The sequence below is a fragment of the Cellulomonas sp. URHE0023 genome, from assembly GCF_000688475.1.
GTDB lineage: Bacteria > Actinomycetota > Actinomycetes > Actinomycetales > Cellulomonadaceae > Cellulomonas.
In genome coordinates this window covers 169,237-226,135 of the sequence record NZ_JIAN01000006.1, presented here as the reverse complement: position 1 = coordinate 226,135, position 56,899 = coordinate 169,237, and the positions used below count along the sequence as shown (strand labels likewise).

Genomic DNA, 56,899 nt, shown 5'->3' with positions numbered 1-56,899 from the left:
GCCGCCCGCGAGAGCACCCTTGAGCCCGATGTCGGCCGTCTGGATGCGGGCGCACGAGTTCGGGCAGCCGTTGAGGTTGATCGTGATCGGCTGGTCGAAGGTGGGCAGCCGGTTCTCCAGCTCGCCGATCAGGTGCGTGGCACGCGCCTTGGTCTCGACGATGGCCAGCTTGCAGAACTCGATGCCGGTGCACGCCATGGTGCCTCGACGGAACATCGACGCGTGTCGGACCGGGAGCCCGAGCGCGTCGAGGGCGTCGACGAGCGGGTCCACCTTCGCCGGGGCGACGTCCAGCACGATGATCTTCTGCTCGACGGTCAGCCGGACGCGGTCCGACCCTGCGGTCTCGACGAGGTCCGCCAGGTTGCGCAGCAGCTCGCCGGAGATGCGGCCGACGGTCGGCGCGACGCCGATGTAGAAGTTGCCGTCGTTCTGCGGGTGCACGCCGACGTGGTCCCGGTTGCCGGTGGGTGGCGGCGGGGGCTCCGGACCGTCCTCGAGAGCGAACCCGAGGTACTCGCCCTCCAGCACCTGGCGGAAGACCTCGGGGCCCCAGTCGGCCACGAGGAACTTCAGGCGTGCACGGGTGCGCAGGCGCCGGTACCCGTAGTCGCGGAAGATGCTGACGACGCCGACCCACACGTCGGGGATCTGCTCGAGGGTGACGAACGCACCGAGGCGGACGCCGAGCTTCGGGTTGGTGGACAGTCCTCCGCCGACCCACAGGTCGAAGCCCGGCCCGAGCTCGGGGTGCACCACGCCGACGAACGCGACGTCGTTGATCTCGTGCGCCACGTCGTGGTGCGGCGAGCCGCTGATGGCGGTCTTGAACTTGCGCGGCAGGTTGGAGAACCGCGGGTCGCCGATGTAGTTGTCGACGATCGCGCGGACCGCGGGGGTGCCGTCGATGATCTCGTCGGCGGCGACGCCGGCGACCGGCGACCCGAGGACGACGCGCGGGCAGTCGCCGCAGGCCTCCTGGGTGCTCAGCCCGACGGCCTCGAGCCGCCGCCAGATCTCGGGGACGTCCTCGATCCGGATCCAGTGCAGCTGGATGTTCTGCCGGTCCGTGACGTCCGCGGTCCCGCGGCCGAACTCGACCGAGATGTCGGCGATCGTGCGCAGCTGCAGCAGGCTCAGGGCGCCGCCGTCGCAACGGACGCGGAGCATGAAGTACTCGTCGTCCAGCTCGTGCGGCTCGAGTGTGGCCGTCTTGCCGCCGTCGATGCCGGGCTTGCGCTGCGTGTAGAGCCCCCACCAGCGCATCCGTCCGCGCAGGTCCTCGGGCGCGATGCTCGCGAAGCCCTCACGGGAGTAGACGTCCTCGATCCGCTGTCGGACGTTCAGGGCGTCGTCCTGCTGCTTGAACAGCTCGTTGCCGTTCAGGGGTTCCTTCTGGTCGAACGCCCACTGGCCCTCGGGACGAGCCGCGGGTGGGGCGATCCTGGTCTGCGCCATAGGGCGCTACCTCCGGTTGAACATGGCCGTACGGCTGCACCCAGCGCTCGGGGGAGCGGCGATCGGACGCAGACCGCGCGCCCGAGGGGGACGTGGGCGGGGTCAGTTGCTCCGCGGACAGCAGCAGCGCATGCTCAGGGCCGCGGCGGCGCAGGTGCACCGACAGGCGAGCGTCCCGGACATGTTCACCCCCCGAGGATGACTGACGGTGGGCCCGCGCGGGAGGGCCGTTCCGACATCTGAGATGCTGCTACCGGCATATGGACATGCGCACGGGTCCGCGCTAAAAGCCGTCTGATCCAGTCGGAATTAGCCTCTCGGGCGATCCCGCGTAGGCTCCGTCCTCGTGCCCGTGCCTGACTCCCGAGAAGTCGACGCGTCGCCCGCCTCGCTGGCCGACCGGCGGCCACACGTCCCGACAGAACGGCTGCTCGCCGAGCTGGTCCCGCCGCGGCACTTCGCCGACGAGTCGTTCAACACCTACCGCCCGGACGCTGCGCACCCGTCGCAGCGTGCCGCGGTCGAGCGGCTCTCGCAGGTTGCCGGGCAGATCACCGGCCGCCGCGGCACGTGGTGGCGCAAGAAGGCGGCACCCCCCGCGGTCTACCTGGACGGTGGGTTCGGCGTCGGCAAGACCCACCTGCTCACCTCGCTCGCCCGCGCGGTGGGGGACGCCGCCTACGGGACCTTCGTCGAGTACACGAACCTCGTCGGCGCCCTCGGGTTCCTGCCCACGGTCGACGCCCTGGCAGCCCGCCGCCTCGTGTGCATCGACGAGTTCGAGCTCGACGACCCCGGTGACACGGTGCTCATGTCACGTCTCCTGCGTGAGCTCGCCGACCGCGGCGTCGCGCTCGCCGCCACGTCGAACACGTTGCCGGACGCCCTGGGCGAGGGCCGGTTCGCCGCCGACGACTTCATGCGTGAGATCCAGGCCCTGTCTGCGCGGTTCGAGGTGCTGCGCGTCGACGGGGACGACTACCGGCACCGCTCCCTGGTCACCGATGCCTCCGGCCTGCGTGACTCCGACGTCCGAGCGGCCGTCGCGGAGCGTCCGGATGCCACCCTCGACGACTTCGGCACCCTGCTCGCGCACCTCGGGACCGTCCACCCGTCCCGGTACGGCGCGCTCCTCGACGGCGTCGGCCTCGTCGGGCTGACGGCCGTGGGACCCGTGCCGACGCAGGACGTCGCCCTACGCCTGGTCGTGCTCGTCGACCGGCTGTACGACCGGGACGTGCCCGTCCTGCTCGGCGGCTCGGGGGAGCGCAACCTGTTCTCCGCGGACATGCTCGCCGGGGGCTACCGCAAGAAGTATTACCGGGCGCTGTCGCGCCTCGGGTCCCTCGCGGCGGACGGTGCTGCGCTCCTGTAGGCGCGATGTCTCTGCACGAGGCGGCACTTGCGGGCACGATGGCGGCATGAGCTCCGAGACCCTCGACCGACTGACCGCCGACCTGACCACCGCCATGAAGGCCAGGGACACCGACCGCACCAGCATCCTGCGCCAGGTCATCGGTGCCGTCCGCGCCGAGGAGAAGGCCGGTCCCGCCGTCAAGGAGCTCTCCGAGGACGACGTGCTCAAGGTGCTGGCTCGGGAGGTCAAGAAGCGCCGGGAGAGCGCGCAGATCTACACCGACGCGGGCGCCACCGAGCGTGCCGACGTCGAGACCCGCGAGGCCGTCGCCGTCGAGAGCTACCTGCCCGCGCAGCTGTCCGACGACGAGCTGGCGACCCTCGTCCAGGACGTGATCGCATCGGTGGGGGCGACGAGCATCCGCGACATGGGAGGCGTCATGAAGGAGGCCACGGCTCGCGTGGGCACCGCTGCCGATGGCAAGAAGCTCTCAGCGCTGGTGCGCTCGGCGCTCGCCGGGTGATCGAGAGCGGTCGCGTTCGGCAGGGTGTGTCGCGGTCGGTAGGTCTCAGCCCGGGAGCGCCAGCACGGCCACCGACTGCGGCGCCATGAGCACGCGCGCAGCGCCGTCGGTCGTGTGCTCGACCGACGCGGTGTCCCACGAGGCGACGAGGGCGAGCGGCCGGTCGGTTCGCACAGGGACTGCCACCTCCTCGCCGGAGAGGTTGATGACGACGCGGGCATTTCCGCGATGCACGACCATCCAGCCGTCCCACGGGGCCGACTGCGCCTCCTCGGAGGCGCCGCCGGAGACGAGATCCGTTGCTCGCAGGTCACCGGTAGCGAGGTCGGGGACGGACCGGCGCAGCGCGATCAGGGTCCTGTACCAGTCCTGCAGCCGGGCGTGCTCGGTCAGGTCGAGCTCGTCCCGGGTCACGACCGACGCCTCGAACGTCGAGAGCGCCTGAGGGTCGGGGACCTCGATCTCGCGCCCGTAGAGGGCTTCCCAGCCATGCCCCCCGAACTCGCGGCGTCGACCTTCCCGGACCGCCGCCGCCAGCTCCGGCTCCGGGTGGTCGGTGAAGAACTGCCACGGTGTGCGCGAGCCCCACTCCTCGCCCATGAACAGCATCGGCGTGAACGGTGACAGCAGGATCAGGGCCGCCTCGGCGGCCAGGGCGCCCGGGGCGAGCCGGGCTGACGGGCGGTCACCGAGGGCTCGGTTGCCCACCTGGTCGTGCGTCGAGGCCGCTACGACGAACCGGTGACCGTCGGTCGACGAAGGCACCGGTCTGCCCCAGTTCCGGCCGCGGAACGTCGAGAAGGTGCCGTCGTGCACGAACACCCCGGTCATCGCCTTGCGCAGCACCTCGGGGGTGCCGAAGTCGACGTAGTAGCCGTGCCGCTCCCCGGTGACCAGGGCGTGCACGGCGTGGTGGACGTCGTCGGCCCACTGCGCGGTCATGCCCCAACCCCCCGACGCGGTCGGGGTCACGGAGACGACGTCGTTGAGGTCCGTCTCAGCCACCAGCGACAGGGGCCGGCCCAGGGTCTGTGACAGTGCAGCGACCTCGTCGGACAGCTCGGACAGCACGTGCACGGGGGAGTCGTCGATCAGGGCGTGCACCGCGTCCAGGCGCAGGGCGTCCATGCGGAAGTCACGGAACCACTGGAGGGCGCTGTCGATCACCCACCGCCGTACCTCGGGTTCTGCGAGGTTGACCGCGGCGCCCCACGGCGTCTCGTGCTCGTCGGTGAAGTACGGCCCGAACTCCGCGAGGTAGTTGCCGGACGGGCCGAGGTGGTTGTAGACGACGTCCAGGCAGACGCCCAGACCGCGGAAGTGCGCGGCGTCGACGAACCGCTGGAGCGCCGCCGGACCGCCGTAGGGATCGTGCACGGCGTAGGCAGCGACGCCGTCGTAGCCCCAGCCGCGGACACCGTTGAACGGGGCGACCGGCATGACCTCGACCAGGTCGACGCCGAGCGACACCAGGTCGTCGAGGTGCTCGACCGCGGCATCCAGCGTGCCCTCGGACGTGAAGGTGCCGATATGCAGCTCGTAGGTCACGCGCCCGCGCACGTCCACCCCCGGCCATCCCGCGTCGGTCCAGTTGAACTCCGCCGTGTCGAAGGCCCGGCTCGGACCGTGGACACCCTGCGGCTGCCAGCGGGACCGCGGGTCGGGGCGCGGGTCACCCGCGTCGACGGCGAACGCGTAGTCGGTCCCGTCCTCCAGGTCGAGGTCGGTGCCCCACCAGCCGCCCGTGCCGGACGTCATCGGGATGCGGGCTGAACCGAGCACCAGGTCCACCCGCTGAGCCGACGGCGCCCAGGCACGAGGGCGCATCAGACCGCGGCCCGCACGAGCAGAGCGACGGGCAACCGGTCCAGGACGTCGGCGACGTCGACCACGCCACCGCTCACCGGACGCTCGGTCAGCACGTCGAACCAGTCCGCGCCCGGCAGTGCGACGGTGTGGTCGGCCCAGCCACCGAGCCTGTCGACGGCCGCCGCCAGGCGTGTCGCGACCACGGCGACCTGCGGCTCGCCGTCGACGGTCCGGGCGTAGGTCAGCGAGTGGCCCGAGGAGTGAGCCAGGGGCAGGAACCCGGCCGACGGCCCGACGAAGGCCTCCGGCAGGTCGTTCCGCAGACGCAGCGCCCGGGAGGTCACGAGCAGCTTCTCGTCGGCAAGGTCGCGCGGACCGGCGCCGTCGTCGAGCCGGACCAGCCGCGCGGCCAGCGGTGCGACATCCACGAACCGGCGGTTGTCGGGGTCCACGAGGACGGGGTCGGGGACCTCGGTGCCCTGGTAGACGTCGGCGACGCCGGGCAGCGTGAGCTGGACCAGCTTGGTGCCGAGGGTCGCGGCCCGCACGGCCGGACGAGTCCGGATCTCCCACTCGCTGAACAGCGCGATCACCTGCGGGTCGACGAGCGCCTGGCGCGCCGCCCCCAGCACCGCCTGCTCGTACGGATCGTCGGGCGCGATCCACGTGGTGCGTGACTTGGCCTCGCGCACCGCCTTGGTCAGGTACTGCACCAGACGGTCCTCGCTGATCGGGCCGCGCTCCGTCCAGGTGCCCGCGAGCGTCTGCCACAGGAGGTACTCGGTCCGGCCGTCGAGCAGCGCGCTGCGGTACGGCGCGGTGGCCGCCCTGAGCCGGTCGACGAGCAATGACCACTCCCGGGGCAGCTCGCTGAGCACCCCGAGCCTCGACCGGGTGTCCTCACCGCGCTTGGTGTCGTGCGTGGACAGCGTCGTCATGCCGAGCGGAGACGACACCTGCATCCGGGACGCCCAGGCCGACAGGTCGGTGGGTGTGAGGGCGAACTGCTCGGGCGCCCCACCCACCTCGCACAGGCTCACGAGCTGCGTCCAACGGTAGAACGCGGTGTCCTCCACGCCCTTGGCCATGACCGCGCCGCAGGTCTGCTGGAAGCGGACGATGAGCTCTTCACGCCGTGGGGTGCGTGTCTGTCCCGCGCTGCCCACCTCACGCCCGAGGAGCAGGTCGACGACGACGTCCATGGTGGCGGCTCGCTCGGGTGGCAGCCTTCGGCGGGCGTGCTCAGCGGCCGTCTGGAGGACGTCGAGCGACTCAGGGTGCACGGGCTCGCCTGGGACCACGTAGGCCCGGTAGCGGTCGAACGCCACGACGAGCTCGGTGAGGCAGTCCTCGACCGCGCGCCAGGTGTGGTCGCGCAGGCGGAGGTCGTCGTGGCAGATCCCTGCGGCCAGCGAGGTCAGGCGGTTCACCTCGGCATACAGCGGTCCGTCCACGATCTCGCGTTTGGCGTCCTCGGCGATCCCGGGGAAGGCGTCCGAGGTGTCGCCCGTGATGCGGTGCATGACGGCATCCAGCACGGCTGCACCGCCGGGGTCCACGAACGTCTGCTGGATCCTCCAGAGGGCCTCGTAGCCCGTGGTGCCTGCGGTGTCCCAGTCGGCCGGCAGGGTCTCGTCACCCTCGAGGATCTTCTCGACGACCACCCACGCCCCGCCCGACGCGTCGCGCAACCGCGCGAGGTAGCCCGCCGGGTCCGCCAGGCCGTCGGGATGGTCGATCCGGAGGCCGTCGATCACGCCGTCGGCGAGCAGCTCCAGGACGAGCCGGTGCGTCGCGTCGAACACGTCGGGGTGCTCGACCCGGACGGCCAGCAGGGTGCCGACGTCGAAGAACCGCCGGTAGTTGAGCTCCTCGTCCGCCACCCGCCAGTACGCGAGGCGGTAGTGCTGGCGCTCGACCAGCTCGGCGAGGGAGAGGTTCTCGGTGCCCGGCCGGACGGGGAACACGTGGTCGTAGTAGCGAAGGACCGTCCGCAGGCCCTCGCCGGGAACCTCGACCTCGGCGAGCTGGAGCTCGTCGCGGCCGAGGACGGCGCCGATCCGGTCACCCAGCACGGGCATGAGCACGGCCCCGTCGCCTGCCGACCAGTCGACGTCGAACCACTCGGCGTACGGGGAGTCGGAGCCCTCCGAGAGGACGGACCACAGCGCGCGGTTGTGCCAGACGGGCGTCGGTACGGCCATGTGGTTGGGCACGATGTCGAGGACCAGCCCGAGCCCCGCGGCGTGGGCGACCGTGGCCAGGTGGTCCAGGGCGGGTCGCCCACCGAGCGCGGGCTCGATCTCGTCGTGGGCGACCACGTCGTACCCGTGGGTCGATCCGGGCGCGGCCCGCAGGATGGGCGAGAGGTAGACATGGGTCACTCCGAGCGACGCCAGGTAGGGCACCCGGTCGGCCACGTCGTGCAGGGTCAGGTCTGGGCCGAGCTGCACGCGGTAGGTCGACACCGGCACCGGGCGACCTGCCGCGGGTAGCCGGCGGGTGGGCGTGGGTCGGGTCTCGGTCATGCGCTGGGGCGTGGCCTGGTCGTGCGGCGCTTGGGCTTGTCCTCATCCGGCGTGGGCGGTCGCTTCGCCACCCTGGCCGCCTCGCGCGACGCTGTGGCGGCCGCACCGATGCCGGACGACGTGGCCGCCGGGGTCATCGGGGCGCGGGTGAGCACCACGACCGACTTCTGCGCCAGTGTCAGGTCCTGCTTCGGCTCGACGGTCGTGCCGGCCTCGACCTGCGTGTCGGTGTCGAGCACCGCGGTCCAGCTCGTGCCGTACTCGGCGCCGGGAAGCGCGAACGTCACCGCGTCGGGCTGCCCGTTGAACAGCACCAGGAAGCTGTCGTCGATGATCTCCTGCCCCCGCAGGTCCGGCTCGACGATCGCGTCGCCGTTGAGGAACACCATCACGGCACGCGCGTGGTCCGCGGCCCACGCCTCGTCCTGCATGTGCTGACCGTCCGGGGACAGCCAGGCGATGTCGAGCAGCTCGGACTCGCCGCCGCGCTCCGGCAGGCCGGCGAAGAAGCGGCGACGTCGGAACACGGGATGGTCCTGACGCAGGCGCACGACGCGTCGCGTGAACTCCAGCAGGGCGTTCTGGTCGTCGTCCAGGTCCCAGTCGATCCACGAGATCGGGCCGTCCTGGCAGTAGACGTTGTTGTTGCCCTGCTGCGAGCGGCCGAGCTCGTCACCGTGGGCGAGCATCGGGATGCCCTGGGACAGCAGCAGCGTGACCAGGAAGTTCCGTCGCTGCCGCGCCCGCAGCGCGAGCACGTCCTTCTTCTTCGTCGGGCCCTCGACCCCGCAGTTCCAGGACCGGTTGTGGCTCTCGCCGTCGTTGTTGTCCTCGCCGTTCGCCTCGTTGTGCTTCTCGTTGTAGGAGACGAGGTCGTTCAGGGTGAAGCCGTCGTGGGCGGTGACGAAGTTGACGCTCGCGATCGGGCGCCGGCCCGTGTGCTCGTACAGGTCCGACGAGCCGGACAGCCGGCTGGCGAACTCCCCGAGGGTCGACGGCTCACCGCGCCAGAAGTCCCGCACCGTGTCCCGGTACTTGCCGTTCCACTCCGACCACAACGGCGGGAAGCCTCCCACCTGGTAGCCGCCCTCCCCGATGTCCCACGGCTCGGCGATGAGCTTCACCTGCGACACCACGGGATCCTGGTGCACCAGGTCGAAGAAGGCTGAGAGGCGGTCGACCTCGTGGAACTGCCGGGCCAGGGTGGCCGCCAGGTCGAACCGGAAGCCGTCGACATGCATCTCGGTGACCCAGTACCGCAGCGAGTCCATGATCAGCTGCAGCACGTGCGGCGACCGCATGAGCAGCGAGTTCCCGGTGCCGGTCGTGTCGAAGTAGTGGGCCGGGTCGTCGTCGACGAGCCGGTAGTAGTTGGCGTTGTCGAGGCCGCGGAAGCTCAGCGTCGGACCGAGGTGGTTGCCCTCCGCGGTGTGGTTGTAGACGACGTCGAGGATCACCTCGATGTCGGCCTGGTGCAGGGCCTTGACCATCGCCTTGAACTCCTGCACCTGCTGCCCGGCCTGCGGGAACGCCGAGTAGCCGTTGTGCGGCGCGAAGAAGCCGATCGTGTTGTAGCCCCAGTAGTTGGACAGACCCTTCTCGACGAGCGAGGGGTCGTTGACGAACTGGTGCACCGGCATGAGCTCGACTGCGGTCACGCCGAGGGACGTCAGGTGCTCGATCACGGCGGGGTGCGCGAGGCCCGAGTAGGTGCCGCGCAGCTCCTCCGGTACCGCTGGGTGCTGCATGGTCAGCCCGCGCACGTGCGTCTCGTAGATCACGGACTCGTGGTACTCGTGCTGGGGCGGGCGGTCGTTCCCCCAGTCGAAGTAGGGGCTGATCACGACCGAGGTCATCGTGTGCGCGGCGGAGTCGTCGTCGTTGGGCTCGTCCGGTGCGTCGAACTGGTACGAGTACAGCGACGGGTCGCCGTCGATCTGCCCGTCGATCGCCTTGGCGTACGGGTCGAGCAGGAGCTTGTTCGGGTTGCACCTGGCCCCGTTGGCGGGGTCGTTCGGTCCGTGCACACGGAAGCCGTAGCGCTGACCGGGGGAGATCGCCGGCAGGTACCCGTGCCAGACGAACGCGTCGACCTCCGTGAGGTCTCCGCGCGTCTCGGTGCCGTCTGGTGCGATCAGGCACAGCTCGACCCGTTCGGCGACCTCGGAGAACAGCGCGAAGTTCGTCCCGGTCCCGTCGTACGTGGCGCCCAGGGGGTAGGGGCGTCCCGGCCACATCTGCATGCGCTCCACAGTGCCAGCCCGTCGCGGATCTGGCTCGCGGTGCACAGCGGGTGCGCGGGTGGACTTCGCCACACCCGCCGAAGTTGCGGGCGTGCCGCCGATCTGGTTGGGGGCCTAGAGGTGGGTCCGGTCGACCGCGCGACGGACGACCTCGTCGTCGTCGGCTCCCTCGGCCCGCCAACCCAGCTGCTGGATCGCACCGTTGCCGCGCCGGAGCAGCGTGTTGACCTGCTGCTCCACGAAGTCGAGGTCGCCGTTCGCGACGAGCGCGGGCCGCACGTGCTCGACGAGGGTCCCGACCGCGTCCGCCGCCGGGACGGGGTTCCCGGACAGCGGGTCGACCAGGTCGCCCGTCAGGCCGGAGCGCGCGGCTCGCCAGCCGGCCGCGCGCAGCAGCTCGGTCCGTGGTGGGTCGACCGGCGAGGTCGTCGTGTCCGCGAGTGCGCGCACCAGCGCCGCCTGCAGCGCTGCGTCTCCCACGTCCAGGCACACGTCCGCGACCCGGACCTCGACCGTCGGGTAGCGCGACGAGAGCCGGGCGTCGAAGTAGACCATCCCCTCGTCCAGGATCGTGCCCGAGCGGAGCAGGTCCTTGATCAGGCGCCGGTAGCCTTCCGCGTCACCGAACTCGGCCGTGGGACCGGCCGTGGGCCAGCGACCCCAGACCTGTGACCGGTAGCTCGCGTACCCGGTGTGCCCTCCTTGCCAGGACGGGCTGTTCCCGGAGAGCGCGAGGAGGATCGCGGTCCAGGAGCGCAGGCGGTCGAGGATCTGGACGCCCTCGTCGTCGTCGGCCACCTCGACGTGCACGTGGCACCCGCAGGTGAGCTGGTCGCGGGCGATCTGGCCGAACTCGGCCCGGATCGCGTGCGCACGCCGGTCGGGGAGCACCGTCGACTCGACGACCTGCGGGGCGGTAGCGAGGGCAGCGACCCGTGCGCCCGCACGTCGAGCGAGCGCGTCGGTCCGCGAGCGACCGGCACGGATCTGCTCGACGAGCTCCGCGAGGTCGGTGCACGGGTGGGTCGACGTCTCGATCTGCTCCTGCTTGAACTCCTTCTCGACGTCCCCGCCGGGAAGCGCATCGGACGGCTCGTCGGCCGCGTGGCGCAGGACCGCGGTGGCGACGGCGTACGGCCGCCCGCCGGGGGTGACCAGCAGAAACTCCTCCTCGACACCCACGGTTCGCATCGGATCAGTGTGGGGGAGTCGCTGTCGACGCGCGCGCCGACGGTGCCCCCTGCGGCCGCCGAGGTGCGCGTCACCAGGTCGGACGTCCGGTCTGGTGGCACGTCCCGCGCGCGCTAGTCTGCGGGCGTGGCGGTGCTCGTGACAGGGGGAGCCGGCTACATCGGGTCGCACGTCGTGCGCACGTTGCAGTCGGCTGGGCATGAGGTCGTCATCGTCGACGACCTGAGCACGGGCGACGCCAGACGCGTCCCGGGTGTTCCGCTGGTGCCTCTCGATCTCGCGGAGGCGGCGAGCCGGGAACCGCTCGCGCAGGCCATGCATGAGCATGGCGTCACCTCAGTGATCCACCTCGCGGCGCGCAAGCAGGTTGGCGAGTCCGTCGAGCGACCGCTGTGGTACTGCGGTCAGAACGTCGGCGGCCTCGCGCACGTGCTGGGCGCCATGGAGCGCGCGTCCGTCGGATCGATCGTCTACTCGTCGTCCGCAGCCGTCTACGGCAGCGTGTCGGAGGACCTCGTGGCGGAGGACGCGGCACTCGAGCCGCTGAGCCCCTACGGACGGACCAAGCTGGCCGGCGAGTGGCTCTTGCGCGACGCGGCGCGCGCCCACGGCGTGCGCGGCGTGGCGCTGCGCTACTTCAACGTGGCGGGGGCCGGAGCTCCGGAGCTCGGTGACACCGTGGTGGCGAACCTGGTGACGATCGTGCTGGACCGGATCACCCGCGGCCTGCGGCCGCAGGTCTACGGAACGGACTACCCGACGGACGACGGCAGCTGCATCCGCGACTACGTGCACGTGGTGGATCTCGCCGAGGCCCACGTGGCGACGCTCGACCACCTCGCGGCCGGTGGGCCGGTCGGGGAGGCCCTCAACGTGGGGCGCGGCACGGGCGTGTCCGTGCTCGAGGTGCTCGCCGTGCTGGGCGAGGTCTGCGGGCTCGACACCACACCGGAGGTCGTGGCTCGACGGGTGGGCGACCCCGCGCGCGTGGTAGCGGCTGTGGATCGGATCGCGCAGGACGTTCGATGGAGTGCACGGGCCGACCTCCGCGCGATCCTCGAGAGCGCCTGGGCGGCGTGGCAGTCAGGTCCTCCGGCGATCTAGCGGTCACCCTCCGACGCCCCGAAGCGCGCGACGACCAGGGCACCCGCCAGGACCAGCGCGAAGCCGGCGGCCGCTGCACCACCCGTGCCTTCCGCGGTGCGGTCGCCTGCGAAGAGCAACCCCAGCGCGGCACCCGTGACGGTCTCCGTGCCGACCATCAGGGCGGTCACCGGGACGACCGGCGCCCTGCGCAGGGCAATCGCCGAGGCGGCGAGCCCGAGGGCACCGCACGCGCCTGCGCACCAGATGACCGGGTTGGTCACCAGGTCCACGGGTGTCCAGCTGGTCGCGGTGCGTGCGCCGAGCGCGAGGACGCCGAAGGACAGACCTGCCAGGACCGCGAGGACGAGCCCGCGCACCGGCGTCGGTGGGCCGAGGGCGACGAGTGCTGTCGTGGCGAGCACGGCGATCGTGAGTGCCAGGACCCACCAGAGCGTGCTGGTCGACACCGGCACGGCCGGGCGAGGGTCCACCGACGACGCGAGCAGGACCAGTCCGACGGCGAGGCCGCTGAGCCCCAGCCAGTCCGTCCATCGCAGACGCGCGCCCAGCACGAGCACCGACAGGATGGCGGCGACCGCGAGGCTCGACGCGCGCCCGGCCTGCACCACGAAGAGAGGCAGGGTCTGCAGCGCGAGGAAGGACAGGATGAACCCGCTCGCGACGAGCACGAGCGCCGCGAGGTAGGTCCTGTTCCGGGCGAGACCTCCGACGAGGGCGACGTCCAGCCTCGAGTCGACGGGCATGCGTCGCATTGCGAGCGCCTGGACGACGATCGCGCCCCCGGAGCACAGTGCCGCCCCGGCGACGCACAGCAGAGCCAGACCCACTACATCTCCCCGTGTCGAGTGCCGTTCGGCGTGGACGACGCATCGAGCCCGGCCCGGAAACCCTATGCTCCACGCGGACGAACTCGAGTCCAGAGTCTGCGTGCGGCCGGCGCGCACTTCCCGGCGGGGGCCCCTTTTGACCAGCATCGCAAAGCCGTTCGAGAAGCTGTCGATCTTCTTTCCCATGTGGAACGAGGAGCAGTACATCGAGCGTGCCGTCAACGCCGCCCGCACCGTGTGCGAGGGGCTGGTGGCGGACGACCGCGTTCTCGACTACGAGATCATCGTGGTCGACGACGCCTCGACCGACTCGACCGGCGCGCTGGCCGACGCGATCGCGCAAGGGGACCCGCACGTCAAGGTCGTGCACCACGCTCGCAACCGCAAGCTCGGCGGTTCGATCAAGAGCGGGTTCGCGGCGGCCACCGGTGACGTCGTCCTCTACACGGACGCGGACCTGCCCTTCGAGATGGAGGAGCTCGTTCGCGCGCTGCGCGTGCTGTGCATGTACGAGGTCGACGTGGTCAGCGCGTACCGGCTCGACAGGACCGGGGAGGGGCCACGCCGGGCTGTCTACTCGTTCCTCTACAACTGGTTGGTCCAGATCATGTTCCGCACCCGGCTCAGGGATATCAACTTCGCGTTCAAGCTCTGCCGACGACGCGTCCTGGACCACGTGACGCTCAAGAGCGAGAGCTCGTTCATCGACGCCGAGCTCGTCATCCGCGCACAGCGCTCGGGCTTCCAGATCCTGCAGATCGGCGTCGACTACTTCCCGCGGACGCGAGGCGTGTCGACGCTCTCCTCGCCGGGGGTCATCAAGGCGATGCTGGTCGAGCTCGTCCACCTGCGCCGTGAGCTGCGGGACGTGGTGCCGGTCGCGGGCGCCGGGCACCAGCCGTGAGCCGACTTCTGGTGGTGACCGCCGACGACCTCGGTCTGACCCGTGGGGTCAACGACGCGGTGCGGCAGGCCCACGAGTCCGGGATCGTGACGGCGACGTCGCTCCTCGCCGTCGGTGCGGCGTTCGAGGACGCGGCACGTGTCGTCCGCGAGCTTCCGCACCTGGAGCTCGGCGCGCACCTGGCACTCGTCGGCGAGGACCCGCCGCTGCTGACGGCCCGGGAGGTGCCGAGCCTCGTCGACTCGCGCGGTGCGTTCCCGCTCAGCTACCGGACGGTCGTTCGGCGCGGCCTCGCCGGCCGCATCGACCCCGACGACGTCCGCCGCGAGCTCGGCGCGCAGCTCGAGCGCGTACTGGACGTGGGGGTCCCGGTGACCCACGTGGACACCCACCAGCACACGCACCTGTGGCCGACCGTCGGTGCGGTGGTCACCGAGCTCGCCACCGCGCACGACATCGCGTCGGTCCGGCTGCCTGCGAGCCATGCGCACAGCGTCACGGGGCTCGGGGTGCGCACCCTCGCACGCCGGACCCGGACGCAGATCCGGCGTGCCGGCCGGTCGGCGACGGCCGACTACGCAGGCCTCGACGAGGCGGGAGGCCTGGACGCCGCTCGGTTCGCTCGCACGATCCAGCAGCGTGCGCAGGCCGGCGCCCCGTCGTTGGAGATCAACTGCCACCCGGGTTCGGCGAACGACCCCGACCTCCGGCGGTTCGCGTGGGGGTACCGGTGGGCCGAGGAGCTGGCGATGCTCGTCGACCCGGCAGCGCGCCGTGCCGTGGACCTCGCCGGCTACCGGCTCGGTGGCTTCCGAGAGCTGGTAGGTGAGGCAGCGTGACCGACGCCCGCCGACCTGACGGGCCCGGCCGACGAGCGCTCGCGCTCTACCGGGACGCACCGGCCGCGGTGCGCGCGCACGTGACGATCCGCTGGTGGAGCGCGCCGTTCCGGCGGGTGGTCGACGTCCTGCCGCAGACCGGCCGAATCCTCGAGATCGGCTGTGGCCACGGGTTGTTCAGCGCGTACGCCGCGCTGGACGCGCCGGGCCGGGACGTGCTCGGCGTCGACATCGATGCCGACAAGATCGGCGCCGCGACGGCCGCCGCCCGGGAGCTCGACCGCCTGCAGTTCCGGGTCGCACCGGACGGCGCGGTGCCTGAGGGCCCCTGGGACGCCATCGTGTTCGTCGACGTCCTGTACCTGCTGCCCGCCGACGAGCAGCGTCGGCTGCTGACCGAGGCCGTCACGCACCTCGCCCCCGGAGGATGTGTGGTGGTCAAGGAGATGGGTACGCACCCTCGGTGGAAGGTCCGGTGGAACACGGTCCAGGAGACGCTCTCGGTCAAGGTGCTGCGCATCACCGAGGGGTCGGACTTCGACTTCGTGGACCCGCGCACCATGGGGGGCTGGCTCGTCGGGCTCGGTCTGCGCGTCCGCGTCAGGCGACTGGACAAGGGTCGGGTCCACCCGCACCACCTGCTCGTCGCACGGTCGTCGTGAGCGCGCTCTGGGCGAGGGTGGTCGCCGGCTACCTGGCCGTGGCGGCGCTTCTCACCGCGGTCGTCGCGTTCGCGGGGCGCTGGCGGCACGCACCCGACGTGAACCCGGTCCTGCAGGGGCCGTCGTGGCTGGACGGCTGGTTCCACTACGACGCCGGCTGGTACCTGCGGATCGCGGGTCAGGGGTACTTCTACACGCCCGGGGAGCAGTCGTCCGTCGCGTTCTTCCCGGTATACCCGCTGGGGATCCGCGGGCTGGGCAACCTGCTGGGGGACGACCAGCTCGCGGGGTGGCTCATCACGGTCGCGGCCGGTCTGGGCGTCGCCGTCCTCTTCGCCTGGTGGGTCTCGCAGCGGCTCCCGCAGCGGTCGGCGTCGTTCGCGGTGCTGGCGCTCCTGGTGTACCCGTACGCGTTCTTCCTGTACGGCGCCGTGTACGCCGACGCGCTGTTCGTCCTCTGCAGCATCGGCGCGTTCCTGCTGCTCGAGCGTCGCTGGTACCTCGCGGCGGGGCTCGTTGGCGCTCTGGCTACGGCTGGGCGTCCCGTCGGGATCGCTGTCGCGGTCGGTCTGGTGGTCCGCGCCCTCGAGCTGTTGGCGACGGACCGCGCCGGCACCCCGGGCCGCCCGGCGCCCCTGCGCGAGGTGGTCCGTTCGGTGCGCGACGTCCGACTGCGGCACACCGGCGTCCTCGTCTGCGTCGTCGGGCTCGGCCTGTGGTGCTGGTACCTCTGGAGCCGGTTCGGGGACCCGCTGGCCTTCGTGCACGTCGAGAGTGCGCCCGGCTGGGACCAGGGAGTCGGCCCGCACACGTGGTTCAAGCTCGCGTACGTCGAGACGTTCACCTCCGGCCACTGGCAGACCGGCCTGCTCCTGACCGTGCAGGCGGTCGCGTGCGTCGTCGCGGTCCTGCTCCTGCCGCGGGTGTGGAGGCTGTTCGGCTGGGGGTACCTCGCGTTCGCGGCGGTCGTGCTCGCCATCCCGATCGTGGGCACGGACGACTTCATGGGCACGGGACGCTACGTCCTGGCCGCGTTTCCCGTGGTGGCCGCCGCTGGTGACTTGCTCGCCCAGCTGCGTCGACCGTGGCTGCGATGGGTCCTGGTCGTGGGCTCCGCCGGTCTCCTGGTCGCGCTGACTCTGCTGTTCGGGGCGTCGTACGAGGTCTCCTGACGCCTCGGGCGAGGCGTTGACCGCACAGCCGCCAGACCGTACCGTGCGGTAACGCTGCCGTCCGGATAGTGAGATACGCGCCATGAGCCTCTTTCCCACCCTGCACGCAACCGGCGACCTCCCGCCGGCACACCGGTCCCATCTGGAGAGCCACGGGATCGCGCTGGTCGGCGCGGACGACCACCCCGACGTCGTGCTCGTCGTTCCCGGCAGCGACCCCGTGCCGACGGCGGCAGGAACGGTCGTCATCGCGACCGGCGACGACGGACCCACGACCGTCGCGCTCCTCGCGGCGCATGGCATGGCGGGTCGGACGACGCACGCCGTGGGCGCCCTCGCCCTCGCGGACGTCGGCGGCCCTGATCTCCTCGCCTGGACGGACCAGCTGACGGTCCCTGTGCGCGCGTCCCTCGATGTCGATGCCCCGGCCGCGGCGCTGCTGCGGGTCGGCGAACGCGGTCCGGTCGTCGCGGCGGGCGCACGCCCAGACGGCGGCTCGGCGGTGCTGGTGCTCGGAGTCGACCCTCTCGTCGGCTCACCTGAGCTGCTCCTGAACTCCGTGTGCTGGGCCGCGCCTCGGACGGCTGCGGGAGCGGCCACCCGGCACCCGCTCGTCGACGACCCGGCCTGGCAACGACTGAAGGCTGACGTCTCCGAGCTGCAGCGCCTGCAGGCGAAGGACGGGTCGATCGCCGACGTGGCGCTGCACGACCGGGCCCGCGAGCTCGTCGCCGCGATCGATGTGTCCGTGATGGCGCTGGCCCTTGCTCTCCCGCACGACGAGGAGTACCTCACGGCTGTCGGCAAGGACATCCAGCGGTGGGCCGACGGCGGGTTCGAGGTACCGGACTTCCTCGACTCGCTGGTCGCGTTCCGTCCCGAGACGCAGCGCGTCGACGGGCTGGTCCACCTGGTCGTGTTCCCGATGTACACGCAGAACGGCAGCACGGACCGGCGGGTCGAGGCGGTCCTGCTGCGCGTGCGCTGGCCCGACCTCGTGGCGGAGCTCGAGTCGACGCAGTTCAGCAACGCCCTCTTCGTGCCGGTCACGTTCCTGGACTTCACACCGGGGTACGACACCAACTCCGCGGTGCTCTTCCCGGAGACGGTGGCGGTGCGCGAGGTGCCAGCGTTCACGTGGGGAGCGATCTTCGCCGACCGCGAGGCTGCGCGGTTCCGTCGCGTGGTGCGCACGGCGTCCGACACCACGCGGCTGGCGCTCCCGCCCGACGCCGAACGGCTGCTCGACGACCAGCACCTCGCCGAGGAGACGTTCGTCCTGTGGGACCTGATCCACGACCGCACGCACATGCGCGGCGACCTGCCGTTCGACCCGTTCATGATCAAGCAGCGGATGCCGTTCTTCCTCTACTCGCTCGAGGAGCTGCGCTGCGACCTGACCGCCTTCCGTGCCGCGGTGAGGCTCGAAGCGGACGGTGTGCCGCACGCACGCCTCGTGCAGTACGCGATCGTGTTCGACCGCATCTTCCGCTTCCCGGTCACGGGCACCCGCGTGCGCAACTACGACGGGCTGGGTGGTCAGCTGCTCTTCGCCTGGCTGCACCAGCACCACGTCCTGCACTGGACGGACTCGCGGCTGACCATCGACTGGCCCGAGGTCCCCGAGGCCGTGATCGCGCTCGCCGAGCAGATCGAGCAGCTCTACTGGCGCTCGATCGACCGGCCGAAGACCGCGCACTGGCTCGCCGCGTACGAGCTCGTCTCAGGGACGCTCGCGCCGCACCCCGCATCCGCCTGGGCGGTGCGCGACCTGCCGTTGGACGGACCGCCCAAGGGTCTGACGGACGCTGTGCTCGACGACGAGTTCCCGCTGTCGATGTTCTACGAGGCGATGTCCCGCAAGATCGGGGACGTCGTCGCGTCGACCTCGGGGATCACGGCTTAGTCGGTCGACGCGTCCGGAGCCCGCCCGACGGCGGGGTCGTGCGTGGCGCCGAGCCTCGATCGGCGGGGCGTGACCGTGTACGAGGCCACCAGGCGCGCCACCAGCGTCGCCAGGAAGATCTGTCCGACGAGCGCCTCGAACGTGGCCATGTTCCGGCCGGGGAACTGCGCCGCCGTGAAGTCGCCGTAGCCCAGGGTGGTCAGGGTCGTGTACGAGAAGTACTGCAACGCGCGTTGGCTGACTTCCTGGCCACCCGCGAAGAACGGGTCCGGGCCGAGCCAGGCGAGCACGCCGAACACGGCGGTGAAGATCATGCCGATGAGCAGGTACGCGCTCAGCGCACCGAAGATCGACTGCAACGTGATGGCCGAGCGGCGCAGGATCCGGTCGAGGATCACGATCAGTGCGACGAGGAGGATGGACGCGACCGCTGCGTTGAGAACGCCGTAGGCGTCCTTGCGGGGCAGCACGGCGAACGCCACGACGCTGACCACGGCCGCCGCGGCGGGGATGGCACGGACGATGATCCGTGCACGGCCCTCGACGCGTGACGAACGGATGGCCACGAACAGCGCGGCGACGTAGAGGACCGCCACGATGACGAGGACCCACTGCTCGCGACCCAGCGCGGAGAGCACGTACGCCGTGACCAGGAGGGTCAGGACGAGCGCGAACCGGTCCGGCTCGTTGCGCCGAGCGGCCCACCTCGGCCCGGTGTGCACGGCATCGCCGGCGGGATCTTCGGGGGAGGAGTCCTCGGCGCTCACGCTTCGGAGGCTAGCAGCGAGCGGGGTGCCGCTCCGTGAGGTTCAGCCGATGACGACGAGGTCGCGGACGTCGTCGTCCGGCAGCTCGGCCGCGACGGCAGTGACCTCGACCTCGAGCAGGTTGGCGACACCGTGGTGGACGTTCAGGAACGCCGTGTCCGAGGCGTCGCGGCCGGTCGCGATCCGCACGAGCGTGGACCGCGGTGCGAGCGTCGTCGCGTCCACCACGTACCACTGCCCGTCCAGGTAGGCCTCGGCGACGGCGTGGAAGTCCATCGGCTGGAGCCCGGGCGCGTAGACGGAGACGAGCCGCGCGGGGACGTCCAGCGCGCGCAGCAGGGCGACGACGAGATGTGCGTAGTCGCGGCAGACCCCCTGGCGGGCGAGCAGGGTGCGGACGGCGCCGTCGGTGGGCAGGCTTGACCCCGGCACGTAGTCGAGCCGCGATCCGACCCAGGAGCTGACCCCTGCGAGCAGGTCGTAGCCCTCCAGGCCGGCGAACTCGGCGCGCGCGGTCGGACCCAGGGAGTCGGACTCGCAGTAGCGGCTCGGCCGCAGGTAGCGCAGCAGGTCGGAGTCCTCGGTCGGTGCCGGCTCAGCGCGCCCGTCGACGGTCGCGGTGTAGTCGAGGAGCAGCCTGCCGACGTCGGCCTCGAGCACGTGCAGGCGCGTCCCGTGGTGGTCGAGGACCTCGCGCGGCTGGACGAACGACCCGTCGATGGAGACGGTCAGCGCCTCGGTCGCTGCGAGCTGCGTGGAGGTGGCCACCTCGAACGCGAGCGTCGCGGGCGACGTGACGTCGAGGACCAGGTGAGCGCTCATCTCACGGTGCATGCGCCGATCGTGGCAACTCAGCGAGCGGGGCGCCTCCCGGCAGACCTCACGAGCGGCTCGATGTGACCGGTCTCACCATGCCGAGCGGACGTAGTCCTTCAGGAAGCAGCCGTACAGGTCCTCGCCGGACTCGCCCCGGACGATCGGGTCGTACACGCGGGCGGCGCCGTCGACGAGGTCGAGGGGGGCATGGAAGCCCTCCTCCGCCAAGCGGATCTTGGTCGGGTGCGGGCGCTCGTCGGTGATCCACCCGGTGTCCACGCTCGTCATGAGGATGCCGTCCAGCGCGAGCTCGTTGGCGCTCGTACGCGTCAGCATGTTGAGCGCGGCCTTCGCCATGTTGGTGTGCGGGTGCCCGGGGCCCTTGTACCCGCGCGAGAAGACACCTTCCATCGCGGACACGTTCACCACGTACGAGCGACCGGCCGGCCGGCGCATGACGTGCCGCAACCGGCTGACCAGGATGAAGGGCGCCGTCTGGTTGCACAGCTGGACCTCGAGCAGCTCCATGGGGTCCACCTGGTCGACGGTGTGCACCCAGCTGTTCGACTCGGCCGTGTCCGGCACGAGGCCGCCCGCGTCGATGGCCGTGCCGGCCACGAGGCGGGTCAGGGACGCGGCCTCCGCGGTCAGTGCGAGCTCTGCGACACCGGCACCGGCACCGGGTGCGATGCTGGTCAGCTCCGTGACCGAGCCGGCCAGGGCGTGCGGATGGGCGCTGCTGGTGCGTCCGAAGGTCGTGATCGGCGGGAGCGGACGGTCCGGCAGCGGCTCCAGCTCGGCATCGGCCAGGTGCGAGTACGCACCGGGCGACCGGCGCACGGTCTGCGCGGCGTTGTTGATGAGGATGTCGAGCGGACCCTGCGACGCGACCTCGTCGGCGAGCGCGACGACCTGTGCCGGGTCGCGCAGGTCGATCCCGACGATGCTCAGCCGGTCGAGCCAGTCGGCGCTGTCCGGCATCGCGGCGAAGCGGCGTGCGGCGTCGCGCGGGAAGCGCGTGGTGATCGTGGTGGTCGCACCGTCACGCAGCAGGCGCAGGGCGATGTACATGCCGATCTTGGCGCGGCCACCGGTGAGCAGTGCGCGCTTGCCGGTCAGATCGGTGCGGGCGTCCCGCTTCGCGTGGTTGAGCAGCGCGCACGCGGGGCACAGCTGGTGGTAGAACGCGTCGACGTCGACGTACGGCTCCTTGCAGATGTAGCACGGCCGCGCCTTCAGGAGCGTGCCGGCGGTCGCGCCCTGTGCGGCCGAGACGAGCGGGATGCCGTTCGTCTCGTCGTCGATCCGGCCGGGGCTGCCGGTGGCGGTCGCCGCGATGACGGCGCGGTCTGCCGAGCTGATGGCCTCGCGCTTCTCGGCCCGCCGTTGCTTCTTCGCGGCCTTGAACAGCGCAGACGTGGCGCGTCGAGCCAGCGCCAGGTGCGGGTGGTCGGACGGAAGCGCGCTGATCAGCTCGGCGACTCGCAGGAAGGTCTGGAGGTCTGCTGCGTCGACCGAGTCTGGGCTGGTGTCGGCCGTGGGCGCGTTGGTCAAGGTCGTCATCGTGCGTGTCCTAGCGGGTCGTCGAGTCGTGGCCGACGAGCAGAGGTGAGCACGAGAGCCGGGCGCGGGGAGTGCCCAGTCTACCGGCAGGCCCGTGCGGCTCTCCGGCGCCGACGACGAGCACCGACGGGGTGGTCACGGCGCCGCGGAACGGGCGTCGTCCGACCGCCGCCAATCGGTACAGACCGGGACAGATGTACATGTCCGGCTGCTACGTTCGGGAGCGCAGCTACTGCACATCTCTCCGCGGACTGCCGGCCCGAGCACCCGCGATGGACCCGAGGAGCACCCGTGACGGACAAGCCCGACGTGTACGGCCCGATCCACGGCCGGCCCAGCTTTCGGGACCACATCGACCGGGGCACGTTCCCGGAGCACGGCGTCGACCCGGACGAGGCGTACGAGCTGCTGCACACGGGGCTCATGCTCGACGGGCGGGAGACGCTGAACCTCGCGTCGTTCGTGACCACGTGGATGGAACCGCAGGCCGAGAAGCTGATCCACGACTCGCTCCGCAAGAACCACATCGACCACGAGGAGTACCCGGCCGCGTCGCTCGTGGAGGAGGCCGCGGTGCACATGCTCGGCGACCTGTTCCACGCGCCGGACAACGCCAAGGTCGTGGGCGTCGCCACGATCGGCTCGTCCGAGGCGATCATGCTCGGCCTCCTGGCCCACAAGCGCACGTGGCGCAACCGGCGAGCCGCAGCGGGTCTGCCGACCGACCGGCCGAACGTCGTGTTCGGCGCCGAGACGCACGTGGTCTGGGACAAGTTCGCGAACTACTTCGACGTCGAGATGCGCAAGATCCCGATGAAGAAGGACCGGTTCGTGATCAGCGCCGACGACGTCGAACCGCTGGTCGACGAGAACACGATCGCGGTGGGCGCCGTCCTCGGCACGACCCATATCGGGGAGTCGGACCCGATCGAGGAGATCAACGACCTCCTCGTCCGGATCAAGAGGGAGAAGGGCTGGGACGTCCCGCTGCACGTCGACGGGGCCAGTGGCGCGTTCATCGCGCCGTTCGCCGAACCTGAGTTCAAGTTCGACTTCCGGCTCGAGCAGGTGGCCTCCATCAACGCCTCAGGGCACAAGTACGGGCTCGTGTACCCGGGGGTGGGCTGGCTGATCTTCCGGGACGGCTCCAAGCTCCCCGAGGACCTTGTCTTCAGCGTGAACTATCTGGGCGGCGCGCAGCCGACGTTCACGTTCAACTTCTCGCGTGGCTCAGCCATGATCCAGGCGCAGCTGTACAACTTCGTGCGGCTCGGTCGCTCGGGCTACACGTCGATCGTCGAGACCATGCTGGCCAACGCGCGGTTCCTCAACGAGAGCCTCGTCGCCAGCGGCAAGTTCGAGATCCTCAACCCGGGCCTCGCCGAGCCTGTGGTCACGTTCACGCTCAAGGGCGACCCGGGCTTCGACGTCTACCACCTGTCCTCCCGGTTGCGTGAGGACGGCTGGATCGTCCCTGCCTACAGCCTGCCGCCCGACGCTGAGGAGACGCACCTGATGCGGGTCGTCGTCCGGCTCGACCTCAGCCGGCTGATGGTCGAGCAGCTGCTGAAGGACCTGTTCCTGGCCTACGACGCACTCGAGGCGGAGCAGCCGACGCACAAGCAGGGCCGCAAGCCCGACGTGTGGACGTCGCCCGCGCACGCCGCCGCCAAGAGCAAGGCCCGCACCGGCCTGGCGAGATGACCGTCAGCACGACCATTCCCGACCTGCCCGAGGGATGGGCGGTCGTCGAGACCTCCGGCCCGGCGTCGTTCGTGACGGGCGCCGTGCTCGAACGCCCCGACGGGTCCCGCGTGCACTGGAGCTCTCGCCGGCACCGCAAAGGGCTCGGGCTCGTCGAGGACCGCATCCTGGACCCGGCCCGGACGTGGGTCGGTCGTCCGACCGCGCTGAGCTGGTGGATCGGCAGCCTGTTCGCGGTCGGGTCGATCTGCTTCGCGCTGGGCTCGCTGCCCGTCTACGTCGACAACGTCGCCGCACCGGCCGTCGCGTGGACGTTCTTCATCGGTTCGGTGTTCTTCACGAGCGCCGGATACCTCCAGTACCGCGAGGCCGTCGCGGCGCCCGAGGGCATCTTCGTGGACAGGCAGACAAGGGGCCCGCTGCGTCGGATGATCGGCTGGAAGCCGCGGCGGCTCGACTTCTGGGCGGCGTTCGTCCAGCTCGTCGGGACGGTGTTCTTCAACGTCACCACGTTCGCTGCCACCCGCAGCGACCTGACGTTGGCGCAGGAGCGGCACCTGATCTGGGCGCCCGACGTGCTCGGGTCGGTCGCATTCCTCGTCGCGAGCTGGTTCGCCTACTCGGAGGTGAACCGCGGGATCCTGCCGCGCTCGGACCGTTCGACCGGGTGGCGGATCAGCGCGCTCAACCTGATCGGCTCGATCGCGTTCGGGGCGTCCGCGGTCGGCGCGCGGTACGTGCGCTCGACCGGTGAGCTGGCCAACCTCGCGCTCGTGAACCTGGGCACGTTCGTGGGTGCTGTCTGCTTCCTGGTGGGCGCGGCGCTGCTGCCGGTGGAGTCCGCGCGCGACAGGGTCCCGGAGGCCGCGAGCACGCCGTGACCGGACCCGCACGAGCGCGTCGGTGGCTCTGGCGACGGAGCGCCTCGGGCAGGGCCGCATCGGCGGCGGTTCGTCCCGTTCGCGACCATTGCGGGACCGCGAGCGGCGCGCGCGCGACCTTGAGGAGAACTGCTCCTGACATATGTCACACGGCTGGGTTGAGCACGACCGACAAATTCATGTCGTAGGCGTCCGCTAGCCTCATTCCCGATGGTGGGACGAGACGCCGAAGGTAATTTCGCGAGACGCGCAGCTCTGCGCGAGATCGCGCTCGTCATCGTGCTCTACGCGGCGTACAGCGCCACCCGCTTCGTCGTCGGTGGAGACTGGGGCGCGGCGAGGCACCACGCGCTGGACATCCTCGAGGTCGAGCGGTTCCTGCACATCGACGTCGAGCACCAGATCAACCACGCGATCACGCCGATCACACCGCTGGCCGTCTTCTCGGCGTACTGGTACGCGACGATGCACTTCATCGTCACCTGGACCGTCCTGGTCGTGCTCTACATCCGCCGGCCGACGCTGTACCGACCGGCGCGCACGGCACTGTTCGCGGCGACCTTCATCGCGCTCCTCGGGTACATGTTCTACCCGACGGCGCCGCCCCGGCTGACCGGTGGCTACATCGACACGGTGGCCGCCACCTCGCAGTACGGCTGGTGGCCGTCGGCCGCGGAGCAGACGCAGAACGCCAGCGCGGTGACCAACCAGGTCGCGGCGATGCCGTCCATGCACGTCGGCTGGGCATTCTGGGTGAGCCTGGTGCTCGCATGTCTGACCCGCCGACGGTGGCTCAAGGTCGTCGCGTTCGGATACGTCGCGACGACCACGGCCGTCGTCGTCCTCACGGCGAACCACTGGCTCCTCGACGCAGTCGCCGGTGGCGGGCTCGTGCTCGTCTGCTGGTGGGCCGCGAGCGCCCAGTACCGGTCCGCTACGTCGGCGGCTCGTCAGCGCACGGCGATCGCGGTACCAGAGGACTACGCGCTCACGGCGGCGGAGAACCGTGCCCAGTCCGACCTTCCGGAGCCTCCCGAGGCGAGGGACGTGCCCGTGCACGAGCGTGATCCGGGTCGACCCTCGTCAGGTTGAGGGTGTCCGCACGGGACCGTGCACCACGGCAGACTCCATCCGTGGACGTCGAACCGCTTGCGAGACTGCTGGCCGACCCGCCTGACCTTCCGGTCCGGTCGGCGGTCGCCGAGGTGGTCGCAGCCGTGACGATGCACGGCGTCCTCGTCGTGCAGGCACCCCCCGGAACCGGGAAGACCACCCTCGTCCCGCCCGCAGTGGCCTCGGCCGTCGCCGGCCGCGTCGTCGTGACGCAGCCTCGCCGGATCGCTGCGCGGGCGGCAGCGCGCCGGCTCGCCCACCTGCTCGGTGAGCCTCTCGGGCGGACGATCGGCTACACCGTCCGTGGAGAGAGCCGCACGAGCGACGCGACCCGGATCGAGGTCGTCACGACGGGCGTCCTGCTGCGGCGGCTCCAGCGCGACGCCGAGCTGGTCGGTGTGGGCGGGATCGTCCTCGACGAGGTGCATGAGCGGCACCTCGACGGCGACCTCGCACTCGCACTGCTGGTCGACGTCCGTGCGCACCTTCGGGACGACCTCGTCGTGGTCGCCATGTCGGCGACCGTCGAGGCGAACCGGACGGCGGACGTCCTGGGCGGCGCGCCCGTCGTCGCGGTCGAGGGCGCGTTGCACCCGGTCGAGACGCTCTGGTGCCCGCCGCCGGCACGCGTGGCGCGCACCGACGAGCGAGGTGTGACGCCTGGGTTCCTGGACCACGTCGCCTCGACCGTTCGACGGGCCCTCGACGAACGCTCCGGGGACCTGCTCGTCTTCCTGCCGGGCGCCCCCGAGATCGGGGGCGTCGTCCGTAGGCTCGCGGGCCTCGACGTCGACGTGCGGCCCCTGCACGGCAGGCTCCGCGCAGCGGACCAGGACCTTGCGCTCGCACCCGGGCCACGGCGTCGGGTGGTGGTGTCGACCGCCGTCGCGGAGTCCTCCCTCACCGTCCCCGGGGTCCGCGTGGTGGTCGACGCCGGGTTCTCGCGGCAGCCGCGGACGGACCACCGCCGTGGCCTGGCCGGGTTGGTGACCGTGAGCGTGAGCAAGGCTGCTGCCGAGCAGCGCGCAGGACGCGCGGGTCGGGAAGGGCCAGGTGCGGTCTACAGGTGCTGGTCCCAGGCCGACGACGCGCGGCTCCAGGCGCATCCGGAGCCGGAGATCCGGACCGCGGACCTGACGGCTTTCGCTCTCGAGCTCGCATGCTGGGGGAGCCCCCGAGGGACCGACCTCGCGCTCCTGGACCGACCGCCCGCCGCGGCCCTGGAGGTCGCCGTCGAGACCCTGCGAGAGCTGGGTGCGGTCGGGCAGGACGGAACCGTCACCCCACGGGGTCGGGCCGTCGCGGCGCTGCCGACAGATCCCCGCCTCGCGCGGGCCCTGCTCGACGGGGCGCAGGTGCTGGGCGCGCGTCGCGCCGCCGAGGTGGTCGCGCTGCTCACCGAGGACGTGCGGTCGCCGGGTGGTGACCTGGTTGCTGCCCTGCGCGGTGTGCGGCGTGGTGGACCCGACGGCGAACGCTGGAGGTCGCAGACCGAACGGCTGCTGGCCTCGTTGCCTGACCGCGCAGCCGCGGTGCGGGCCGGGACGCAACCGTTGACCGACGACCTGGCTGCGGCGTTCGTCGTCGCGCTCGCGTACCCGGACCGCATTGCACGGCTGCGGGCGGACGGCGGTTCCTACCTGATGGCGTCGGGCACGGGCGCGACGCTTCCTGCGGGGTCTGCGCTGACCGGGTTCGCCTGGCTGGCCGTCGCCGAGGCGGATCGCGGCCTCGCGCGGCGCGACGCGACGATCAGGTCAGCGGCACCGTTCGACCTGGACCTGGCGATCGAGGCCGCACCGGCCCTGGTGAGGGAGGACGAGCACGTCACCTGGCAGTCCGGCCGGGTGGTCGCGCGCAGGGTCCGAGCGCTCGGTGCGATCGAGCTCACGTCCAAGCGTGTCGCCGATCCGGACGCCACGCTCGTGATGAGCGCGGTGAGGGGGGGTCTCCGGAGCGAGGGCATCGAGGTGCTGCGCTGGACGGAGGGTGCCCGCGCTCTGCGTCGGCGGCTCGCCTTCCTGCACCGGGCGCTCGGTGCACCGTGGCCCGACGTGGGCGACGACGCCTTGCTCGCGTCGCTCGACACCTGGCTCGGGCCCGATCTGGCCCGAGCCGCACAAGACCCACGGACGATCGACGTCACCTCGGCACTGCGTCGGCTCCTGCCCTGGCCCGATGCGGCAGCCCTGGACGTGCTCGCTCCGGAGCGTCTGACGGTGCCGAGCGGGTCGAGCGTGCGGGTCGACTACGAGGGTGACCAGCCCGTGCTTGCTGTGCGGCTGCAGGAGACCTTCGGGTGGCGTGACGCACCTCGCCTCGCGGGCGGTCGCGTCCCGGTGCTGCTGCACCTGCTGTCGCCCGCGGGGCGGCCGGCGGCGGTCACCGCCGATCTCGGGTCGTTCTGGCGGACGGGGTACCCACAGGTCCGAGCGGAGCTGCGGGGCCGTTACCCCAAGCATGCGTGGCCGGAGGATCCATCGACTGCCGAGCCGACGCGCGGCGTCCGACGCACCACGCGGTGACACGACGGGCGGCATGTGTCCGGGGGCGGGAGGTTCGGCTGCCGGCGAGGCGAGCCGACCGAGATCACGTCAGACGGGGCGCGCGTGCGTCCGTCGGCGGGTCCTCAGCCGGCTCGCCGGGCGGTTCAGGCCAGGGCCGCGGCCTTGAGCTGCTCGAACTCGGCCTGGTCGATCGCTCCGCTGTCGAGCAGTGCCTTCGCCTTGGTGATCTGGTCGGCGGGCGACTCCCCGGTCGCAGCCGCGGTGCGGATCTGCGCGTTGAACTGCTCCTGGAGAGCCGCGGCCTGTGCCACCGAACGCTCAGCCATGCCGCGGCCGCGGAAGATCAGGTACAGCAGGATGCCGAGGAACGGCAGCACGATCACGAAGAACGTCCACAGGGCCTTGACGCCGCCGCCCGTCTCCTTGTCCCGGAACAGGTCCGAGAAGATCGAGATCAGGAGCCAGAACCAGATCACGAAGAGGAAGAACTCGAGCATCCACAGGAGGACGTCGCCGTTGCCGAACGAAGCTGATGCGTTCATGTCGAGGGTCTCCAGATCCGGGGAGTTTCATGACGGCGTCCGGCCGGCACGGGCAGGAACCGGACAGATCCGGCACCCGCGCCTTGATACTAGGTCCATCGATTCCGGTCGGTGACACCGCGACCATCGAGCCGTCAGGAAGGCCGGCCCGCCTCGTCGCAAGGGAGCGACAGGTCGAGGCCGATCGAGGCGAGCTCCTCGTTCATGATCCGCAGGTTCCGGCTCATCGCCGTGGGTTCCAGCTTGCCGAGCCCGCCACCGTGAGGGTGGTCGAAGAACGTGAGGAGCAGGAGGAGCAGCGTGATGACGACGGTCACGCTGCCCATGAGCATCATCTGCGTGCGGGCCATCTCTCCGCGGTCGGCGAAGAAGAGCATGTACGCGAAGATGACGCCCGAGATGACGTAGAGCACGAGCCACAGCGGGAAGGGGATCAGCCCCTCGGCCCCGTGCACGCGGTCGACACGGGCCTGCTCGCGGGAGGCGGTCTGGTCCATCCAGCGGTCGTACGCGGACTGCACGGTGTCGCTCTCGGGCGTGAAGTCGTTGAGCGTGTGGAACATCTCGACGCCCCACGGGTTGACCGTGTCCCCGAGGGTGCCGTCCGCCATCGCGGGCCACTCCGTGCGGACCACCGACCGTCCGTAGCAGACGAGCTCGCCGCTGAGCTCGTGGGCCGTGTCGGCCGGGAAGAACTGGGCGGTCTCGAGCTGCTGCGCGACCACGGTCGCCTCGGTCTCCGCACCTGAGCGTGCCTGGTCGTAGGAGTCGAACGCCAGGAAGATGATGAAGCCGAGGAGCACCGAGAACCCGGTTGCCAGCACGCCGAACACGCCGGACGCCCGGTCGCCGTCGGTGAAGAAGCTGCCGTGGGGTGCGCGGCGGCGCACGAAGAGCATCGCGCTGCAGGTGAGAGCGGTGACGACGATGACGATGATCGCGCCCGCGACGATGTTCATGGCCCGAAATATACGGGTCCGCGGTGACGATCCGGCTCGCGATGCCTGGTCATGCCGTCCGCACGCGACCTCGGCTCGCGACGGGCCGCGCGTGAGGGTCTCGCAGGCGCGGGTGCCGTCGCCGTGTCAGCGCAGGCGGTGGACGGCCCACTCGAGCGTTGCCAGGACCACGACCACGAGCCCGGCCAGCACCGCGCCGATCGGCAGGGTGCACACCAGCACCAGGCAGCCCACCAGCCCGACGACCGGCAGAACCCGGGGTGGGCGCCCTTCGTCGCGTCGCAGGGTCAGCGCCGACGCGTTCGCTATCGCGTAGTAGACGAGCACTCCGAACGAGGAGAAGCCGATCGCCCCTCGCAGGTCGAGCGTCGCGACGAGGACGAGGACCAGGGCCGCGACCGTCACCTCGGCCGTTCGAGGGGTGCTGGACCGTGCGTCGAGCCGGGCAAGGCGCGCGATCGGCGGTCGGTCGCGCGCGACGGCGACGACCGTCCGCGACACGCCGAGCAGGAGCGCCAGCAACGCACCGAGACTCGCTGCCGCGGCGCCGATCCGGACCGCCGGGGCCCAGGCGGCCCACGACCCGGCCTCCACGACCGCCTGCAGGGGTGCGGAGGTGGCGGCGAGGCCGTGTGCTCCGATCGCGAGCAGTGAGCTCACGGCCACGACCGCGTACACGACGAGGACCACGAGCAGCGCGGTCGCGATGGCGCGCGGGATCGTCCTGGTGGGTTCGCGGACCTCCTCGCCGAGGGTGGCGATGCGCGCGTAGCCCGCGAAGGCGAAGAAGAGCAGACCCGCCGACTGGAGGACGCCCCGGGCGTCGGAGCCCGGGAACGGCTGCAGGTTGGCGGCGGCCGCCGTGCCGCCGCGGAAGGACGCCAGGACGACCACCAGGAGCGCGGCGAGCGACACCAGCACGATCACGGCACTCAGCTGGGTCGTCCGCTGCACGCCCGCCCAGCCCAGGACGGTCAGCATGACGACCGCGAGGACTGCGACGAGCCGCACGTGGTCCGGCGCGACGTACGACCCGACGGTGAGCGCCATGGCCGCACAGCTCGCCGTCTTGCCGACGATGAAGGCCCAGCCGGCCTGGCCGGCCCACAGCTCGCCGAGCCGGTGGCGCGCGTAGACGTACGTGCCGCCTGAGGTCGGGTACACCGCGGCCAGGCGTGCCGACGACGTCGCGTTGCAGTACGCGACGACGGCGGCGACCGCGAGCCCGATCAGCATCCCCGAGCCGGCTGCGGCGGCCGCCGGCGCGAACGCCGAGAAGATCCCGGCGCCGATCATGGCGGACATGCCGACGACGACGGCGTCACGCACGCCGAGCCGCCGGACCATCACCTGAGGAACGGGGGTCACGCCTGGCCCGGGTCTCTGCACGACCCCATCATCGCGTCCGTCGGTAGCGGGCGTCCGCTAGTCCGTCGGAAGGCGTGCGCCTCAGGCGGCGAGGCCGCCGACCTGGGAGGGGACGAGGGCGATTGCCTGGGCCCGAGCGGCCATGGCGCTCCAGGCCTGGAGGCGGCTCTCGGGAAGTGCACGAGCGGTCGTGGCCTCGGAGGGCTCGACGGGGTATCCGCGCTGGTCCATCTGACGTCCTGTCTGTTCGGTAGCCCGGCTGACCGTTGAGGTCCCGTGGCTTTGCGTCCCCGCCTTGCGGCGGGTTTGCCGTGTCGCTGACTTTCCCCACTGTAAGTGAAGATCGACGCCACGTCAGTAGTCTGCGTGAAATTCTTTGGACATATGTCCAGGTTTCACCCGCACCGTCGGCCTGGCGGGCACCGGCGCACGACGTCTGCTCGCCGACGTCGGCGATAGTGTCGCGGCATGGGACTCAGGCAGGTCGCGTGGCGAACCTGCTACGAGCTGCTCGCGGCGCGAGTCCGACAGCCCGAGTGGGCATTCATGAACTACGGCTTCGCCCGTGACGAACCGACCGCCGCACGGCTGCACCTCGAGTCCGTCGACGAGGCCGACCGGTACTGCATCCAGCTGTACGCGCACGTGCTCGACGGCGTCGACATCGGGGGAGCGGACGTCCTCGAGGTGGGTTCAGGCCGGGGCGGGGGTGCGTCGTGGATGAGCCGGTACCTGGGCCCGCGAACGACGACGGGCCTCGACTTCGCCGCGTCCGCCGTCGCACTGAGCCGCCGCGAGCGGCGAGGTCCAGGGCTGACCTTCGTGCGTGGTGACGCCCAGGCGCTCCCGTTCGATGCCGAGTCGTTCGACGTCGTCGTCAACGTCGAGTCGTCGCACTGCTACGCCAGCATGGAGACGTTCGTCTCCGAGGTGTCCCGAGTGCTGCGACCGGGCGGACACCTGGTGTGGGCGGACCTTCGTGACGCGGTCGACGTCGCGACGACGCGCGAACAGCTCGCGTCGAGCGGTCTCGTCTCGGTGCGCGCCAGCGACATCACCGAGGAGGTCCTGCACGCGATGCGACTCGACGACGCCCGCAAGGCAGGACTGGTGCGCGACTGGATCCCGCGACCGTTCCAGGCGGCGTTCCGTCCGCTCGGGGGCCTGGACGGCACCCGCAACCCCCAGGAGATGGCCGCGGGAACCGTGCGCTACCTCAGCGAGACCCTCGTACGGGTGCGCTGAGGATCGGATCGTCGCGCGAGCGGCGTGTCTGCACCGTGACGCTGGTCCAGATCGCCGGGGAACCACCGGACGGAAGTCGTTGACCGGGGCGACCGGCCAGGGGACGCTTCTGCCATGCCCATCGAGAACGAGGGTCACGCGATCGACGAGGTGGTCGAGCGCTTGTCCGCGCGCTACCCGGACGTGCCGGACGTCGACGTGCGAGCACAGGTCGAGGCGCACCTGGCCAAGTTCGCCGACGCGGTCGTCCGCGACTTCGTCCCGGTGCTCGTCGAGCACGAGGTGAGCGGCGCGCTCGCACTGCAGCAGGTCCGCGACGACGCCTAGACGCCCGGTCCGACCGGCGGATCAGTGCTGCCCACGCACCTTCAACCGCAGCGGCCGACCGTCGGGGTCGACGACCGCGTGGTACGGCGGAGCCGCCAGCACGCGCTGCCAGAGCGGCAGGTGCGCCACGGGGTGGACGCGCAGCCTGCCCGGCGGTCGAGGGCCTGCACACCCACCGTCGTGCCACGCGTCGAGGGCCGCCGCGCTGGACCGGACCGCCTCGAACGCGTCGCCGAGGTCCAGCAGCCCCTCGTCCGAGTCGCGGTCGAGATGCTCGCGCCACAGCTCGAGCCGCAGCTCGCGCGCGAAGCCCCGGGCGCCGTCACCGAGACCTGCCGGATCGATCGGCTCGCGTCCGTCCAGGCGTTGGTCAAGGATCGCCGCGGTGAGCTCGGAGTCGTGCGTCCATGACCGGCGGTTGAGGTTGTCACTGCCCACCGTGGCCCACACGTCGTCGACCACGCAGACCTTCGCGTGCACGTAGACCGGGTCGCCCACGTGGTTCTCGACGTCCAGGACCTGCACGCGGTCGCCGCCTGCGGCACGCACGATCTGCAGCGCCCGCACGTGGCCGAGCCGGACCGCCGGCAGGCTGAGGCGCGCGTCCTGGTCGGGGTAGCGCGGGACGACGGCGACGAGGTGGAGACCCGGCTCGCGACGCAGTGCGGCTGCGAACACGTGAGCGACGTCCGCGGACCACAGGTACTGGTCCTCGATGTAGACGAGGCGTCGGGCTCGTCGCAGAGCCTTGGCATATCCCCGCGCGGCGCTCCGCTCTCCCTCAGGTGCGAACGGGTACCCGGGATGGCGCTGGGGGTAGGTGCGCAGGAGCTGGACCGAGCAGGTGCCCGCGTCAGGCGGGGCCGGCGAGGCCGGTGGCAGCCGGTCCGCTCGCCGGTCCTCCCCGTGCAGGTCGTCCGGGACGGCCTGCCACGGCAGCCTGGACAGCGCGGCCGGATCCTCCCAACGCTCACGGAACACGTCCTCGACGTCCCGGACGGCCGGGCCGTGCAGCTCGACCTGGACGTCGTGCCAGGCCGGATGCGGCCCGTACTGGTGCGCGAACGGCTGGGCCTGCGGGTCGCCGCGGTGGTCGGCGTCGTCCCGGCGCCCGTGGGCCAGGTCGATCCCACCGAGGAACGCGGTGTCATCCGCAGGCCGGCCCGAGTGCCGGATGACGACGAACTTCTGGTGGTGGCTCCCGACGGTGCGGACCCGTTGGTCGAGCAGCACCTCACCGCCGACGAGGTTGACGCGTTCGGAGAGGTTGCGGTTCTCCCTGTTCGAGAACCGCAGCCGGTCCAGGTGCGAGCGCCACATCAGTCCCTTCACCAGAGCGCCCCGGAGCACTGCGTCCGACAACGCCTGCGCGACGGTCGCCCCGTCGTCGGTCAGCCGCTCGTCCGGGTCGCCGCGCCAGTCGCTGAACAGGACAAGGTCACCCGGCTCCACCTTCGCCAGCGTCTCGGCGAGAACGCCGAAGTACGTGCCGCCGTGCACGAGCGCGCGCACGGCGTTGCCGTCGGTCCACGGACGGATCCGGGTCGCGTCGTTGCCGCGCTGCGTTCCCGTCAGGAACCAGCCGAGCTCGGTCCGTCCGCTGGCGACCGCAGGCAGCCGAACCCCCGAACGGGAGCCCCGAGGCACGTGCGACCTGCGTCGGAGCACGGGCAGCGCGAAGCGAAGCACGGGACCAAACTCGCACAGGTCGACCGGCGCGGCCACGCGCGTGCCGGCGAACGGTGCCTGCCACGGTGCTAGCCGTCGAAACGCTGCCTGCCGGAGCCGTCGGGCGGACCGAACGGCCGTTCGTTGCCGAACGCGGGGCCGCCGTCCCACCGACCGTCCTCGCGGTCGTGCACGACGGCGGCGACGAGGACCGCCCAGGCGATCGCGGACAGGAGCGACACGACGATCAGGACGCCACCGACGATCACGCTGATGATGCTCCAGCGTCGCGCGATCGCCGACTCGTGAAGGGCGGCGTCGGTGGCGCCGGCTCCGAACGCCCTCGCGGCCCGGTGCGACGCCAGCAGCGCGGGGATCCCGGTCGGCCAGAACAGCAGCATCGCGGCGATCACCCAGCCGACCGGAGCCGACGTCCGTCCTGGGACTGGTGACGTCAGCGCTGCTGGGCCAGGCGGACCCGCAGGTGGCGGCGCGGCGTAGACCGGGGAACCGGCCGGTGGCGACGACGCGTAGGCCGGGGGGTCGGCGGGCGGCGGGGCGTAGACCGGGGGACCGTCCGGTGGCGACGCGACGTAGACCGGGGGGTCGGCGGGCGGCGGTGCCCCAGGGGTCGCGGGATCGGCCTCTGCAGGCGGCGGGACGACCGCTGTCGGGTCGGTGGGGTTCGACTCTTGAGCCATGGTTCCTCCTCGGTCGTGCCTGGTTCGGCGAGGCTAGGCCTGAAAACTGGGAGGACGCTTTGTGTCGGACGGCGCCTCCTGGGCCCGAGCACCGGGGCACCGTCGAACGACCGGTCGTCGTTCGGCACGAGCTGATCGCGTGTTCTGGTCCGTGGAGGGGCTCGGATGCTGTAGGACGGGAGCACGCAGGTGGCGTCCGACAGCTTCCCGTCGAGCGGGTCCTGTCGCGTGTCGCACGAAGAGACCAGGAGAGCGAACGTGAGCACCGGACCCCACGAGGGTGCAGCGCCGAACGGCAGCCGTCGGCTGATGATCCTCCTCGCGATGGCGATGTTCGTCCTGGTAGTCGACACGTCACTGATGAACGTGTCGATCTCCGCGGTCGTCACGGATTTGGACACGACAGCGAGCGGCGTGCAGTCCGCGATCGCCCTCGAGGCGCTCGTGTCCGCCGCCTTCATCCTGATCAACAGCAAGGTCGGCGACCTCGTCGGCCGCAAGCGCGCCTACGTGCTCGGGTTGCTCGCGTACGCCGTCGGTGCGCTCGCCATGACCCTGGCGCAGAGCCTGACCGCGATCGTTCTCTTCTGGGCGATCGTGGGGGGTCTGGGCGCGTCCCTGCTGCTGCCGGCCATGCAGTCGTTGATCCACGGCAACTTCGCGGGCGCGGCGCAGAAGCAGGCGTACGCGCTCGTCGGAGCGGCGGCGGCGATCGCCGCGGCGGTCGGACCGCTGCTGGGCGGATTCGTCACCACCTACCTGTCGTGGCGCGTCGGCTTCGGGCTCGAGGTCGTCGTCATCCTCGTGGTGCTCAGCCAGATCCGCCTGGTTCGTGACGTCCCGTACACCGGTTCCCGGCGGGTCGACGTGGTCGGGGCGGGCCTCTCCGTCGTCGGCATGGGCGGCGTCGTGCTCGGGATCCTGGTCTGGCAGGAGGGCGGCGAGTACGTCGGCGCCCTGATGCTGATCGGTGTCGTGGCGCTCGTGTCGCTCGCCCGGTGGCTCGTGCGACGCAAGCGCGACGCACGCGTGACGCTGCTCGACCCGGACCTGTTCCTGCACCCGAACTTCACGGCCGGGATCTCGGGCCAGCTGCTGCAGCAGGTCACGCTCGGCGGGGCCATGATCGCCCTGCCGCTGTTCTTCCAGATGACGCTCGAGTACAACGCGCTCGAGGCGGGGCTGTCTCTGGCACCGCTCTCCCTGACGATGTTCGCCGCGGCGGTCGTCGCGGGGAAGCGGGCGGGCAACCGACGACCGGCGGCCATCATCCGCACCGGGTTCCTGCTGGCGACCCTGGGGATGGCGGTCATCATCCCGTTCGTCCCACGTGTGGACAGCGGCTGGTACCTCGTGGCGCCGCTCGCCCTGACGGGTGCCGGCCTGGGCCTGCTGGTCTCTCAGCTCAACAACTACACGCTCGCGCCGGTCGAGGAGGAACGCGTCAGCGAGGCGGCGGGGGTGAACTCGGCCGCGGGGTCGTTCGGTCTGTCCTTCGGTCTGGCCATGGCCGGTGGGCTGATGCTTGCCGCGCTGTCCTTCAGCTTCACGAACCTGACCGAGAACAGCGAGATCATCCCCGCAGCCGAGCAGCAGCAGATCGCCGCAGCCCTCGAGGACGACGCCGAGATCATGAGCAGCACCCAGCTGTCGGCGCAGCTGACCGGGTTGCCACCGGACGTCGAGGCAGAGGTCGTCGCGATCAACGACGAAGCTCGCAACATCTCCTTGCAGATCGCCCTGCTCGTGCCTCTGATCGCCGGCCTGCTCGGCCTGGTGAACTCGTTCCGCATGCTGCGGCTGCCCGACCTGGCTCCGTCGTCCGCCCTCGAAGGCATGGACTTCGGGTGAGCGGGAACCGCTCTGCGGCTCCGCAGTCCCACGTCCAGCGGCTGCTGCCGATCGTCGGGTGGATCGGGTCCTACGACCGGCGTTGGCTCCGTAGCGACCTGATCGCCGGGGTGACCGTCGCTGCGCTGATCGTCCCCAAGAACCTCGGCTACGCGGACATCGCGGGGATCCCGGTGCAGAACGGGCTCTACGCCGCAGCCGTCGGCGCGATCCTGTACGCGGTCTTCGGGACCTGCCGGCAGATCTCTATGGGACCGAGCTCGGGTCTGGCCGCAGTCGCTGCGAGCTCGGTCGTCGCGGCCGGCATCACCGACGAGGCCGACATCGCCTCGTTCGTCGCCGGCCTCACACTCGCGTCCGGGCTGCTCTTCCTCGTCCTCGCCGTCGCCAAGATGGGATGGATCGCGCAGTTCCTCTCGCGTGCCGTGGTGACGGGCTTCCTGTTCGGCGCCGCGATCGACGTCGTCATCGGCGAGCTGCCCAAGATCAACGGCACCTCGGTCGAGGGGTCGAACTCGTTCCAGGAGCTGCGCGGCTGGTTCGGCGCGCTGGGTGAGGGAAATCGAACCACTGTGGTCGTCGGTGTGGTGTCGCTCGTGGTGGTGTTCGGGCTCCGCGCCGTCGCCCCGCACGTCCCGGGCGCCCTCGTCCTCGTCGTCGGAGGACTTCTCGCCTCGTACTTCTTCGACCTAGGGGCCCACGGGGTCGCCCTCGTCGGGGACGTGCCGCGCGGGCTGCCGTCGTTCGTGCTGCCGGACGTCGGCCTGATGTGGGACCACGTCCTTCCGGTGACGCTCGGGGCCTTCGCGCTGATGCTGATCGGCTTCTCGCAGACGGCCGGCGACGCACGGGCGTTCGCTGCCAAGCACCGGTACCAGATCGACGTCGACCAGGAGTCGCTCGCGCAGTCCGCCGCCAACATCGGCTCCGGCGTGCTCCAGGGGATGCCCGTCTCGACGAGCCTGTCGGCGAGCTCGCTCAACGACCACTCGGGAGCCCGAACAGGGCTCGCGTCCATCACGTCGGGCGTCACGGTCCTGGCGACGCTGCTCTTCCTGGCGCCGCTGTTCTCCGAGCTGCCCAAGCCGGTGCTCGGTGCGCTCATCATCGAGGCCGTCGTGATGGGCATGATGAACCTGCCCGAGATGCGCCGGATCTACCGGGTCCAGCGGTTCGACTTCTGGGTCGCGATCGCCGCGATCCTGGGCACTCTGGTCTTCGGTGTCCTGGCGGGCGTCATGATCGGCATCGGGCTCTCGCTCATCTGGCTCGTCGGAGTCACCACGCGCCCTGAGATGCCGGTCCTCGGTCGCCAGCCGGGCACGCAGGTGTACCGCGACATCTCCGACAACCCGGGTGACGAGCTGCCCGACGGCGTCGCGGTGGTCCGGATCGACGGTGGTCTCTTCTTCGCCACGGCCGATGCCCTCGAGGACCGCGTGCGCACGCTGATCCAGGAGACGCCAGGCGTGCACGGGGTCGTGGTCACCCTCGAAGGGGTGAACTTCGTCGACTCCCAGGGGTCGGCGAAGCTCGACGAGGTGCTCGTCCTGTGCACCCAGGCAGGGGTGACGCTGCGGTTGGCCCGGTGCAAGCCCGCAGTCCGGGCCGTGCTCGTGCGCGAGGGTTTCGTCGAGCGTCTCGGGTCGGACCACATCCACGGGAACACGCACCGGGCGGTCGAGGCCCAGAAGGCCGCAGCGGCCGAACCTGGCCAGGAGCGCTGACGGCGGTCTGCCAGGCGGTGGTCAGGTGACTCGCCCGAGGGCGATCGCTGCGTACATGAGCGCTGCGACCGTCTCGCCGTCGGTGATGGTGCCGTCTGCGACGAGCCGCAGAACCTCGGCCCACGGCACGGACCGGACCGCGGAGATCCCTTCCTCGGCCTGCTCAGCCGGGACGTCCGACGGTCGGAGGTCGCGAGCGAGGAACACGTGCTCGGGCGCGTGGCTGACCCCGTTGAGCGCGAACATGAACCCGATCGGCTCCCAGGCGTCCGCGACGAGGCCGGTCTCCTCACGCAGCTCACGCTGCGCGGCGAGCAAGGGGGCCTCGCCGTCCGACCCCCCTGCGGGCACCTCCAGCGACACCGTCCCGGTGGTGTAGCGCGCGACCTCGACCATGACGACCTCACCCTCGGCGGTCACAGGGACGACGAACACCGCAGGGTTGCGCACCTCCATCACGCCGTAGATGCCCGCGCCGCCGTCGGGACGGTCGACGGCGTCCTCCCGGACGCGGATCCAGGGGTTCTCGTAGACGGTCTTCGACGAGCGCGTGTGCCACATGGTGCCCAGCCTGCCCGAGGTTCCGTGCGGGGCTCCCCGGCGTCCGGCACAGGCGCCGCGTTGCCGCGGTCGCTCGGGCGGCGCACAGTGAGCGTCATGCCCCGGCCCGAGCTCTACCGCAGCCAGATCATCGACCTCACGACGACCGGTCGGCGCACGGGGGAGTCGCGTCGGATCGAGATCTACCTCCACCACCTTGACGGCCGGCTGTTCATCTCCGGCCAGCCGTCACCTCGCACCCGCGCCTGGGTCCACAACGTCACGGCCGACCCGAACGTCGTGATCCACCTCAAGGTCGGGGCGGTCGACGACGTGCCGGCTCGCGCGCGCGTGCTCGAGGACCCGGACGAGCGGCGTCCGCTGATCGAGGCCGCGGCGCGCCGGTGGGGGCGAGAGGACGTCGACGTGATGATGGCGCAGAGCCCGCTCATCGAGCTCACACCGTCGGACGCAGGTCAGGCGGCCTAGCGCTCGGCGCAGTCACCGCACCGGCGACCTGGGTGTTTGTCCAGGTCACGTCCATCTCGATCCTCGGCCGCACCGCGATCCGGTGGCCCTGCGGTCGAGGCGCGGCCCGTGGTGGCGCGGCCTATGCTGGCGAGGCCGACGGCCCGTCGATGTGCCGCCGATGAAGCGACGCGGGGTGGTGCGTGTGTGGTCCTCATGGCGAGCATCCGGGTGGGACGTCGAGAGTGCGCCCGATGCCGGTTAGGTCGTTGGAGCGGTACTCGACGATGGTCGTCCTGGTCGTCGACGACAGCCGCAGCAACCTCGACCGCGTTCGTGAGTTCCTGATCGAGCAGGGCATGGAGCGGATCGTGACGGAGACCGATGCGCGCCGGGTCCGCACGCTGCTGCCCGAGGTGCGCCCGGACCTGGTCCTGCTCGACCTCCACATGCCCGAGGTCGACGGGTACGAGGTCCTCGCGCAGGTCCAGGCCTACGCCGCCGGCAGCTACCTGCCCGTCCTCGTGCTCACGGCCGACACCAGCACCGCCGCGCGCGACCGTGTGCTCGGACTGGGGGCACAGGACTTCCTGACCAAACCGCTCGACGTCACCGAGACCCGCCTGCGCATCGCGAACCTGCTGCAGACCCGTGAGCTCTACTCGACCTTGCGAAGCTCCGTCCAGGAACGCCAGCAGCCGGAGCCGGCCGACGACGAGGGCGACGGCGGGACGCGCCGACGCATCGAGCGGGCCCTGCACAACGGCACGCGCGACATCGTCTACCAGCCCGTCGTCGACATCCAGAGCCTGAGCGTCGTCGGCCACGAGGCGCTCGCACGGTTCTCTGACCCGGGGCACGGTGGACCGGAGCGCTGGTTCGCTGACGCCTTCTCCGTGGGACTGGGCATCGAGATGGAGTGGGCTGCGGCGGTGGCCGCCCTCGGCTACCTCGAGCGCAGCCCCGCACCGCTCTTCCTGGCGGTGAACATGTCGCCCGCCACCGCGCTGCACATGCTCGACCGCGACCTGTTCACGCCCGAGATGGCGTCGCGCATGGTGATCGAGCTGACCGAGCACGTGCCGGTCGAGGACTACAGCGCCGTCCGCGGCGCATTCGCGGGCCTTCGGATGCAGGGTGCGCGCCTCTCGGCCGACGACCTGGGTGCGGGCTACGCGGGCTTCCGGCACCTCGTGCGGCTCCGGCCGGACATCATCAAGCTCGACATCTCGTTGATCTCGGGCATCCACGGCAGCATGGAGAAACGTGCCCTGACCCGGTCGATGGTCTCGTTCGCTCAGGAGGTCGGGGCGCAGCTCATCGCCGAAGGGGTCGAGGAGCCCGAGGAGCTGGCCGCCCTGCAAGAGCTCGGCGTCCCGTGGGCGCAGGGCTACCTGCTCGGCCGGCCTGCGCCGCTCACGGCCGTGGCTGCGGTTCGCTGACAGTGGCCGGACGGTAGGTGGCGTGCCCCTCGACGACCCTCGCGTCGTCGCCGAGCACGAGGACCTCGTCGACGAGGTCGCCGGTCTGGTTGCGGTACTGGATCACGAGCGTGGCGACTCCGGCGTGCACGTCCACCACGGTGAAGTGCAGGTCGGGGATCAGCCGCAGGCCCTCGGCCCAGTAGGCCCGCAGCTGCTCCTTGCCTCGGACGATCCCGCGGGTGTCAGGCAGGATGCTGGCTGCCTTGGGGGAGGTGAACACGACGTCGTCGTGGAAGTGGGCCAGGAGCGCGTCGAGGTCGTGGGCGTTCCACGCGGCCTCCCACGCGGCGCTGAACTGGAAGGGGTCCGGGATGCTCATCGCTCGAGTCTGGCACCGGCGGTCCGCGCTCCGGCGGTGCCGCATGGCGAACGCACAGGGTGCTCCGAGTGTTCTCGGAGTTCCGGCGGGCAGAGTGAGCACATGACAACGACGGCACGCGCGGCTGCACCGCACGGCTCGGTCACCGACCGACGCCCTGCACCACGCCGCCGCCCGTCTGGTGTCTTCGCCTGTCTCTGGGCGGGCTCGGTGGGGGTCCTGGTGTTCTGGTGGTTCGGAACCAGCAGCATCACGGGGTCGACGCCCGGCGGCGCGCTCATGGGCATCGGCGAGCTGTGCGGGCTGGTGGCGTCGTTCCTCGTGTGCGCCCAGCTGCTGCTGGTGGCGAGGGTCCCGTGGTTCGAGCGGTCGGTCGGCTTCGACCGGCTCGTGTCATGGCACCGCACGCTCGGCACGACCGTGGTCCTGCTGGTGCTCACCCACGTAGTCCTGATGGTCGTCGGCGGTGCGCTGCTCGACGGCACGTCACTCTGGTCGGAGGTGCCGAGCGCGCTCGCCCGGCAGCCGTACCTGTGGCCCGCGCTGGTCGGCACGCTGCTGTTCCTCGTCGTCGGGCTGTCCAGCGCGCGGCTGGCCCGTCGCACGCTCTCGTACGAGCTGTGGTTCGCGATCCACCTGACGATCTACGTCGGGATCTTCCTCGCGTTCTTCCACCAGGTCGCCGGCGGTACGCACTTCGTGAGCAACAGCGTCGCGCGCGCCGCCTGGATCGCGCTCTACGCGGGCACGGCGGCTGCGATCCTCACGTGGCGCGTCGTCCTGCCCCTGCTCGACGACCGTCGGCACGCGCTCCGCGTCTCCCAGGTGGTCCCTGAGGGTCGAGGCCTTGCGAGCGTGTGGCTGACCGGGTCGAACCTCGACGATCTCGAGGCGCGGGGCGGTCAGTACTTCCTCGTCCGCTTCCTGACCCGCGGGCATCTGGGGACGGCCCACCCGTACTCGTTGTCGATGGTTCCCACGAGCGAGTCGATGCGGTTCACCATCGGTGCGCTCGGCGACCACTCGAGCGCGGTCGCTGCCGTCCGACCGGGCACCCGTGTGCAGGTCGAGGGGCCGTTCGGACGGTTCACCGCCGACCGCGCATCGACCCACAAGGTCCTGCTCGTCGCCGGTGGTGCCGGTGTCGGACCGATCCGCGCCGTTGCGGAGGAGCTCCTTCGGCGCGGGCACGACCTCGTGGTCGTGCACCGTGCGCGCACCGCGGACGGACTGGCCCTTGCCGGCGAGTTCACCCCGTCGCCGTGGCTGCGGTACGTCCCTGTCGCGGGTCGACGGAGCGAGCTGCGGTACGACCCGCTCGACCCGGTGCACCTGCGGCACCTGGTGCCTGACATCGCCTCGCGTGACGTGTTCGTCTGCGGCCCGGAGTCGATGGCGCGAGCTGTCGTGCGGTCTGCGCGTGCGCTCGGCGTCCCGTCGACCGCGATCCACCGAGAGGAGCTGAGCTGATGACCGCACGACCTTGGCGCGGGACCCTGCTGTACGTGGGTGCCGCGGCCGCGATGACGGCAGCGGGCGTCGCGAAGTTCGCGCCCGCGGTGCAGGACCAGAGCGCCGCGTCGTCTGCCGGCACGACGTCGGGCAGCGGAACGGGCGCGACGAGCCAGGACGGCTCCTCGACCGGCGACTCGACCAGTTCCGGGTCGAGCGCCACGAGCACCGACAACGGTGCGGCCGACACGTCCGACACGGTGACGATCGTGGGCTCCGTCGAGCAGAACCGGTACGGCTCGGTGCAGGTGTCGGTGACGTTCTCGGGCAGCCAGATCACGGACGTCCAGACGCTGCAGGTGCCTGACCGTGAGCGCGAGAGCGAACGGATCAACCAGCGCGCGGCGCCGGTGCTCGCGCAGGAGGTCCTCGACGCTCAGTCGTCGCAGATCGACACCGTCTCCGGGGCGACGTACACCTCCGAGGGCTACGCCGCGTCTGTCCAGTCCGCCATCGACCAGCGCGGCTGACCCCGTGCGGCACCTCGAGACGGTCATGGGGATCCCGATGTCGGTGGACGTCCGCGACTCCGGTGCGGGGGTGTCCGAGCTCGTGGAGCGCGCGTTCGAGGTGCTGCGAGCCGCCGACCGGCGCTTCAGCCGGTTCGACCCGGACAGCGAGGTGAGCCGGTACGCCAGGCGCCAGGTGCCACCTGCCGAGGTCTCCGCGGACCTGCGCGAGGTCCTCGCACTCGCCGGCCGTGCGTGGGACGAGTCCGGCGGCGCCTTCTCGGTCCGTCGACCCGACGGCACCCTCGACACGGACGGCGTGGTCAAGGGGTGGGCGGCACAGCGAGCGGCCGACGTCCTGGAGGGCGGCGGGCTGCTGAGGTTCTGCCTGAACGCCGGCGGGGACGTCGTCGTGCGCGGGGAGCCCGAGCCAGGCCGCGGTTGGCACGTCGGCATCCGCGACCCGGCCGACGCCGGGAGGACCCTGGCCGTCCTCGAGCTGCGCAATGGTGCCGTCGCGACGTCCGGGACCTACGAGCGTGGTGCGCACATCTGGGACGGCCGCACGGGCGAGGCCGTGAGCGAGCTGGTCTCGGCGTCGGTGGTTGCGGCCGACCTGTGCCGGGCCGACACGCTGGCCACGTCGGTGCTCGCGATGGGCCGGGACGGCGTGTCCTGGGCGGCGGCGCACGGCGCGGTGGCGGTGATCGCGGTGACTGCCGACGGCAGGACGCTCACGGACCGTGGCGGGGCGACGTTGCTCGGGGCGACCGCCTGATCCACGCGTGGCCGAGGTCGACTAGGCGCGCGCGTCGTGGTGCGCCAGGAGGCGAGCCAGCAGGGCCGCCAGCTGGTCACGCTCGTCGGGGGACAGCGGTGCGAGCAGGTCGTCCTGGACGAGCGCCGCCTCGGTGCCCAGGCGTTCCATCCGTGCGCGGCCCGCAGGCGTGATCGTGACGACGTTGCGACGCCGGTCCGCGGGGTCGGGGCTGCGCTCGACGTAGCCGGCCGCCTCGAGGTCGTTCAGGCAGCCCACCATGTCGCTCAGGTGGATGCCGGTGCCTCGGCCGAGCTCCGCCTGGCTGGTCGGGCCGTGCTCGTCGAGCGACGCGAGCACCCGGTAGTCGTACCCGCGGGCGCCGATCGCGGACAGGCGCTCGACGATGAGGCGGTGCGCGTGGGCGGCTGTCTGGGTGAGCAGCCAGCTGGGCAGTGCAGCGACTCGTGCCGGTCCCGTCATGGTCGGGACGCTAGCAGAGTCGTTCGGGGGACAAACGTCTTGCCACGGATCGTTTGCACGGCTAACGTTAGCGACGCAAACGACTACGAGAGGACCGACCATGACGCTCAACGGACAGATCATCGGGCAGGCCGAGCGCGCGACGCGAACCCTTCTGGAGAGGCACCTGCGCGACTCCGGCCTGGAGTTCGAGCAGTGGGTCGCCGTGAACCAGGTGCACACCGGCACAGGCGGGCGCCGTGCCCTCGCCGCGCGCCTCGCCCGTGGACTGAAGGTCGACGACGCGACGGCGCGGGCCACGGTCGAGAGCGTGATCGACCTCGGACTGGTCGCGGTGGACGAGGAAGAGCTCACCCTGACACCCGACGGGCTGCAGAAGTTTGCCCTCGTGAGCGCCGCGATCACGGCCATCACCGCGCGGCTCTACGGCGACGTGCCCCCCGAGGACCTCGCCGTAGCGGGCAGGGTGCTCGCGCTGGTGACCGAGCGCGCCAACGCCGAGCTCGCCGGGGCGCTCTCGTGACCGCCTAGACCTCGCCCGGAAGGGCCTTGCGGATCACGATCCGGGTCCACCCGCCGAGGAAGAGCCGGTCGCCGTCCTCGAGCTCGCGGCGCTGACCGACGGGGATCGGCGTGGTCGGCACGGGCTCGCCAGGCTTGCTGACGTAGGTGCCGTTGGCCGACTGGAGGTCCTCGACCCACCAGCGCTGCCCGTCGGTGTTCAGCTGGCAGTGCCGGCGAGAGACGCCTGAGTCGGTTCCGCAGTCGACCTGCGGGTGGATGTTGCGTGAGACGGAAGGTCGTCCGACCAGGACGCTGCGCTCACGCAACGGCACCAGACCAGGAAGGCCGGCGGACGGCATCGGGTCCTCGGGACTCTGTGCGCCGTACCAGTCGGGGTCGATCCAGAGCTCGGCGACCCACGAGTCCGGACCGGCCGGTGGGGGAGTCGGGGACGCGGCCGGGGGAACCACCGGGGTCGGCGTCGAGCTCGCCACCGGAAGCGATCCCGTCGTGAAGTCGTAGCCGCAGGTCTCGCAGAACAGCGCACCGGCCGCAGCGGGAGCGCCGCAGTTCGCGCAGGTCGTCGGCGCGGCCGCTACCGGCGGGGGAGCGACCGCGACGGCGACCGCCGTGATCGGGGACCCGCAGACGTCGCAGTAGTCCGTCGACTCCGAGGCGTGGCCGTTCGGGCAGGTGACCGTGCTCACCGGCGGACCCGGGTGGTCTTCGTGGAGGCCGTGTCGAGGGCCATCTCGTCGAGCTTGGCTGCATCGCGCTTGAGACGGACCGTGCCCTTCTCCTCGTCGTCGATGTCCACGACGCGCCGCAGGCGGCTCGTCGCCTCCTCGTTGCCGGTCTCCTGGGCGAGCTGGACGGCGCGGCCGAGCTTGACCGTGGCCGTCGCCTCGTCGCCGGCGGCCTTGGCAGCGAGGCCCTCCTGGATCGCCGACGCGAGCTCGGCCTGGCCGGTGTAGTGCGCGACCTCGGGGTTGATCCGGGCCGTCAGGGCGCTGTCGTCGGACCAACGTGCCTTGACCAGGGCCGACGTCAGCACCTCGCCGCCGACGGCGATCTGGACCCGTGCGGCCAGCTGCTCGGAGCCCACGGGCTTGGAGGGGACACGGATGGCGACGTGGTAGTCACGCGCCTCGTCACCCCAGGCCCCCGTCGGGTAGGCGCCGGTCAGCGGGTTCACCTCGGTCCGACGGGTCGACAGGTCCTCGACCGTCGGCGCCACGCGGCGCACGAAGAGCACCTGGGCGCCCTGGGGCGCCCACACCCGCAGCTCGGCGTCGGCGACCCCCTTGGACATCGACGCGGCGACGAGCTGACGGAAGTCCTCGGCGATGTCCGAGGGGTTGGCGATCAGGTCCACGGTGCCGAGCAGGGCCGACGCGATCTCTCGCAGCTCGGCCACCTCCCACCTCGCTCCGACGCCGCGAGCGTCGCACTGGAACCGCCCGGTGACGTCGCGGATCGCCTTCGAGAGCTCCTCGCGAGGCTCCGACTCGTTCTTCCCGTCGGTCAGGAGGATCGCGTGCCGTTGCTTCGCCTGAGGGACCTGCGAGAACACCTGGTCGGCCAGGCGGAGCCACGTGCTCATCGCCGTCCCGCCCGTGGGCGACATCAGGGAGATCGCACGCTTGGCCTCGCGGCGCGCACCGGGCTCCATCTGCACGATGGCCACCGGCGCGTTCGGGTACGGGAACGCGCGCTGGGCGACGTGGCTGCCTCCGATGATCGCGAACCACGTCCCGTCGGCGATCTGGTCGACGGCCACCTGGGCCGCGTACTTCGCCGCGTCGATGTTCGGACCCTGCATCGAGCCGGAGGTGTCCACCATGACGATCTCCGCGACCGTCCCCGTGGCCGAGGCAGCCCCCGCTGTCCCTGCTCCGGTGCTGGTCACCGTGACGATCGCGTGCACGTCCGTGGCGCCCTCGGAGAGGAACTCGTTCTGGAACACCTCGGTGTGGAACTCGGCCACTGTGGCTCCTTGTCGATGCACGGTGGTGCGCGTGGGTGGGGCAGCAGGTCAGCTGTGGACAGTATCGACCGTGGCCGTGCCGTGCACGACCTCGATCCGGTGCAGTGCGGCGGTGATGTTGTCTGCGCCGCCCTGCTCGTTCGCCCAGCGCACGAGCTCGGCCGCGATCTTCTCCGGCGCCGGCCCGGCGACCTCCTGCGACGTGCGCACCAGCTCGGCGACCGCGCTCGCCTCGGAGCAGTAGTTCCACAGCCCGTCGGAGCAGACGAGCACCCAACCGGGCCCCTGGGCGACCGTAGGAGCGGTACGGGGAACGATGTCCGGTGCGTCGGCACCGAGCCAGCGGGTGATGGCGTGCGCCTGGGCGGAGGCCTCCGCCTTCGCGCGTGACAGTCCGAGTGCCATGAGCTCGTTGGCGCCCGAGTCGTCGCTGCTGAGCTGGATGGGGTCACCGGCATCGGGAAGCCAGTAGACCCGCGAGTCACCGAGCCAGCCCGCGACCACGTTCGGCCCGTCGACCACGGCGGCCACGAAGGTGCACGAGGGCGGGTCGTGGCGCTCGGCCAGGTCACCGACGGCGGTGGCGATGGCGTTGTTGGCGGCATCGGCCGCACGCACGAGCAGCGCGGACCACGCGGCGACGCGCGTCGTGTCGCCGCTCGGCACCGAGATGCCCTGGACCAGGACGTCGCGTGCGGCGCGTGCCGCTGCGAGGCTCGCGATGTCGGAGTCCGGCACGCTCGACACTCCGTCGCAGACGACCAGCACGGGTGCGTCACCGGCGAGGCCGAGCGCCATCGCGTCCTCGTTCTTCTCGTGCCGGATGCCGCGGTCGCACACACCGCCCAGCGATGCCGACGGCGCCTCCGACCAGTGGTCGCGCTCGGTCGCCGCCGGCGTGCCGCAGTCCTGGCAGTACCCGTCGGCGGCGATGGTCCCGCCGCACGCACGGCACGACCGGGTCGACGGCGCCGGCGGCGGCACGGCGACCGCGACCGGTGCGGTCAGGGGTGCGCCGCACTGCTCGCAGAACTTGGACCCGTCCTGCGCGACCGTCCCGCACGAGCCACAGGCGACGCTCACCACGTGGTCCACCGCCGGACCTCGTGGGCGCGGTCCACGAGCGCGATCCGCGAGTCGTGGTCCTCGGTGAGGGATGCCAGCTGCCGCAGCGCTCCTTCGAGCGCGTCGCGAAGCTCGGGCTCGTGCGCGGGGACGCCGTCGAGCTGCACCCCCTGCACGGGGCCGTGCGTCACGACGGCCTCCAGCGCGGAGCCGAGCACGTCGACCCGGAGCGCGGCGTGCTGCAGGGGCGGCAGGACCACCGTCTGCACGCTGCCGAGCGCCTGCGACAGCCGTGCGACGTCGCCCGTGGACAGTGCGAGCAGCCGCGCCCGCATCATCCGTGCATCCACGTAGGAGCTTCGGGTCGAGGCGACGAGGTCGAGCGCGTGCAACGCTCCCTCGAGATCGCCGCGCGCGCTGCGGATGCGCGCCAGGCCGAACGCAGCTGGTGCCGTGTAGTTGGCGTCGGAGCGAGCGCAGATCACGTACAGCGACTCCGCGATCTCCGCCTCGTCACTGCGTTCGCAGGCCGTTGCGAGCGCCAGCTTCGGAGCGAGCTCGCCGGGGACCTGACCGTAGACGGCGTTGAACGACGCACGTGCCGCGACGGGGTCCCCGTTGGCCAGCTGTGCCAGGCCACCCAGCCACGCCGCACGCCACTCCCACGGGTCGTCGGCAAGCATCTGGGCGAGCGTGTCCGACAGGATGTCCTGCCTGCCCGCCTCGATCGCGGTGCTCGCACGGCGGAGCCGCACCTCGACCGAGTCATCGGGTGCCTCGTCGAGAGCGCTGAGCCGCTGCACCGGATCGCTGACGTTGACCCCGGAGAGCCAGCTCGCCGCCGGGTCACCAGGATCGACCTTGAGGGCGGGCAGCTGGTCCCACGCCAACGGGTGTCCGGCCTCGTCCGACGCCGGCGCCTCGAAGAGCATCGAGGCCGCCGAGTGCAAGGCAGGGCTTCCCGGCCCGCGGTCGGTGGCGACCACCTCGCGGAGCACCCCGAGCACCTGCGCGCGCAGCTCGTCGACGGTGGCGAACCGGTCCGCCGGGTCGGGCGCGCACGCCTTGGCCAGCAGCCGGTAGAACGAGTCGTAGCTCTGGAACACGGGCGTGTCGGAGACTGACGGAAGCGACGTCACGAAGGTCGTCGTGTTCCCACGGAAGTCGAGCACGAGCGTCGCCAGGGTGCGCCCGATCGTGTAGATGTCCGAGGCGACCGACGGACCGACCTCGGGGACCTCCGGCGCCTGGTATCCGACGGTCCCGAAGATCGCTGAGGCCAGGTCGTCGATCCGACGTACCCCACCCAGGTCGATGAGCTTGACGGAGTCTCCCTGCTGGATGACGTTGTCGGGCTTGAAGTCGCAGAACAGCAGCCCGACGTCGTGCAGGTAGGCGAAGGCAGGCAGGATCTCCAGGACGAAGGCCAGTGCCTGGTCCACGGGCAGCGGGCTGTTCACCCCGGCGTTGGCGTCCCGGCGGTCCTGCAGGATCTGCTTGAGCGACCGGCCGCCGACGAACTCCATGACCGTGTAGCCGGCACCCTCGTGCATGACGAAGTTGTAGATCTCGACGATCAGCGGGTGCTCGACCTCGGCCAGGAACTGCCGCTCGGAGATCGCCGCCGCGAACGCGTCGGGGTCGCCGGAGTTCAGCAGACCCTTGAGCACGACCCACCGGCCGGAGACGTTCCGGTCCCGGGCGAGGTAGATCCAGCCGAGGCCGCCGTGCGCGAGGCAGCCGACGACCTCGTACTGCCCACCGACCACGTCCCCGGGGTTGAGCGCCGGCGTGAAGTCGAAGTGGTTGCCGCACTGGGGGCAGAACCCGGCGGACCGGCCTGGCACGCCGTCTCGGGTCCGGCCGACCTCCGCGCCGCACGACGGGCAGAATCGCTTGCGTTCGGGCACCTCGGCGACGGCCATGACCGCCTGCAGCGGGTCCTGCACCGGGGCCGGGGGGACCGTCGTCAGCCCCGCGCCGAGGCGCGCACCCCGCAGCCGCGTCGAGGACGTGCCGACCCGACGCGTCGGGCGTGACCCGCCGGTCGCCGCGGTCCGCGCAGACCCGAGGGCCGCCGTGGCGAGCTGCGTGGAGCTCGTGCGTCCGGTGCGCGTGGAGCGCTCGGAGTCGTCGTCGCCCGCCGGGGCCCACTGCGTCTCAGCGACACCGGTACCCAGGAGCGTCGTCGCGGAGGCCGGTGACGCACCTGCTGGCTGCGGCGACCCGCAGACGTTGCACCAGCCGTCCTCGTAGTAGCCGTCGCACCCGATCTCGGTGCAGTGGATGGCGGTCATCGCGATCCCTCCTGAGCTGCCGTGGGCAGGTCGCGGGTGAGGTACAGGTACTGCTCGACGAGGTACCGGGCCACGGTGACGTCGCACGGCGTCGCGCTGACCGCGGCATGCGCCTCCTCGTAGCCCGACCGGACGGTCGGTGACGCACTCCGGCCGTTCGCGTCCGCGGTGGCGTGCGCACCGGTCAGCTTGTAGCGGAGCTCCGCGCGTTCGCGCAGAGGCTCGCTGTACGCGTCCGCCACCGCGTCGAACGCTCGGCCCACCGCCGCGAGCCGGTCGACGAACGCGTCGAGCTCCTGGCGGGTCCCGGGGACCGCGCCCAGGCGTGAGACGTCGGGCACCGCGAGCTTGGGGGGATTCGCGATCTCTCGGCGGCACCGGTCGGCCAGCTCGTGCAGCGTGGGTTCACGGGTCTCGAGAGCGGCGAGCGTGGACGCTGCGTCGGCGCGGCCCTTGTCGAGCGTGCGGCGCTGGGACACGTGGACGATGAGATCCCGCTCGGCACGGGCCGCCTCGGCCTCGAGCTCGCCCAGCGGGCCGGTGACGTCAGCGCCACGGGCCGCCTGCGTGACGAGCTTCTGCTCGCGTCGACGCAGCGCCGCGACGCGCTCGGCGGCCGTCGCGTCCGTGCCGGCGAGGTCCTCGCAGCGCACCAGACCGGCGCGCAGACCCCGGAACCGCTCGGCCTGGTCGGCGCTGTCCGGGTCGAACGACAGGCGGGCACGGACCTTGGAGATCATCGCGTCGCAGAGGGTCACGGCCTCGACGAGCGACACCAGCGCCGAGCCGAGACCGGAGTCCAGCCGGCCCCAGATGAGGCGCGACATCTTCTCGCGGTCGACCGCGTCGGCCCGGCCCGAGTCCCACACCGTGACCAGCTCGTCGGCGCGCGTCCGGATCGCCTGCCACATGGTCAGCGCGAGGAGAACGTCTGCCGTGTAGGACTCGACGGAGACCGAGGCCTGTGCGGCCGCGTCCAGCCGGTCCAGCTCGGTGCGGCGGTGGCTCAGCCACGCGTCCAGCCCGCCCAGGTAGGTGAGCAGCTCGGGCGCCGGGATCGGCTCGCCGAGCCGCCCCGGGGCCTCGGGTGCGTCGGGCGCCGTCACCTGGGCGGGACCCGGCCGTAGACCGACGCCGGCGGCACCGGTGCGGGCCCGAGCGCGTGCAGCCAGCGGTCGTACATCGCCGCCCAGGTGCCGTCCGCCTTCGCCCGGTCCAGGACCGCGTTGACGAACCGCACCAGGTCCACCTGGTCGGCCGCGACGCCGACACCGTACGGCTCGGAGCTCAGCGCGTCGCCGACGACCTTGGCGTACGGGTCCTGCGCCGCGAATCCGGCCAGCACCGTGTCGTCGCCCGTGATGCCGTCCACGCGACCCTCCTGGAACAGCACCAGGCACTGCGTGTGCGTCGGCGCGCTGACCGCGGTGACCTCGGGGTAGTCGTCCTTCAGCCGCTCGAGGGTCGTCGTGCTCTCGGGCGCGCAGACCCGTTGGCCGGCCAGGTCGTCGATGCTCGTCGCGGTCGAGTCCCGGGTGACCAGGACCTTCTGTCCGGCCTGGAGGTACTCGGCCGAGAACGCGATGTCCTGCCATCGCGCGCAGTTCATGGTGAACGTGCGGGCGACCAGGTCCACCTCGTGGTTCTTCAGCACGTCCAAGCGCTGGCCGGAGGTGATGACCCGGAACTGGAGCCTGTTCGGGTCGCCGCCGAACAGCGCCGCAGACACGAGGTGCAGCACGTCGATGTCGAAGCCCTCGATCTGTCCGGTCAGCGGGTCGCGCGAGCCCATGAGCAGCGTGTCCGCCGAGACCCCGACGGTCAGCGAGCCGCGCGCCTGGATCGCCTGCACGGTGCTTCCGGTGAGGCCGGGGTCGGGAGCGTACGACGTGGTCGCGTCGTCGCACTCCACGACCGGGGCAGCGGCTGCCGGGGTCGGCTCAGGCGTCGCGGTGACCTGAGGGTCGGGCGTCGTCGACGGGTCGCACCCGGTCAGGACGACGAGCGCCCCGACGGCCAGCGCGACGATGGCGGGCAGGCCCCTACGGCCCAGCGGTGTGCGCCTCACCGGTACTCCTCCACCCGCTTCGAGATCCCGCGCCAGCTGAGGACGGCCGCCAGCAGACCGGCCGCGAGGATGAGCCAGCCCACGAGCACCGCAGAGCTTCCCGCCCCGGACAGCGCCTCCTGGGTCGCCGCCGCGCTGGCCTGCAGGCTCTCGGACGCCGCAGTCGTGAACGCGTCGAACGCCGCATTGGGTGAGTCCGGCTCGGTGCTGATCGCGAGCGCGACCGCCTCGTCCCACTGGCCCGCGTCGTCCTTCTCGCGGATCTCGGCGTGCTTGGCGGTCCACGCGTCGAGCGACTGCACGAGCGCGTCGTCGACGCCTGCCAGCAGCTCGCGCGCCTGCGCGGTCTCGGACTGGAACGTCTCTTCGTACGCCTGGCCAGAGCCGCGCTTGATCAACGTGAACGACTCCATGGACTTGGCGTCGTTCGCGAGCGAGTACGCCTTCGACACCGCGACCGTGTCCGCATACGAGCCGTCCCGGACGTCCGAGGCCGACGCCGCGGTGGTACCCAGGACGAAGGCGCCCGCGACGCTGGCGGCCAGGGCGAGGATCGTCGCCCAGAACAGGCCGGAGTTGAGCCGCCGGTGCGTACGCCTCGCGAGCCACGTCTGCACGACGACGAACGCGACGAGCGAGACCAGGCCGAGTGCGAGCAGCCATGGCGTCGCGCTCACGGCGTCGAAGGAGGAGTCGACCCGGTCGGCGTTGGTCTGCACCAGGGTGTCGAGCTCAGGCAGCACGTCCGAGCGCAGCACCGTGGAGGCCTGATCGAGGTAGGCGGCACCGACGGGGAAGCCCTGACGGTTGTTCGCACGCGCCTGCTCGACGAGCCCCGTGTAGGTGGTCAGGCCCGCGGTCGCCTTGCCGAGCAGCTCCGCGTCCGCCTCGTTCGAACCGGCGAGCCGGGCAAGACCGTTGGCAGCCGAGGCGATCGCCTCGTCATACGTCGCGCGCTGCGCTGGCGGTTCGAGCCCGCCGACGAGGAACGCGTTGGTGGCCGTCGCGTCCGCGACCACGAGGTCGTTGCGCACATCCTGGATGCCGACGAGCTGCCGCGTGTCGGCCTCCGCACTCGCGAGCGCCTTCGACTGCGCCTGGCCCGTCTGGACGCCGAGCACGCCGACCGCCAGCGACGCCAGCACGGCGACGACGCCCGCGAGGCGCATACGTCCGGGCGTGCGGCTGAGCGCCCCGCGGCGCTTCGTCGCCGCGACGGACGGGACGGGCAGGGGCGCAGGTTGCGGCGGTGCGATCGTCTGCGTCACGCGGGCTCCTCCAGGTGTGTCGGTTCGGCGACCGCCATGTGCTCCGGCTCGTGGTCCCCGTCGTCGGGCGCCGCCACGAGGTCCTCCGGGAGCAGCAGCCTGAGCTGCTCGACGCTCGGTTGCTCAACGTCCCGCAGGCGCCACGCGTGCCGGGTGATGGCCTGGTCCAGCATGTTGCGCACGTAGCGGCCGTTCCCGAACCCCTCGTCGCGGACCTGGAGCGAGGCGATCTCCTCGAACCGCGCGAGCGTCTCGGGCGAGGGCTCGAAGTCGGCCTTGCGAGCGGTCCGCTCGAAGATCTCGCGCAGCTCCGCGTCGGTGTAGTCGGTGAACTCGACCGTCGTCGAGAACCGGCTCTCGAGCCCGGGGTTGGTCGCGAGGAACGTCGCCATCGGTCCTGGGTATCCGGCGACGATCACGACGAGATCCTCACGGTGGTCCTCCATGTCCTTGACCAGCGTGTTCACCGCCTCGGCGCCGTACTGGTCCTCGGCCAGGCCGTACGCCTCGTCGATGAACAGCACGCCGCCGATCGCCGTGGCCACGACCTCGGACGTCTTCACGGCCGTCTGCCCGAGGTAGCCGGCGACGAGCTCGGACCGGTCGACCTCGACCAGGTGCCCCTTGGTCAGCAGCCCGAGCGCACGGTAGATGCCGGACACGAGCCGGGCGACGGTCGTCTTGCCCGTCCCGGGGTTCCCGAGGAAGACAAGGTGCCGGGTGAGCGTGGGCGTCGTGAGACCGGCCTCCGTGCGCAGGCGCTCGACGCGCAGGAGCTGTGTCTGCTGGCGGATCTGCTCCTTGACGGCGGCCAGCCCGACGAGCGCATCCAGCTCGGCGAGCAGCTCCTCGAGCGTGCGCTCCCTGGGCTCAGGGTCGCTCGGCGTCCACGCCGACGCGGCTCCTGCGGCGGCCGCCGCAGGAGCTGGCAGGCCCGGGAACGGCACGGCAGACGGCGGGTCTGCGCTTGGCGCAGCAGGCCCTGCGCCCCGGGTGGTCGCCAGCTGGACGGCGGCCGTCGCCGAGGCGCGGGCGATGACGCCGATGTCCGCAGGCCCGAGCTCGCAGGCGGCCGAGATCACGTCGGCGAGGGCCGCCGCGTACGCGTCCCCCGCGGGTGTCCCGGCGATCCCGGCGAGCAGGTCGGTCGGCGAGGTCCGCCACCGACGAGCACTGGCAGCGGCCTCGAAGAACGCACCGAACGAGGCGTCCGGCGAGCCGACCGCCGTGAGCCATGCGCCCGGTGCCCCGGTGATCGACTCGGCTACAGCGGCCGACAGCCGCGCACCCTCGTCACGGGCCGCCGCGGCGTCCAGGCCGGCGGCGGCGCCGGCACGCTCCAGCGCGTCGAGGGCGTCGGACAGTCTCATCGCTGCTCCAGTCATGGGTGGTCGACCGGGCTCCCCGCCTGTGGCGTGTCGCGGCCCGCGTCGGGGGCGAGCTCGAGCGACGAGCCGCCGCCGAACTTCTCCGCCAGGAACAGGCCGTGCGCGACGAGCGCGTCCGCGTCCTGCCGCGAGACAGCGTCGGAGATCTTGTCGAGCGTGAGGTCGAGCAGGTCGAGCTGGTCGCACAGCAGCATCAGGGAGGTCTTCCCCTTCGACACCACGCGCCGGTCGGCGAAGTCGCGGGGGAGCCGCAGGTAGCTGCCGACCGCCTCGGGCAGGTAGCTCGTCGCGGTCGCGACGACCGTGAACGCCTGGTGGCTACCGGCTCCGAGCCGGTCGAGGCGCGGTGCCATGACCTCGACCGTGCGTGCGATGCCGTGGACGCGCGCGGTCACCGCAGCGGGCACGCGTCCCACGATCTGCTGCTCGACGGCGTGGGCGGACGCGACGATCTCCGCCGACGTCGGAGGGGGTGGCTCGGCGGGCACCTCGGGCTGTCGACGCTGCCCCCGCAGGCGTCCGAACCAGCTCATCCAGCGCTCGATCCTCGGCAGACCGGCAAGTTCAGCTCAGCCCGAGGTCGAGCGATCCGCCCGCCACCTCGGTGGTGTCTGCGCGACGCACCCGGTCGAGGTAGCTCTGCGCCTTGGTGGTCTCGGTCTGCAGGACCCCGACGGTCTGGGCCATCGAGTCGAGCGCCTTGACCTTGAAGTCGTCGATCGAGTCCATGGTCGCGTAGATGTCGCTGAATGCCTGCTGCAGCTGGGCCAGGCCGACGGTCGCGCTGGCGGCCTGCTGCTGGATGTCCGCGGACTGCTCCTTGAGCATCTTCGCGGTGGAGGCGATCAGACCCGAGGTCGTCGTGTTCAACGCGGTGATCTGATCGAGCACGAGCTTCTGGTTGTTGAGCGCCTGCGCCACGATCACGGCGGTCCGCAGCGCCGACACGGTGGTCGTCGTGGCGCGGTCGACGCCCTTGATGAGCTCCAGGTTGTTCTTGATGATGATGTCGATCGCCAGGTAGCCCTGGATGCTCACCGCGAGCTGCGTGAGCAGGTCCTGGTGCTTCTGGCGCACGTAGAACACGACGTCCTGGCGCAGCGCCTTGGCGCGCTCGGGGTCGGTCGCGTCCAGCTGCGCGATGGTCGCCGACAGGCGCGTGTCGAGCGACTCGGCGACGTAGATGTACTGGTGGAGGCGCGCCATCGTGTCCCAGAGGTGCTGCTTCTCCAGGTTGAGCGCGGCGTTGTCCTTGCGCAGCTCGTCCTGACCGTTGTACAGGGCGCGGACGATCGCGTCGATCTGCTTCTGCGAGCTCTCGTACCGGCGGAAGTAGTCGGTCAGCGAGTCGCCGAACGGGATGAGTCCGAGGAGCTTCTTGCCGACCGTGGCCTCGCTCGGGTCCAGGTCCTCGACGGTCTTGCGCAGGTCGAGCAGCGACTTGCTGATCTGGGAGGTGCCCGAGACGCCGCCGTCACGCATCGCCTTGACCGGCGTCTGCAGGAGGCGGTTGGAGCTGTCCGCCGCGGCGCGGATGTCGGAGTCACCCATGAGACGGATGTCGTCGGCCTTGGCGGCCAGCTCGGGCGACCCGGCCTGTGCGGCCATGAGGCTGGTGACGTACGCGTCGACCTTCGCGTCGAGGCCTGGCAGCGCGGCAGCGTCGATCTTGGGTGCCATCGCGGGCGCCTGCGTCGTCGACACCGGGACGGGCGGAGCGGGCGCCTCGAGCGCGAACACCGACTGCGGAGCCGGGGGCTGGAGGGGGGCTGCGTCGGTCATCGTCGTCCTTCACGTCCAGCACGGAACAAGCGATGGAGACTGCGTCATCGCCATATCGCTCAATGGTCACGGGATGGTCAAGCATGTGTCGCGCCGAAACTAGCACGGCCACCCCGAGAGCCTAGGCGTCCCAGGCCAGGGGGACGAGCGACTCCGCTCAGGGTGGAACTCCGGGGAACCCCCGATGTGTGCACACAGTCCGGCGACCACGATGGGAGGTACACGAGCACGACAGACGAAGGGGCAGGAAGACACGATGGGAA

51 protein-coding genes and 1 riboswitch (2 of these 52 running past the window's edge) are annotated in these 56,899 nt (G+C 71.3%); of the genes, 23 read left to right on the top strand and 28 right to left on the bottom strand.

What is annotated here, in order from left to right; translation table 11 throughout:
- A protein-coding gene (locus N553_RS0110325; protein ID WP_028046445.1) for a nitrite/sulfite reductase crosses the window boundary here: on the bottom strand, positions 1–1,458 show its 5' portion. 201 nt of this gene lie to the left of the window's left edge; the window shows 1,458 of its 1,659 coding nt (coding positions 1–1,458); it begins with the start codon at positions 1,456–1,458; its stop codon lies beyond the left edge, outside the window.
- A gap of 346 nt (positions 1,459–1,804) precedes the next feature.
- Here N553_RS0110325 and zapE point away from each other — a divergent pair, with 346 nt between their 5' ends.
- A complete protein-coding gene (zapE, locus tag N553_RS0110320; RefSeq protein WP_028046444.1) occupies positions 1,805–2,833 on the top strand; it encodes a cell division protein ZapE in 1,029 nt (342 codons plus the stop codon).
- 46 nt (positions 2,834–2,879) lie between these two features.
- Positions 2,880–3,338, top strand: a complete 459-nt coding sequence (locus tag N553_RS0110315) for a GatB/YqeY domain-containing protein (RefSeq protein ID WP_028046443.1) — start codon at positions 2,880–2,882, stop codon at positions 3,336–3,338.
- 45 nt (positions 3,339–3,383) lie between these two features.
- Here N553_RS0110315 and treZ read toward each other — a convergent pair whose 3' ends face one another.
- The 4 genes from treZ to N553_RS0110295 form a co-directional block, all read right to left on the bottom strand.
- Positions 3,384–5,165 (bottom strand): malto-oligosyltrehalose trehalohydrolase, encoded by a 1,782-nt coding sequence (treZ, locus tag N553_RS0110310; protein WP_028046442.1) that lies wholly within the window; start codon positions 5,163–5,165, stop codon positions 3,384–3,386.
- Positions 5,165–7,675: a malto-oligosyltrehalose synthase gene (gene treY, locus N553_RS0110305; protein ID WP_028046441.1), complete on the bottom strand. Its 2,511-nt coding sequence runs from the start codon at positions 7,673–7,675 to the stop codon at positions 5,165–5,167. The genes treZ and treY overlap by 1 nt, the downstream gene beginning before the upstream one ends.
- On the bottom strand, positions 7,672–9,918 hold the full coding sequence (gene glgX, locus N553_RS22205) for a glycogen debranching protein GlgX (RefSeq protein WP_034621745.1): 2,247 nt from the start codon (positions 9,916–9,918) through the stop codon (positions 7,672–7,674). The genes treY and glgX overlap by 4 nt, the downstream gene beginning before the upstream one ends.
- Positions 9,919–10,032: 114 nt before the next feature.
- The gene (locus N553_RS0110295) at positions 10,033–11,109 is read right to left on the bottom strand and encodes a glutamate--cysteine ligase (protein WP_028046440.1); all 1,077 of its coding nucleotides are present in this window, start codon (positions 11,107–11,109) and stop codon (positions 10,033–10,035) included.
- Between the two features lie 126 nt (positions 11,110–11,235).
- Between N553_RS0110295 and galE the strand changes: the two genes are divergently transcribed.
- Complete coding sequence (galE, locus tag N553_RS0110290; RefSeq protein WP_028046439.1) at positions 11,236–12,213, top strand: UDP-glucose 4-epimerase GalE; 978 nt, start codon at positions 11,236–11,238, stop codon at positions 12,211–12,213.
- Here galE and N553_RS0110285 read toward each other — a convergent pair.
- On the bottom strand, positions 12,210–13,043 hold the full coding sequence (locus tag N553_RS0110285) for a hypothetical protein (protein WP_028046438.1): 834 nt from the start codon (positions 13,041–13,043) through the stop codon (positions 12,210–12,212). The genes galE and N553_RS0110285 overlap by 4 nt on opposite strands.
- 136 nt (positions 13,044–13,179) lie before the next feature.
- On the opposite strand from N553_RS0110285, the gene N553_RS22200 reads away from it, so the two are divergent.
- From N553_RS22200 to N553_RS0110260, 5 genes are all read left to right on the top strand, one after another.
- Positions 13,180–13,947, top strand: coding sequence for a glycosyltransferase family 2 protein (locus N553_RS22200; RefSeq protein ID WP_231505238.1), 768 nt, complete (start codon positions 13,180–13,182; stop codon positions 13,945–13,947).
- Positions 13,944–14,786, top strand: coding sequence for a carbohydrate deacetylase (locus N553_RS22195; protein ID WP_051640065.1), 843 nt, complete (start codon positions 13,944–13,946; stop codon positions 14,784–14,786). The genes N553_RS22200 and N553_RS22195 overlap by 4 nt, the downstream gene beginning before the upstream one ends.
- Positions 14,783–15,448, top strand: coding sequence for a bifunctional 2-polyprenyl-6-hydroxyphenol methylase/3-demethylubiquinol 3-O-methyltransferase UbiG (locus tag N553_RS0110270; protein ID WP_028046437.1), 666 nt, complete (start codon positions 14,783–14,785; stop codon positions 15,446–15,448). Before N553_RS22195 ends, N553_RS0110270 begins: the two co-directional genes overlap by 4 nt.
- Positions 15,445–16,620 carry a hypothetical protein gene (locus N553_RS22190; protein WP_034621743.1) on the top strand — a complete coding sequence of 392 codons (1,176 nt, stop codon included), beginning with the start codon at positions 15,445–15,447 and terminating at the stop codon, positions 16,618–16,620. The genes N553_RS0110270 and N553_RS22190 overlap by 4 nt, the downstream gene beginning before the upstream one ends.
- 559 nt (positions 16,621–17,179) lie before the next feature.
- Positions 17,180–18,526: a DUF6421 family protein gene (locus N553_RS0110260; protein ID WP_051640148.1), complete on the top strand. Its 1,347-nt coding sequence runs from the start codon at positions 17,180–17,182 to the stop codon at positions 18,524–18,526.
- On the opposite strand, the gene N553_RS22185 is transcribed toward N553_RS0110260, so the two are convergent.
- The 3 genes from N553_RS22185 to N553_RS0110245 all read right to left on the bottom strand — a co-directional run bounded on the left by N553_RS22185 (position 18,523) and on the right by N553_RS0110245 (position 21,672).
- Positions 18,523–19,293, bottom strand: a complete 771-nt coding sequence (locus tag N553_RS22185; RefSeq protein ID WP_156043802.1) for a potassium channel family protein — start codon at positions 19,291–19,293, stop codon at positions 18,523–18,525. The two genes, N553_RS0110260 and N553_RS22185, sit on opposite strands and share 4 nt — an antisense overlap.
- A gap of 42 nt (positions 19,294–19,335) precedes the next feature.
- Positions 19,336–20,127: a transglutaminase family protein gene (locus N553_RS0110250; RefSeq protein ID WP_028046435.1), complete on the bottom strand. Its 792-nt coding sequence runs from the start codon at positions 20,125–20,127 to the stop codon at positions 19,336–19,338.
- Between the two features lie 72 nt (positions 20,128–20,199).
- On the bottom strand, positions 20,200–21,672 hold the full coding sequence (locus N553_RS0110245; protein ID WP_028046434.1) for an SDR family oxidoreductase: 1,473 nt from the start codon (positions 21,670–21,672) through the stop codon (positions 20,200–20,202).
- A gap of 291 nt (positions 21,673–21,963) precedes the next feature.
- On the opposite strand from N553_RS0110245, the gene N553_RS22180 reads away from it, so the two are divergent.
- The 4 genes from N553_RS22180 to hrpB all read left to right on the top strand — a co-directional run bounded on the left by N553_RS22180 (position 21,964) and on the right by hrpB (position 27,895).
- The gene (locus N553_RS22180; RefSeq protein ID WP_081844503.1) at positions 21,964–23,376 is read left to right on the top strand and encodes a glutamate decarboxylase; all 1,413 of its coding nucleotides are present in this window, start codon (positions 21,964–21,966) and stop codon (positions 23,374–23,376) included.
- The gene (locus tag N553_RS22175; RefSeq protein ID WP_156043800.1) at positions 23,373–24,257 is read left to right on the top strand and encodes a YrhK family protein; all 885 of its coding nucleotides are present in this window, start codon (positions 23,373–23,375) and stop codon (positions 24,255–24,257) included. Before N553_RS22180 ends, N553_RS22175 begins: the two co-directional genes overlap by 4 nt.
- 210 nt (positions 24,258–24,467) lie before the next feature.
- Positions 24,468–25,349: a phosphatase PAP2 family protein gene (locus tag N553_RS22170; RefSeq protein ID WP_051640063.1), complete on the top strand. Its 882-nt coding sequence runs from the start codon at positions 24,468–24,470 to the stop codon at positions 25,347–25,349.
- 41 nt (positions 25,350–25,390) lie between these two features.
- The gene (gene hrpB, locus N553_RS0110225) at positions 25,391–27,895 is read left to right on the top strand and encodes an ATP-dependent helicase HrpB (protein WP_197030009.1); all 2,505 of its coding nucleotides are present in this window, start codon (positions 25,391–25,393) and stop codon (positions 27,893–27,895) included.
- A gap of 125 nt (positions 27,896–28,020) precedes the next feature.
- Here the strand turns inward: hrpB and N553_RS0110220 are convergent, their stop codons facing one another.
- From N553_RS0110220 to N553_RS25065, 4 genes are all read right to left on the bottom strand, one after another.
- Positions 28,021–28,419: an SHOCT domain-containing protein gene (locus N553_RS0110220; protein ID WP_028046432.1), complete on the bottom strand. Its 399-nt coding sequence runs from the start codon at positions 28,417–28,419 to the stop codon at positions 28,021–28,023.
- 134 nt (positions 28,420–28,553) lie between these two features.
- Positions 28,554–29,378: a DUF4239 domain-containing protein gene (locus N553_RS0110215; protein ID WP_028046431.1), complete on the bottom strand. Its 825-nt coding sequence runs from the start codon at positions 29,376–29,378 to the stop codon at positions 28,554–28,556.
- Positions 29,379–29,504: 126 nt separating this feature from the next.
- Positions 29,505–30,746 carry an amino acid permease gene (locus N553_RS0110210; protein WP_034621739.1) on the bottom strand — a complete coding sequence of 414 codons (1,242 nt, stop codon included), beginning with the start codon at positions 30,744–30,746 and terminating at the stop codon, positions 29,505–29,507.
- 81 nt (positions 30,747–30,827) lie between these two features.
- Complete coding sequence (locus N553_RS25065) at positions 30,828–30,977, bottom strand: hypothetical protein (RefSeq protein WP_156043799.1); 150 nt, start codon at positions 30,975–30,977, stop codon at positions 30,828–30,830.
- 15 nt (positions 30,978–30,992) lie between these two features.
- A riboswitch (cyclic di-GMP riboswitch) is annotated at positions 30,993–31,067 on the bottom strand.
- Positions 31,068–31,214: 147 nt separating this feature from the next.
- On the opposite strand from N553_RS25065, the gene N553_RS0110200 reads away from it, so the two are divergent.
- On the top strand, positions 31,215–31,991 hold the full coding sequence (locus N553_RS0110200; RefSeq protein WP_028046429.1) for a class I SAM-dependent methyltransferase: 777 nt from the start codon (positions 31,215–31,217) through the stop codon (positions 31,989–31,991).
- A gap of 114 nt (positions 31,992–32,105) precedes the next feature.
- Positions 32,106–32,318: a three-helix bundle dimerization domain-containing protein gene (locus tag N553_RS22165; RefSeq protein ID WP_034621736.1), complete on the top strand. Its 213-nt coding sequence runs from the start codon at positions 32,106–32,108 to the stop codon at positions 32,316–32,318.
- A gap of 21 nt (positions 32,319–32,339) precedes the next feature.
- Here the strand turns inward: N553_RS22165 and N553_RS22160 are convergent, their stop codons facing one another.
- Positions 32,340–34,043 (bottom strand): phospholipase D family protein, encoded by a 1,704-nt coding sequence (locus N553_RS22160; protein ID WP_051640061.1) that lies wholly within the window; start codon positions 34,041–34,043, stop codon positions 32,340–32,342.
- 32 nt (positions 34,044–34,075) lie between these two features.
- Positions 34,076–34,687, bottom strand: coding sequence for a CD225/dispanin family protein (locus N553_RS25845; protein WP_081844502.1), 612 nt, complete (start codon positions 34,685–34,687; stop codon positions 34,076–34,078).
- A 309-nt stretch (positions 34,688–34,996) separates the two neighbouring features.
- On the opposite strand from N553_RS25845, the gene N553_RS0110180 reads away from it, so the two are divergent.
- Both N553_RS0110180 and N553_RS0110175 read left to right on the top strand, forming a co-directional pair.
- Entirely contained in the window at positions 34,997–36,538 is a 1,542-nt protein-coding gene (locus tag N553_RS0110180; protein ID WP_051640147.1) for an MFS transporter, read from the top strand.
- Positions 36,535–38,265 (top strand): SulP family inorganic anion transporter, encoded by a 1,731-nt coding sequence (locus N553_RS0110175; protein WP_197030007.1) that lies wholly within the window; start codon positions 36,535–36,537, stop codon positions 38,263–38,265. The genes N553_RS0110180 and N553_RS0110175 overlap by 4 nt, the downstream gene beginning before the upstream one ends.
- A gap of 21 nt (positions 38,266–38,286) precedes the next feature.
- Here the strand turns inward: N553_RS0110175 and N553_RS0110170 are convergent, their stop codons facing one another.
- Positions 38,287–38,826: an NUDIX hydrolase gene (locus tag N553_RS0110170; RefSeq protein ID WP_034621734.1), complete on the bottom strand. Its 540-nt coding sequence runs from the start codon at positions 38,824–38,826 to the stop codon at positions 38,287–38,289.
- A 96-nt stretch (positions 38,827–38,922) separates the two neighbouring features.
- Here N553_RS0110170 and N553_RS0110165 point away from each other — a divergent pair, with 96 nt between their 5' ends.
- A complete protein-coding gene (locus N553_RS0110165; RefSeq protein ID WP_034622034.1) occupies positions 38,923–39,294 on the top strand; it encodes a nitroreductase family deazaflavin-dependent oxidoreductase in 372 nt (123 codons plus the stop codon).
- Between the two features lie 233 nt (positions 39,295–39,527).
- Positions 39,528–40,715 (top strand): EAL domain-containing protein, encoded by a 1,188-nt coding sequence (locus N553_RS22150; RefSeq protein ID WP_034621732.1) that lies wholly within the window; start codon positions 39,528–39,530, stop codon positions 40,713–40,715.
- Here N553_RS22150 and N553_RS22145 read toward each other — a convergent pair.
- Positions 40,690–41,076, bottom strand: a complete 387-nt coding sequence (locus tag N553_RS22145; RefSeq protein WP_034621730.1) for a nuclear transport factor 2 family protein — start codon at positions 41,074–41,076, stop codon at positions 40,690–40,692. The genes N553_RS22150 and N553_RS22145 overlap by 26 nt on opposite strands.
- 102 nt (positions 41,077–41,178) lie before the next feature.
- On the opposite strand from N553_RS22145, the gene N553_RS0110150 reads away from it, so the two are divergent.
- From N553_RS0110150 to N553_RS22140, 3 genes are read left to right on the top strand one after another with little or no spacing between them, the layout of a single operon-like run.
- A complete protein-coding gene (locus N553_RS0110150; RefSeq protein ID WP_028046425.1) occupies positions 41,179–42,546 on the top strand; it encodes a ferredoxin reductase family protein in 1,368 nt (455 codons plus the stop codon).
- Complete coding sequence (locus N553_RS0110145) at positions 42,546–43,058, top strand: FMN-binding protein (protein WP_028046424.1); 513 nt, start codon at positions 42,546–42,548, stop codon at positions 43,056–43,058. Before N553_RS0110150 ends, N553_RS0110145 begins: the two co-directional genes overlap by 1 nt.
- Before the next feature lie 4 nt (positions 43,059–43,062).
- Positions 43,063–43,815 carry an FAD:protein FMN transferase gene (locus tag N553_RS22140; protein WP_231505237.1) on the top strand — a complete coding sequence of 251 codons (753 nt, stop codon included), beginning with the start codon at positions 43,063–43,065 and terminating at the stop codon, positions 43,813–43,815.
- A gap of 21 nt (positions 43,816–43,836) precedes the next feature.
- On the opposite strand, the gene N553_RS0110135 is transcribed toward N553_RS22140, so the two are convergent.
- Positions 43,837–44,277 (bottom strand): MarR family winged helix-turn-helix transcriptional regulator, encoded by a 441-nt coding sequence (locus tag N553_RS0110135; protein WP_028046423.1) that lies wholly within the window; start codon positions 44,275–44,277, stop codon positions 43,837–43,839.
- A 100-nt stretch (positions 44,278–44,377) separates the two neighbouring features.
- Between N553_RS0110135 and N553_RS0110130 the strand changes: the two genes are divergently transcribed.
- Positions 44,378–44,800, top strand: a complete 423-nt coding sequence (locus N553_RS0110130) for a hypothetical protein (RefSeq protein WP_034621728.1) — start codon at positions 44,378–44,380, stop codon at positions 44,798–44,800.
- 4 nt (positions 44,801–44,804) lie between these two features.
- On the opposite strand, the gene N553_RS0110125 is transcribed toward N553_RS0110130, so the two are convergent.
- Genes N553_RS0110125 through N553_RS0110080 form a run of 10 tightly spaced genes read right to left on the bottom strand, consistent with a single transcriptional unit; the run spans position 44,805 to position 56,636 of the window.
- On the bottom strand, positions 44,805–45,488 hold the full coding sequence (locus N553_RS0110125; RefSeq protein WP_028046421.1) for an FHA domain-containing protein: 684 nt from the start codon (positions 45,486–45,488) through the stop codon (positions 44,805–44,807).
- Positions 45,485–46,768: a VWA domain-containing protein gene (locus N553_RS0110120; protein WP_028046420.1), complete on the bottom strand. Its 1,284-nt coding sequence runs from the start codon at positions 46,766–46,768 to the stop codon at positions 45,485–45,487. Before N553_RS0110120 ends, N553_RS0110125 begins: the two co-directional genes overlap by 4 nt.
- A 48-nt stretch (positions 46,769–46,816) precedes the next feature.
- Positions 46,817–47,863, bottom strand: coding sequence for a protein phosphatase 2C domain-containing protein (locus tag N553_RS22135; protein ID WP_231505236.1), 1,047 nt, complete (start codon positions 47,861–47,863; stop codon positions 46,817–46,819).
- A complete protein-coding gene (locus N553_RS0110110) occupies positions 47,848–50,130 on the bottom strand; it encodes a serine/threonine-protein kinase (RefSeq protein WP_028046419.1) in 2,283 nt (760 codons plus the stop codon). The genes N553_RS22135 and N553_RS0110110 overlap by 16 nt, the downstream gene beginning before the upstream one ends.
- Positions 50,127–51,236, bottom strand: coding sequence for a hypothetical protein (locus N553_RS22130; RefSeq protein ID WP_034621725.1), 1,110 nt, complete (start codon positions 51,234–51,236; stop codon positions 50,127–50,129). The genes N553_RS0110110 and N553_RS22130 overlap by 4 nt, the downstream gene beginning before the upstream one ends.
- The gene (locus N553_RS25630; RefSeq protein ID WP_231505235.1) at positions 51,233–52,198 is read right to left on the bottom strand and encodes a glutamate ABC transporter substrate-binding protein; all 966 of its coding nucleotides are present in this window, start codon (positions 52,196–52,198) and stop codon (positions 51,233–51,235) included. The genes N553_RS22130 and N553_RS25630 overlap by 4 nt, the downstream gene beginning before the upstream one ends.
- Complete coding sequence (locus N553_RS25625) at positions 52,195–53,466, bottom strand: hypothetical protein (RefSeq protein WP_028046417.1); 1,272 nt, start codon at positions 53,464–53,466, stop codon at positions 52,195–52,197. Before N553_RS25625 ends, N553_RS25630 begins: the two co-directional genes overlap by 4 nt.
- Positions 53,463–54,836, bottom strand: a complete 1,374-nt coding sequence (locus N553_RS22125; protein ID WP_231505234.1) for an AAA family ATPase — start codon at positions 54,834–54,836, stop codon at positions 53,463–53,465. The genes N553_RS25625 and N553_RS22125 overlap by 4 nt, the downstream gene beginning before the upstream one ends.
- An 11-nt stretch (positions 54,837–54,847) precedes the next feature.
- Positions 54,848–55,387, bottom strand: coding sequence for a hypothetical protein (locus N553_RS22120; protein WP_051640058.1), 540 nt, complete (start codon positions 55,385–55,387; stop codon positions 54,848–54,850).
- A gap of 31 nt (positions 55,388–55,418) precedes the next feature.
- The gene (locus N553_RS0110080; protein WP_028046416.1) at positions 55,419–56,636 is read right to left on the bottom strand and encodes a toxic anion resistance protein; all 1,218 of its coding nucleotides are present in this window, start codon (positions 56,634–56,636) and stop codon (positions 55,419–55,421) included.
- A gap of 256 nt (positions 56,637–56,892) precedes the next feature.
- On the opposite strand from N553_RS0110080, the gene N553_RS0110075 reads away from it, so the two are divergent.
- Positions 56,893–56,899: the 5' end (the start) of a PspC domain-containing protein gene (locus tag N553_RS0110075; RefSeq protein WP_028046415.1), read on the top strand. The gene runs 254 nt beyond the window's last position; only the first 7 of its 261 coding nucleotides appear in the window; it begins with the start codon at positions 56,893–56,895; the stop codon falls past the right edge of the window.

Excerpts from the sequence above, each read along its gene's own strand:
- N553_RS0110315 (WP_028046443.1), top strand. The coding sequence starts at position 2,880 with ATGAGCTCCGAGACCCTCGACCGACTGACCGCCGACCTGACCACCGCC.
- treZ (WP_028046442.1), bottom strand. The coding sequence starts at position 5,165 with ATGCGCCCTCGTGCCTGGGCGCCGTCGGCTCAGCGGGTGGACCTGGTG.
- treY (WP_028046441.1), bottom strand. The coding sequence starts at position 7,675 with ATGACCGAGACCCGACCCACGCCCACCCGCCGGCTACCCGCGGCAGGT.
- glgX (WP_034621745.1), bottom strand. The coding sequence starts at position 9,918 with ATGCAGATGTGGCCGGGACGCCCCTACCCCCTGGGCGCCACGTACGAC.
- N553_RS0110295 (WP_028046440.1), bottom strand. The coding sequence starts at position 11,109 with ATGCGAACCGTGGGTGTCGAGGAGGAGTTTCTGCTGGTCACCCCCGGC.
- N553_RS0110250 (WP_028046435.1), bottom strand. The coding sequence starts at position 20,127 with ATGCACCGTGAGATGAGCGCTCACCTGGTCCTCGACGTCACGTCGCCC.
- N553_RS0110245 (WP_028046434.1), bottom strand. The coding sequence starts at position 21,672 with ATGACGACCTTGACCAACGCGCCCACGGCCGACACCAGCCCAGACTCG.
- N553_RS22175 (WP_156043800.1), top strand. The coding sequence starts at position 23,373 with ATGACCGTCAGCACGACCATTCCCGACCTGCCCGAGGGATGGGCGGTC.
- N553_RS22170 (WP_051640063.1), top strand. The coding sequence starts at position 24,468 with ATGGTGGGACGAGACGCCGAAGGTAATTTCGCGAGACGCGCAGCTCTG.
- N553_RS0110220 (WP_028046432.1), bottom strand. The coding sequence starts at position 28,419 with ATGAACGCATCAGCTTCGTTCGGCAACGGCGACGTCCTCCTGTGGATG.
- N553_RS0110215 (WP_028046431.1), bottom strand. The coding sequence starts at position 29,378 with ATGAACATCGTCGCGGGCGCGATCATCGTCATCGTCGTCACCGCTCTC.
- N553_RS25065 (WP_156043799.1), bottom strand. The coding sequence starts at position 30,977 with ATGGACCAGCGCGGATACCCCGTCGAGCCCTCCGAGGCCACGACCGCT.
- N553_RS0110200 (WP_028046429.1), top strand. The coding sequence starts at position 31,215 with ATGGGACTCAGGCAGGTCGCGTGGCGAACCTGCTACGAGCTGCTCGCG.
- N553_RS22165 (WP_034621736.1), top strand. The coding sequence starts at position 32,106 with ATGCCCATCGAGAACGAGGGTCACGCGATCGACGAGGTGGTCGAGCGC.
- N553_RS25845 (WP_081844502.1), bottom strand. The coding sequence starts at position 34,687 with ATGGCTCAAGAGTCGAACCCCACCGACCCGACAGCGGTCGTCCCGCCG.
- N553_RS0110180 (WP_051640147.1), top strand. The coding sequence starts at position 34,997 with ATGATCCTCCTCGCGATGGCGATGTTCGTCCTGGTAGTCGACACGTCA.
- N553_RS0110170 (WP_034621734.1), bottom strand. The coding sequence starts at position 38,826 with ATGTGGCACACGCGCTCGTCGAAGACCGTCTACGAGAACCCCTGGATC.
- N553_RS0110165 (WP_034622034.1), top strand. The coding sequence starts at position 38,923 with ATGCCCCGGCCCGAGCTCTACCGCAGCCAGATCATCGACCTCACGACG.
- N553_RS22150 (WP_034621732.1), top strand. The coding sequence starts at position 39,528 with ATGCCGGTTAGGTCGTTGGAGCGGTACTCGACGATGGTCGTCCTGGTC.
- N553_RS22145 (WP_034621730.1), bottom strand. The coding sequence starts at position 41,076 with ATGAGCATCCCGGACCCCTTCCAGTTCAGCGCCGCGTGGGAGGCCGCG.
- N553_RS0110150 (WP_028046425.1), top strand. The coding sequence starts at position 41,179 with ATGACAACGACGGCACGCGCGGCTGCACCGCACGGCTCGGTCACCGAC.
- N553_RS0110145 (WP_028046424.1), top strand. The coding sequence starts at position 42,546 with ATGACCGCACGACCTTGGCGCGGGACCCTGCTGTACGTGGGTGCCGCG.
- N553_RS0110135 (WP_028046423.1), bottom strand. The coding sequence starts at position 44,277 with ATGACGGGACCGGCACGAGTCGCTGCACTGCCCAGCTGGCTGCTCACC.
- N553_RS0110130 (WP_034621728.1), top strand. The coding sequence starts at position 44,378 with ATGACGCTCAACGGACAGATCATCGGGCAGGCCGAGCGCGCGACGCGA.
- N553_RS0110110 (WP_028046419.1), bottom strand. The coding sequence starts at position 50,130 with ATGACCGCCATCCACTGCACCGAGATCGGGTGCGACGGCTACTACGAG.
- N553_RS22125 (WP_231505234.1), bottom strand. The coding sequence starts at position 54,836 with ATGAGACTGTCCGACGCCCTCGACGCGCTGGAGCGTGCCGGCGCCGCC.
- N553_RS22120 (WP_051640058.1), bottom strand. The coding sequence starts at position 55,387 with ATGAGCTGGTTCGGACGCCTGCGGGGGCAGCGTCGACAGCCCGAGGTG.
- N553_RS0110080 (WP_028046416.1), bottom strand. The coding sequence starts at position 56,636 with ATGACCGACGCAGCCCCCCTCCAGCCCCCGGCTCCGCAGTCGGTGTTC.